Source organism: Pedobacter namyangjuensis (genome assembly GCF_003313325.1).
GTDB classification, from domain to species: domain Bacteria; phylum Bacteroidota; class Bacteroidia; order Sphingobacteriales; family Sphingobacteriaceae; genus Pedobacter; species Pedobacter namyangjuensis.
The window spans coordinates 56,410-114,080 of record NZ_QMHQ01000003.1 but is presented as its reverse complement, the minus strand read 5'-3'; the positions used below and the strand labels follow the sequence as shown (position 1 = coordinate 114,080).

Here is a 57,671-nt window from a genome sequence, read left to right as displayed (position 1 = left end):
CGAAGCACCAACAGGAACTAGTTACGATAAGACGACAGGAATTTGGTCGATAGGAGCAATGACTTCGGGAGAAACTAAAATTTTAAAAATTACTGCAACCGTAAAAAGTAGTGGAAATTATGAAAATACTGCCACGATTGCTGGTCCACAAGTAGATCCAAATCAAGATAATAATACTTCCACAGTTACGGTTACGCCAGTAAACATTAGCCTAACTTCGGCGGTGGGTACAAACGCACAAACTGTTTGCTCTGGTGGGGCTATTGCAACAACAACTTATCAATTCATAGGGTCAGGCTCGGTAACAAACCAATCTGTAGAAAATCTTCCTGCAGGAATAACTCCGGTTTTTACTAGCGGTGATAAAACCTATAAATTAACTGGAACACCTCCAATTAATAATTCTGCAAGTCCGATTGTTTATACCTATAAAGTTAAAGGAACAATTTCTGGTACTGCGTTAGAAGCAATAGGAACAATTACAGTTAATCCTGCGGTTGCTACTCCTGTTTTTGCAAAAGGTGAGAATTCAGCAAGATGCCAAGGTTTTTCTGTAGAAACTTATACCGCATCTACAAGCGGTGTTACCGCTATAACCTATAGTATTAGTCCGGCGAATGCAGGTGTAATTAATGCAAGTACCGGCGAAGTTACTTGGTCGTCTATTTACGAAGGAATTGCAACCATTACTGCTTCTACTACTGGTTGTAACGGAACTAAAAGTGCTACACACACCGTTGCAATTACTACAAGTGGTACTGTTGAAGGAGCTATAACAGTATGTTCTGGTGCTAATGGTTTTGTGGAACTTAAAAATACCACAGCTGCTGTAGTTAGATGGGAATCGTCAACAGATGAAGGTGCAAGTTGGTCTACTATTAACTCAACAAATAAAAAATTAAATTATACCGATCTAAATGTTACTACTATTTACAGAGCGGTAGTAACCGGAAACGGTTGTGTGGAAGCAATTTCTACATCTGCTAAAATTACCTTAATCCCTCGTCCAGTGGTTGCAGACCAAGTTTTTGAAATTTGTAAAGCTGGCAATTTCGTTTTCAAGCCTACCTATGTTCCAAATGGGACAACCTACACTTGGGCTACACCAGTAATTAATGGCTCGGTTAATGGGCAATCTTCAGGTAATAACGCCACAGAAATTAATCAAACATTAACTAACACAAGCTCAACATTAGCAACCGCTACTTATACCGTAACACCACGTTACCAAACATGCGATGGAAAACCATTTAAGATAACCGTTAACATTGCACCAACTTTAACTGCAAGCATACCAAACCCAGTTTCGATTTGTTCTGGTAATGCTTTTACAGTAACTCCTGTTTCGAACTTAACTGGCACAACTTACAGATGGACCACAAGTTTAAGATCTGGTAGCGCAACTGGCTTCGGAGCAGAAACAACACCATCTAATATTATTTCGCAAACAATTACCAATTCTGGAAGTACAGATGCGGTAGTTGAATATAATGTAACTCCGGTTAATGGAGGTTGTACAGGTTCAGATTTTAAATTTACAGTAACCGTTGCTCCGGCAATTGCTAACAATACAATAACAGCATCTCAAACGATTTGTGCAGGTAGAAAACCTAATCAATTACTAGGTTCTTCGCCAACTGGCGGAAATAATAGTTTTACTTACGAGTGGGAGCAAAGTACCGACGGAATAAACTGGACTGTAGCAAATGGTACTAAAGACGGTATTAATTACGCACCTAATACACTCACTCAAACTACTCAATATCGTAGAAATGTTAAGTCGAACAATTGTGCTGTAAGTACAAGCACGCCGGTAATTATTACAGTAAATCAACTTCCTGTAGTATCTCCAATTCTTAATCAAGGAAATTTATGTGTTGGAGAATCGAGACAATTAAACAATGCAACTCCAGATGGTATTTGGAGTTCATCTGCACCAGCTTTTGTAACCGTAAGTACCGAAGGTTTAATTACTGCAGTTGCCATCGGGAATGCCACAATCACTTACACTACCAAAGCAAATTCTAGTGGTTGTACGAATAGCGTAAGCGTCAATATCGCTGTAAGTGCCTTACCTAGTGTATCTCCAATTACAAATACAGGTGATGTTTGCATCGGATCAACCAGACAATTATCAAACGCAACTACTGGCGGAATATGGTCATCTAGCAATCCGGCTATTGCAACAATTTCCAACAATGGATTGGTAACGGCATTAACTACGGGTAGTACGGTAATTTCTTACAAAACTGCTACAAACAACAATGGCTGTGCAAATAGCACAAGCTATACGTTAATAGTTAACGCAACACCACAAGGTTTTAATGATGTTGTAAATACGCTTACCTGTTCAAATTCAACTTTCAATTATAACCTGCAAAACAATGTTAACAACCTAGAGTTAGGTGGTAATGGAGTTGCTGCGGATTTTAGTTGGACAATTTCTAATAATACTAATGTGTTAGGCGCAAGTGCATCTAACGGAAAAAATATAACGCAAACTTTAATTAATACGAGCAACGTTGCTCAACAAGTGGTTTATACCGTAACGCCGAAATCTACGCTTGCAGGAGCATGTGATGGAAAGGTTTTCACAGTAACGGTAAATGTTCCAGTTTGCTCATCGGTTACGGTTGCTAAAAATGCAGATGTAACTAGCGTAAACAAAGCTGGTGATGTGATCAACTATACCATCGTTGTAAAAAATACTGGTAATGCGAAACAAAATGCAGTTTCTGTTACAGATCCGTTTGTAACATTAGGCGCTGCGGTAAAAACTAATGGTAACAACGATGCAATTTTAGATAAAGACGAAATTTGGACTTATAACGGTTCTTACACGGTTAAACAAGCTGATTTAGATAATAATGGTAAGCCAGCATTAAACAGCGCATTTATTCAGAACGTAGCTACTTTTTCTTCAACGGAGATTACGGCTCAAACTGCATCAAATACTATTGCTATAGTAACTGAAGGAAAATTGCAACTGGTTAAAACAGGGGTTCTTTCTGCCAATGGCGATGAAATTACCTATAGTTTCTTAATTCGAAATACTGGAAATGTAACCATCAATAACCTTACACTAAGCGATAATAAAATTACTGGTGCAATCTCATTAGCTAAAATAACTTTAGTTCCGGGCGAATCAACAACTGCAAATGCAACTTATCAGATTACTACAGCAGAAAAATTGATAGGTACGGTTACGAATACTGCAACAGTAAAAGGTAAGAATCCTCAAGGTGCAAATGTTACGGCTATATCAGGTTTTGCGACAACTAATACAGATCCAACGGTTATAAAAACAGGTGTTTATCCGTTAAACGATGAAGGAACTGTTAATGCCGTAACTGGCGGAATTGGGGTTGAAAATGTTTTAATTAATGATAAAATAAATGGAAATCAAGCAACGCTTACAAATGTAAAAATTGTTCAAGTTTCTTCAACACATGCTAACATAAACCTTAGTGCAAATGGTGAAGTTGTAGTATTGCCTAACACACCAGTTGGAGTTTATAGTTTAGTATACGAAATAGAGGATAAAGCAAATAGTAATAATAAAAAGACGGCAGTAGTTACGGTAAATGTTATTAGTGGCGTTATAAAAGCAAATAACGATAACGGTACGGCAAACGCTATCACAGGTGGCATTGCGGTTGCTGATATTTTGGCAAACGATACTTTCAACAACGGAAGCCAGTCAACGTTAGCAACAGTAACAATTACAGAAGTAAGCAATAACAGCAACGGAGCGGTAAAATTAAATGCTGATGGTTCTGTGGCTGTTTTGGCAGGAACGAAAGCTGGTGTTTACACAATCGAATACCAGATTGTGGACAAATTGGATGCTTCGAAAAAATCGACAGCAAAGATTGAGGTAGTGGTAGCATCTGGACATATTTTAGCAAACAACGATAACGGTACGGCAAACGCTATCACAGGTGGCATTGCAGTTGCTGATATTTTGGCAAACGATACTTTCAACAACGGAAGCCAGTCAACGTTAGCAACAGTAACAATTACAGAAGTAAGCAATAACAGCAACGGAGCGGTAAAATTAAATGCTGATGGTTCTGTGGCTGTTTTGGCAGGAACGAAAGCCGGTGTTTACACAATCGAATACCAAATAGCTGATAAACTTGATGCGGGAAAAATATCCACTGCAAAGATTGAGGTAGTGGTAGCATCTGGAAATATTGTAGCAAAAAACGATAACGGTACGGCAAACGGTTTCGCGGGTGGAGTTGCAGTAGAAAATATCCTTACTAACGATACTTATAACAATGGTGCAAAGGCTACATTATCAAACGTAACGATAGTTCAAGTTTCTACAACAAATGGAAATATAAATATTGATCCACTTACTGGAAAAGTAAACGTGTTAGCTGGAACAATCTCTGGAACTTACACTATAGTATATCAAATTACCGACAAACAAGATGCATCAAAAACATCATCGGCAAGCGTTACGGTGGTAATTCCTAATTGGGTTACAGATTTAGCGGTCACAAAAACGGCAAATAAAACTGCTGTAGAGCCGAATGAAGCTATCAGTTATACCATTACCGTAAAAAATAATGGTCCGGCTACTATTTTAGCAAACCAAGTTATCGGTTTAACAGAAAGCTTACCTCAAGGTTTAACTAACGTAACCTACCAAACTAATGGCGGCGTTTACAGCCCGTCAAATAACACGTTCACTCCATCTGCTGCAGTAAACGTTGGCGAAGCGGTAACACTTACTGTTAACGGAAAAGTAGAAGCAAATTTCTCGCAAGCAAACCTAATTAATTCTGTAGTTGCAAATGGTTCAACTGAAAATACTGATCCAAACAACGCTAATAATAGCGCATCTGTTACAACTGCCGTAGTTACTGGAAAAATGACATTGCTTAAAACCGGAGTTTTAAGCACAGATGGAAATAGCATCACTTACACGTTCGCGATTAATAATACTGGTTCGGTAGTGTTAAATAACATCAACCTTGTTGATACAAAAATCAATTTAAACAAAATAATTGCTGGTCCGATAGCTCCAGGTGCAACGCTTACTACAACAGAATTTTATGTACTTACGCAGAGCGATAAAGATGCTGGTACGGTAAGTAATACTGCTACAGCTACTGCAAAAACTCCAGCAGGAAATACAATAACTGCAAACTCGGGCAATGGTGTAAATAATACCGATCCAACCGTTACAGTTCTTCCTGGTAAACCTGGTTTGAGCTTTACTAAAATTGCTTCTGGAACAATTCCATCAATAGTAGGCGCTGTAATAAACTACAATTTGGTAGTAACCAATACCGGCAATGTTACTTTAAATAATATCGTGGTAACAGATAACAACGCAACCATCACTAATGGAACAATAGCAACATTAGCACCAAGTCAATCGGTTACGGTTTTGGCAAGCCATATTTTAACACAGAGTGATGTTAATGCTGGTAAAGTTATCAACCAGGCAAATGTTTCGGCAAAAGATAAAGACGGTAAGGCAATTACGAAAGTGTCTGATGATCCATCTACTACAGTTGCAGATGATGCAACAGTAACTGTGATAGCGCAGGTTGCAACGGTGAAATTTACTAAAACAGTTAATAATACAGGAGCTAAAAGAGGAGATGTATTAAATTATACTTTATTAGCTAAAAACACCGGTACAGTAACTTTGTACGATGTTTATATAGTTGACGAAACTGCAGATGCTGGAAGCGTAATGCCGGTTAAAGTTGATTTTATTTTACCAGGAGCTACAGCAGTTTTCATGGCAAAACGAACCATCACTCAGGCAGATATTAACTTAGGTTTCTTTAGTAATCAAGCTATCTTTTACGGTAAAGATCCGCAAGGCAGAATTGTTAGGCAGGTTTCTGATGACCCTAGAACTCTACTAGCTGATGATCCAACAATAACTTTCTTTACACCAACTGCAGATTTAGTAACCGTTAAGAAATTAAAAAATTCGGCTCAAAAAACTTATACTCCAGGTGATGAGGTATTGTACCTAATTAACATCAAAAACAATGGTCCTAGTACTGCTAGAGATGTAAAAATTATAGATCATGCGCCTGCGGGTACAACAATTACAAGATGGAAAGCTACTGCAAAAGGTCTTGTATTGCCTGCAACTAGCGGAACGGGTGACTTGGAACAACTTATCCCTATGTTCCCGGGAGAAGGCGAAGTTGAGTACGAAGTAACTGTAAAAACAGCCGACGGAAGAACTAACCCAGTTGCAGCGGGTAAGCCTTTATCAAATACGGTTGCGGTAACTTCTACAACTTTAGATTTAACCAATGAAGGAGATATTTTAACAACACCACCAATTAATGCAATAATAGCAAACGATTTAAGTATTGTTAAAACATCAGATCATTTAACACCAACTGGTATTGATATGCCGTTTGATTATACGATTACAGTTAAAAACACTGGCTCTTTCCCTGCAACGGCAGTTGCGGTAAGCGATGTGCTTCCAACAAGCCTAACTTATATATCGCATAATATTGTAAATGGTACTGGCAATTTCGATTTGGGTAAAAACACCTTTACATGGAATGTTGAAAGCATTCCGGCCGGAGGAACAGTTACCTTAAAATTAACTGTTAAAGCAAAAACTGCTGGTGTTGTAACCAATACAGCTACGGTTTCTGCTGCAGAAATAGATGCCGATTTGGCCAATAACTCTTCTACAGATACCAAACAGATTTTTGCACTAAATACCAAACCCAATGTAATTACACCAAATGGTGATGGTAAAAACGACGCTTTTGTAATAGATGGCCTAGAGCTTTATCCAGAAAATACCCTTAACATTTTTAACAGATGGGGTAACGAGGTTTACCGTAGTACAGGTAGTTATAAAAACAATTGGGACGGGCATAATTTGCAAGAAGGCACTTACTATTACATCCTTAAAATAAAAGACTCAAAAGGTGTTTGGTCTGCAACTAAAGGTTTTATCACATTATTAAGAAATAACTAAAATGGTAAAGAAAATACTTTTCGTTTTCGCTATAACATTAAGTTCGCTACTTGCTGTAGCGCAACAAGATGCTCAGTATAGCCAGTATATGTTTAACGGTATTTATATTAATCCGGCTTATGCTGGTTATAAAGAACAGCTAAACGTACACAGTTTTTACCGCAACCAATGGACCGGCATTACCGGAGCACCTAAAAGTATGTCGCTTGCTGTAGATGCAATTGCGAACAGTGGTAATGTAGGCTTAGCATTTCAGGTAGCATCAGATAAACTGGGCGCACAAAACAGCGTGTCCGCTTATGCAAATTATGCATATCGTTTAAGGGTTGGTAAATCAGAGAGCTCAAGATTAGCGTTAGGCGTGGGTGTAGGTGTTTTACAACAAGGTATTGATGGAAATAATCTAAATGCTAGAGATGAAGGAGATAATTTCATCCCAATAGGAAACCAAAACGAAATTGTGCCAGATGCTAGAGCTGGAGTTTTTTACTCAGACGATAGGTTTTACGCAGGCTTTTCGGCCGATAATTTAATAGCGCAGTACATTTTAAACCAACGTAACCTAAGTGTTTACTTTCAAACACCAAAAACACACTTCTATTTCACCGCAGGTATGTTATTGCCCATTAACGAAAGTGTACAAATAAAACCATCGTTTTTGTTAAAAGATGACAGAGGCGGACCTACAAGTTTAGATATAAACGCTTTTGTGTTGCTTGGTAACAAGATTTGGGTTGGTGGTAGCTACAGAACTGCTGTTAAACTTTACAATAAAAGCTATTTGCAAAGCAACTTGCAAAAAACTAACTCGGCAGTTGGTATGGTAGAATTTTTCGCTACAAATTTTTTAAGATTGGGCTACGCTTACGATCAAACTTTAAGCAGTTTAGCTGGCTACAGCGGTGGCTCTCACGAAATTTCTGTGGGTTTTACCATCAAACCTAAAAAAGGAATTAAAATGCTAACGCCTAGATATTTTTAATAATGAGACTACAAAAAACTACAATGCAATTTTTAAAAATATATGGTGCTTATTTTGCTTTTACTTTAACGGTAGTTTTAGCTTCTCAAACAGCAAAGGCTCAGTTTGTATTAGTTGAAGCAGATGAGCAGTTTAATCTGTTGAATTATAACAAAGCCATTACTTTATACACCGAAGCTTACCAAAAAAAACCTACACTTCATGCCATGCAAAGGTTGGCAACGGCCTATCGTTTAAATAATGATTACGTACAGGCAGAAAGTTGGTACGCTATGTTAACCAAAACAAATGGCGCAAAGGCCGAAGATTTTTTGTTTTACGGAAATGCCTTACGCAATAATTCTAAATACAACGAAGCTAAAGTTCAATACCAAAAATACGTTTCGTTAAGCAGAGCTGATGTTGCAACGCAAAACCTGCTTATGCTTTCATGCGACTCGGCAATGAGCTGGATGAAAAAACCTGTAGCGGTTGTAATAAAAAATGAACTAGCACTTAACTCAGCTACTGCCGATTGGGGTGCAACATTGGGGCAAAGCAGTGTAGTTTTTACTTCCGATAGGACAAATGATTTGGTAAAAGACCAGCTTAGAAAAAACAAACCCTTTTTAAAGTTTGATGAGTCTAACCAAGCTCCAGATAAAAATATTTATGGTTGGACAGGCAATGGTTATTTAAGATTATACACCAAGGACGCCAAAGATAATGTTGCGCTTTTTCCGTTCGATGCTGGTTCTGATTACCACGTTGGTGCAGCAACTTTTACTGCAAACGGAAACGAAATGTTTTTTACGCTAACCAAAATTCCTGCTCATGTTGAGCGAGAAAATGGTGTGCCTAAAACCGTAAAAGTTGAACTTTTCTCGGCTAAAAAAGAAGCTGACGGAAATTGGGGAAAACCAGTTTCATTCCGTTACAATAACGTAAACCAATATTCAGTCGGCGATCCGTTTATTACAAAAGACGGTAAAACCTTGTATTTCGTGTCTGATATGCCTGGCGGAAAAGGTAAGACGGATATTTATTATGTAACAAGAAACGATGATGGTAGCTGGAGCAATGCTACTAACATGCTAGAGCTTAACACAGCAGGGGCAGAGCGTACGCCATTTTTAGACAATGAAGGTAATTTATACTTCTCAACCGATGGTAGGATTGGAATGGGAGGTTTAGATATTTTTAAGTTATCAAAAGGAAATTCGGTACCAGTAAATTTGCGTTACCCGATAAACTCTCCGCAAGACGACTTTTCTTTCATTATAAAAGACAGCAACGAAGCGATGCTTGCTTCAGATAGACTTGGTGGAAAGGGGAGCGACGATATTTATTCGCTCGCTTTTGAAGAAAACTTAAGTTTAAAGCTCGAAGGTTTTGCACTAACTGCTAATACCAATAAACCATTAGCTGATGTTTTGGTAAGTATTACAAAAGCTGATGGCACAATTTTAAGTACGCAAACAGACAGTTTGGGAGCTTTCAGTTTTAACTTAAATCCTAATATCGATTATCTCATTAGCGGTAAAAAAACGGGTTTTAGAAATGCAGAAGGAGAAAATATTAATGGCTTAGGGGCCTCGTTGTTAAAGAAAAATATCTATTTAACGCCAATAACGCTTAACCAGGAAATTAGAATAGAAAACATCTATTACGATTTTGATAAAAGCAACATTAGAACAGACGCAGCCCTTGAGTTAGATAAGTTGGTTAAAATAATGAAAGAAAATCCAACTTTATGGATTGACTTAGGCTCGCATACGGATAGTAGGGGCAACGATAAGTACAATCAGAAACTTTCTCAGGCTAGAGCAAACGAGGCGGTTAAATACATCATCGCCCGTGGCATAGAAGCCTATAGGATTAAAGCAAAAGGTTACGGAGAAAGCAGATTGCTTAACGACTGCACAAACGACAAGCCTTGTAGCGAAGAAGCGCACCAGCTTAACAGACGAACAGAGTTTACGATAATCAAACAATAATTCCATCATTACACACGCACACAAATTGGAACATTTACAGGTAACAGAAAATACTCAAACTTTAAAACATAGACTTATGGAAGAGGGTAAAATTATAATGATAGTGGATGATAATCCAATAGATCAGATGATTACTAAACACGTTCTTAAGACAAATTACTTACAAGATAAATTTGTAATAATGGATAGCGCCATAAAGGCGTTAGATTACTTAGAAAAAAATCTTGAAAATGAAGATGCAATGCCGTCGTTAATTTTTTTGGATTTGGATATGCCAGGTGTAAATGGCTTTGGATTTTTAGAAAGATTTAACAATTATAGCCAGCATATAAAAGATGCTTGTAAAATAGTGGTACTAACAGGTACCGAAATTGTTGAAGATATTGCAATGATGCAAGCCGATCCAAATGTGCATCAGCTTGTGTTTAAACCATTGCACAAAGATTCTATATTGCCAGTAAATTAATTTTCTCAACAAATATCCGTATAGTTTTTTTTTAAATTAGAGCCTCATATTTTGAGGCTTTAGTTTTTTAAGGGTTTTTACATCGATAATTGTGGTAACATTTGTTTAATAGTTTTACCTTTAGTTTATTAATAATTTAATCCGATGAAAAAATACTTGCTCCTAATCTTTTTCCTTTCAGCTACAATTATGGTAAATGCACAAACTACCGATGAAACAAAAGTTGTACAAGCTGTAGAAAAATTACGGTTAGCGATGATTAGTGGCGACAGAACAGCCTTACAAAACATAGCTTCTGAAAAACTTGGCTACGGACATTCTAGCGGTAAGTTAGAAGATAGGGCAACCTTTGTAGAAACAATAGCAAGTGGGAGATCAGATTTTGTTACCATTGATCTAAAAAACCAAATTGTAAAAGTAAGTGGCAAAATAGCTATCGTACGCCATGAGTTGCAGGCAAAAACCAATGATAATGGAAAACCCGGAGAAGTACACATTGGCATTGTACAGGTTTGGCAAAAAGAGGGTAAAGATTGGAAACTTTTTGATAGACAAGCGTACAAATTGCCTCAATAGTCAGTCTTTGCCTTAATTTAAATAAATTGATTATAAGGTGTTTTTTTCATGCTGCCTGTCTTTTACAGAGCCGTCTTCGCTAGCACCATGTTTCCAGTAAGAATAGGCATATAACTCTTGTTGCTGCCAGTTTAAATCTTTTCTTAAATACTGGCGGATGTTTTTAACGCTAGAAAATTCTGCAGCTACGTAGGCAAAACGAGCCACGCTTTCATCTGGCAGGTTTATATTTTGTACTGCTTCAAAAAGTAAATTGTTTTCTCCAGGTTTTGGATGATATAACCACTCGACATGTACGGTTGCCTCACTTTGGAAAAATTGGAGATCTGATTTATCTTGTACTTCTATTAAAACCTGTGCTTTAGCAGTTTTAGGCAATTTTTCTAAAATAGAAGCAATTACCGGAATCCCTGTTGCATCTGCAACCAGTAAATACCAATCAACTTTTGGATACAATGCTACTTTTGTGTCCTTCATTGCAACACCTAATTTGTCGCCAGGCTTTGCAGAAATTGCCCAAGCAGAAGCCGGACCTTCATCGCCATGCGCAACAAACTCTATATACATTTCTTTTTTAGCTAAATCTATACCTCTATGGGTGTACGTTCTAACAATTGGTTTTAAGTGATCATCAACTGCCACAATGTTGCCGGCATCATCAACGTTTGGAAAATGAATTTCGTTAATCCCTCTTGGGGCAATAAAAATTTTGTTGTTAATACCAATGGTTGTATTTGCGAATTTTAGTACCTCATCTCCCGTTAACGTAATTTTTATATAACGCGGTGTAAGGTATTCTTTATGTGTTACTGTTAAAACAGATCTTATAATTGCGGGTTGGCCAGTGGTAGTCATATGGGCAAATGTAACGATTGTTCTTATTTAGAATTGATATAGATAATGTAAAATTCCAGTCATAAGATCTTGAATGTAAATATTTTCAGGATCTCAGGATCAAAAAACCGATCTAATGTTAAGTCAATGTTAACAAAAAATAACGTTCTGTTAATATTAACTTAATACAACTGCTCTACATTTAACCTATGAATTATCCGGTTTTTATTTTCCATGAACTAGTACTAAGATTTCAAGATGTTAATCGTGGCATCGGAAGATACATTTCTAGTACTATGGACGGTGGTGAGTGTTTAATTAACACAACTACAGGTCATATTAAAATTGCGTTAACTCTTTTAGAGAAGCAATACAGTAATCCGAAATTAATTTCAAACGAAGAAGTGCAGCACTTAGCTACCAACTTCCAAACAAATTAAAAAGATTGCGTTATACGTTAGTATTGGATGCGAGCTTGTTAGCTACTATCTGCTCATAAGCTCCATCCCAAAGTGCCACTCTTTGCTGTAGTGCCTCTACCGCTGTGTGCTGTGCTTCAAGCAAATATGTTTCTTTATTTTGGCAGAGTGTTGCTGTCATATCTAACGCCAAATGGCTATGATGATCACCGTCGACCTCAATGTGCCTATCTAAATAGTATTTAAATAAAGAAACCTGCGATGGAAATTTCTGGTTAAAATCGTTTACAATAGTGTTAAACATACTTGGTATTAAATCTTCCCTGCCAAAGGTAAAAGCACTTGCTTGTAGATGAGGTTTTTTACTGTTGATAATTTCGAACGAATAATTTACGAAATTAATAGCAGCAGTAGGGGTATTTGCTTTTTGATAAGCCAAGTCGAAATCTCCCGTCTCTTTTAGTGTTGAAACAAATGTATTTATGCCTTTCACATCCGCTCCGCATTGCTCCATTGCATCTAAATACATTTCGAAGTGGCTTTTTTGTAAGCCATTAGCATCAACGTCAGATTCTTCTCCAGCTACAATCTCGTTTATTAGCGCTCTGGTTTTTCCATCACCTACCGGAAACCAAGGTATACTGGTACAAGTTAAATTTATTTGCAAAGCCTTTAAAAGCGACATGAAATCCCATACGGCATAAATATGGTACTCCATAAATACGCGTAAATCGGCAATTTCTGTAATTACGTTATAAACCTTGTGATTAATTATATCTTCTTTTAACGGCAGTATTGCTGCCTGAATTTTATCTAAACTTTGCATAACCTAAAATGTGCCGCAAAGATAAATTTTGGTATTTAACAAAGAATGTTCAAACAACTTTTGAGGATGAAAATGTAATTTTATTACGCTAACGTGATTTAATTTCTAATAAATAAATCAGTTTCTAAAATCTTTTTCTCAAACTCTACTACCGGATACTTTGCTTCTATAAGTTGTAAAAGCATTTGGGTTGCCAATTGCCCAATTTCAAAAGCTGGTTGCCTAATAGATGTTATAGATGGATTAAACAAATCCAGAACATCAGAATTACTGAATCCGGCTATAGCCATATCTTTCGGTACAGCTACGTTTAAATTTTTAAAAACACTCAAACAGCCTGTGCTTAAACGGTCGCCGGCAACAAAGATTGCATCAGGTTTTTCTGGTAAGGCTAAAAGTTCTTTAATTGCAGTCTCTGTTTCCTCATATAACATTCCGCCATGCGGACAAAACTTAACATAAGCAGGGTTTGGCTTAATATTATGGGCTTTTAGCGCTGCCTCGTAACCAGCTAATCGCTCAATACTAATTGATAAATGGCTAGAACTTGTTAAATGTGCAATGCGTTTGAAGCCAGATTTAATGAGGTGTTCGGTTGCATCAAAAGCGCCTTGCTGATTATTTGCAATCACTTTGTGCGTATCAATCTCGTCGGCAACCCTATCAAAAAATACAATTGGTAAACCACGGTCGTGTAAATGCGTTAGATGGGAAATATCTGTGGTTTGCGAAGATAGGGAAACAAGTAAACCATCTACAGAACGCGAGGCCAGATGTTGTACGTTGCTTACTTCACGCTCAAAAGATTCGTGCGTTTGAGAAATAATTACATGGTAGCCTCTATCGTAAGCAATAGATTCTATACCATTAATAGCTTGCGAGAAATAACTATTTGCTACTTCGCTAACTACCACACCTATAGATTTACTTCTGCGTTCTTTTAAGCTTAAAGCTATTGGATTTGGCTGATAACCTATTTCCTTTGCATATTCAAGAACTACTTTTTTTGTAGCAGCGCTAATTTCGTGTGTATCTCTAAGTGCTCTAGAAACGGTAGATGTAGAAAGTCCGAGGGCTTTTGCTATATCTTTAATGGTTACGGGCTCAAACATTATAACGCTTTAATTTAATAGGGTTTACAGCTAAAAAGGTAGGTTTTGCAATAATACTATTTCTTAGCAGACTTAAAGATAATTTTTTAATTGCATTTCGGCAACGTTGTCGGGAACGATTGCACAAATTAAAACCCGTTAAATGCCATATTTTATAAAAAAAACGATGTAGACTTGTTAATGGAAGACCTTAAAAGTTAACCACAACAAACCAAATTATAAGCTTAACGTATGAAAAAAATCTTACTGCTCCTTTGTGTGCTTGCTATGGGTATTACTATGGTATACGCACAACAAACAAAGCAAATCTCAGGAAAGGTAATTGATAAATCTGGCAAACAGCCAATTCCAGGGGTTTCTGTTGCTTTAAAAGGCACATCTACTGTGGCAAGTACAGACGAAAATGGACAATTTAAAATTACTGTGCCAGCTACCGGAACAGTTATTTTACAAGCCAAATATCTAGGATTTAAAACGCAGGAAATTACTGTTGGTGCCGATAATAAAGCTAACTTTTCTTTAGAAGAAGATGTTGCTAACCTGAACGAGGTTGTAATTAATATTGGTTATGGAACTGTTCGTAAAAAGGATTTAACGGGCGCTGTATCGTCTGTTAGTGCAGATGTAATCGCTGCCGCACCTGTATCATCTGCAATGCAGGCCATACAGGGTAGGGTTTCTGGTGTAAACATTTCCTCAACCGAAGGTTCTCCAGATGCAGAAATGACAATTCGAGTAAGGGGCGGTGGTTCGCTTACAGGCGATAACTCTCCATTATATATAGTTGATGGTTTTCCTGTGGCGTCTATTTCTGATATTGCTCCAGCTGATATCGAATCAATAGATATTTTAAAAGATGCTTCTTCTACAGCAATTTATGGTTCTAGAGGTGCTAACGGGGTAATTTTAATTACTACCAAAAACAGTAAAGACGGAAAAACCGCGGTGAGCTTTAGTGCATTTACAGGAATTAGAGAACTTGCCAACACTTTGGATGTATTAACTCCTTTAGATTACGCCACATTTCAGTATGAGAGAGCTTTGCTTGCAAATAAACCTGATGAATACACTAAATACTTTGGTAATTACCAAGATATTGATCTTTATGGAAATGTTGTGCCTAACGATTGGCAAAATATCATCTTTGGCCGTACCGGAACAACATACAACCAAAACTTAAATATTAGCGGTGGTGGCGAAAAAACCAAATTTAGTTTAAGCCATAGTTTTGTTAAAGACAAAGCAATTATGCTAAATTCTGGTTACGAAAGACAAAACATCAACTTCAAGCTAAATCATAAACTATATGATAAATTGACATTGGATTTCGGCATTCGCTATGCGGATACTAAAACAAAAGGAGGGGGCGCTAACGAACAAAATGAGAAATCATCATCAGATTCGAGGCTGAAATATGCAATGATATATCCTACTTTCCCAGTGGGAGATTTAACTGATAATGACTTAACTGATCCGGCATTCAACTTATACAATCCTATTGATGCAATTAATGATAACGATCAATACATCCATAGAAAAACCTACAACTTTAACGGCGCTTTAAATTATGATATTATTAAAGGCTTAAGATTGCGTTCTGAAGTTGGTTACGATGGTTACAAAAATGATCAAGATCGCTTCTACGGTCGCACTACGTATTTCGTTATCAACAACGTTCCAAATTACCCTGGTTTGCCAGCAGTTGTTTATACCAACACTACCAGAAATGCAATTAGAAATACCAATACTTTAAGCTATGATTTTAAATCGCTTTTAAAGAACGATCATAACCTTAACTTATTGGTGGGCCAAGAGTATATTAAAACTGAACAAGAAATATATACCACGCAAATAAACGGTTTTCCGGCGGGCTTTAATTTTGATGATACGAGAAAACTATCTGGACAAGGTAAAGAAAGCAAATCTGCTAAAGTATTTAGTCCAGATGATGTATTGCTATCTGCTTTTACAAGGATAAATTATGATTACAAAGGTAAATATTTACTAAGCGCAACTTTTAGGGCCGATGGTTCATCGAAGTTTTTAGATGGCAATCGTTGGGGTTATTTCCCTTCAGTTTCTGGAGCATGGAGAGTTTCTGCAGAAGACTTTATGAAAACCACCTCAACATGGTTGGATGATTTGAAGTTAAGAGCAAGTTTTGGTACAGCTGGAAATAACAACATTCCTACGGGCCAAACTACACAGTTATTTCAGCCTAACGATCCTACAACACCGGTTTATACCAATGGCTTTCCAAATTTCTTAGCGCCTTCTAAAATTATGGCAAATCCAGATTTGAAATGGGAAACTACAGTTACCAAAAATATAGGCTTAGACTTTTCATTATTTAAATCTAAAGTAACGGGTACCGTAGAGGCGTATTTAAATAAAACCAAAGATTTACTAATTCTATTTCCGGTTGCAGGAACAGGATATGATAATCAGTACCGTAATTTTGGAGAAACTCAAAATAAAGGTTTAGAGTTTTCGGTAAACTACAACGCAATAAGAAAACCCAACTTCGATTTAAGTTTTAATGCAAATATTAGTTTTAACAGAAATCAGGTTAACTCTTTAGGTGGCCTAGCGTACTATGCCGGAACTTCGGGATGGGCCTCTACCGAGATTGGAGAAGATTTTAGGGTATCTGAAGGCGCATCTGTTGGAAGAATATTCGGTTACAAAAGTGATGGTAGATATGAAGTTTCTGACTTTAAACCATATAATGGAGTAGCTTGGCAGTTAAAAGACGGCGTTGCTAATGCAACGGATATCATTGGTACTTTAAGACCAGGATCGATGAAACTTCAAGATATTAATGGCGATGGCGTTGTCAACTTATCTGACAGAACCATTATTGGTAATGCAAACCCGTTAAATACCGGCGGTTTTTCTGTAAATGCTAGATTGTACAGTTTCGATATTGGTGCTTATTTTAACTGGAGTTATGGAAACGATATTTACAACGCTAACAAGATAGAGTACACCTCTACAAGTAAATACAGTTCAAGAAACATGATCTCTACCATGGGAACTGGCAACCGTTGGACAAATCTTCGTCCTAATGGAACAATAAGCAATGATGCAGCGGAGTTAGAGGCGATGAATGCAAATACAACCTTGTGGTCTCCTTACATGGCTAGATATGTTTTAAGCGATTGGGCAGTGGAGGATGGTTCTTTCTTAAGATTAGGAACTTTAACTTTAGGCTACACTTTACCAAAAGTAATTTCTCAAAAACTAAAAATGAAAAGCTTAAGGGTTTATGCATCTGGATATAATTTATGGATGTGGACTAACTACTCTGGATTTGATCCTGAGGTTTCTACCAGAAGAAGAGATCCGTTAACGCCAGGTGTAGATTATTCTGCCTATCCAAAAAGTAAAACTTATGTGTTGGGCTTAAACGTGAATTTTTAATTGCTTGTTAAATAGAAAAGAGATGAAAAAGATTATTTATACCCTATTAATGATTGCAACCATCAGCTTTACGCTGAGTTGTAAAAAGGTTTTTGATACCCCTAACGAGTCTGCATTAGATGCTTCGGTGGTTTTCTCTACACCATCTTTAGCAGAGTCTGCTGTAGTTGGAATTTTACAGTCATTTGGAGAAACCAACTCTTACCGTGGCAGATATTTAGTTAATTACGGGGTAAATACCGATGTTGAGGTTTACAACAGTTTAAAAAGTACAACTTCTGAACAAGCAAGATTAAGTAATTATAATACCAATGCAGACAATGGTCAAATGAACACTGACAATAACGCATGGGCAAAGTTTTACGAATCTATAGAAAGAGCTAATTTGGCAATTGTTGGATTGAGAAGATATGGTGATGTAGCTACAAGGCCAGAAATGGCTCAAATTTTAGGTGAGACATTAACTTTAAGAGCAGTTTTATATAATGATTTAATTAAAGGTTGGGGCAACGTACCTGCTAGATTTGAGCCAGTAAACCTAAATACCAGATATGTAGAGAGAAGTGACAAAGATGTTGTTTATAAGCAGTTGCTGAAAGATTTGGAAGAGGCTGCAACACTGTTGCCATGGCCTAACAAATCTACCGTTACAAGCAAAGTAGAACGTGTTAACAAGGCTTTTGCTAAAGGATTAAGATCTAGGTTGGCATTGGCAGCCGGAGGATATTCGAAACGTTTGGATGGTACAACAAGGTTGAGTAACGATCCAGATTTAGCACGCGATAAAATGTACGCTATCGCAAAAAAAGAATGTTTAGAGATCATAAATAGCAATGAGTTAAGGTTGTTAGGTTTCGAAGAAATCTTCAAAAAATTTCACGAAGAATCTGCTACTGCTGGCTTAGAGTCTATGTGGGAAATTCCATTTAGCGAATCTAGAGGACGTGTTATTTTTGATTTGGGAGTTAATCATGCTAAAACAGATAAGTATACAGGGCAAAACAGAGGTGGTACCGATGGACCAAATCCAATTATGTTATATGAATATGATGTTGATGATGTTAGGAGAGATGTTTCGGTTGTTCCTTACGGTTGGGACAGAGCTTCTACAGATGCTGCTGATAAAGGCGGTTTCCAGGTTCCATCTACATTAAACAAGTTATATTTTGGCAAATACCGTTACGAGTGGCTTAAACGAAGAGTTACAAATGCTAACGACGATGGTTTAAACTGGATGTACATGCGTTACGCAGATGTTGTATTAATGGCTGCCGAAGCTGTTAATGAACTAGACGGACCAGCCGCTGCCGCACCTTATTTAAGAATGATTTTAACCAGAGCGTTTCCAACAAATCCTGCCAAAGTTAATACTTACCTAACGCAAGCTAGCGCAAGTTCAACTACGTTTTTTAACGCAATTGTAGATCAGCGAGCTTTAGAGTTTTGCGGAGAAATGCTACGAAAAGCAGATTTAATCCGTTGGAATTTATTGAGTGTTAAATTAAACGAAGCCAAAATTAAATTGCAACAGTTAGATGCTAGACAAGGAAAATATGCTAATCTTCCGTTAAGAATTTATTACAGAACTGCCGCTGATGGTGAAAAGGTAGAAATTTACGGTTTAAATTTTGGCGACACAGATGCAATTGGAGCAGCAGGAAACTACACTGCAAATAAAGCATGGACATTGTCTGCTACTTCAGATGTGGTTACTTACTGGAATGCACTTTTTTTAAGAGATCCAAATTCGCAACCAGTTTGGCCTATCTGGCAAACTTTCCTAGATTCTTCAAACGGAACTTTGACTAACAACAATTATTAATTCTAAAAAATAAATTATGAAGACTAAAAATATATTTATTGCTTTCGTTTTAATGATTAGCAGTTTAAGCTTTTCTTCTTGCAAAGATGGACTAGACGAAATTACTACGCTAGATGTAGATAGGGCATTTTCTCCAACGGATTTGGCTGTAAGCGTAGTAAATAAAATTGATTTGCGGTTAAACTGGAAAGCAGTTAAAAATGCTAAAACTTACACAATTGAGGTTTATACAACTGCAGATTTTTCTGGTGCTCCTGTAAAGTCAATAAAAGACATTACCTTTTTACAAGTGCCTTACTTGGTTACCGGTTTAAGTGGCGATACCCAGTATTCACTTAGAGTAAAAGCTGTTGGAGAGGGTGTTGAAGATTCTAAATGGATTAGCGCAACTGCTAAAACAGATGCAGAACAAATTTTTCAAACCGTAAATCAAGCAAAGTTAACCGCCACATCTGCTGTATTAAATTGGCCAGCGGGGCAAATGGCAACTGCTATTACCTTAGCACCGGGCAATATCACTCGTCCGGTTACGGCAGCAGAAGTTGCAGCCGGCGAGGCAACCATAACTGGCTTAACTGGCGAAACATTATATACTGCTAAGTTACTAAATGGCACAAGCGTACGTGGCACAACAACATTTACAACTTTGCTAGATTTGGGCGGGGCAATATCTGTAAAACCTACTGATGATTTGGCGGCAATAATAGCAACAGCTAATTCGGGCGATGTTTTTGCGTTGTTGCCGGGAACTTACAATGTAAATGCTGATTTGATTATCGCAAAATCCATTTCTTTAAAAGGCGCAAAACCTACAGATAAGCCAATTGTTAAAGGCGCCGTTTTTAAATTAAGAGCCAATGCAGGTTTATCTTTAAAAGATATAGAACTTGATGGCACAGGAGCAATAAACGGCAATCAAACATTTATTTACGATGAAATTTCCGATAACGCTTACGGAGCCTTATCTGTTGAAGCTTGTGTGATTAAAAACTACGTAAAAGGATTGGTTTATGTAAACTTAAAGGCATTGGTAGAGAACATGACTTTTAAAGGCAATTTAATTAGCAATATAGAATGCAACGGCGGAGATTTTATTGACTTTAGAGCTGGTTTAGCTAAAACCTTAAACTTTTCTAACAATACGGTTTACAACTCTGCAACTGCCAGAGATTTGTTCAGGATGGATCCTACCGGTTCAACTAATTTTCCGGCATTTACATCGGTGATAACAATTGCAAATAACACTTTAAACGGCATTACAAATGGAGCCAGCAACAGAATTTTATACGTTCGTTTAGCTAAGCACGAAATTTATTTTTCAAAAAATATCGTAGCAAATTCTGGTGGCATTTTAACCAATCAGGCCTCTACAAATATCGTGGCTGCTAACTTTACGGCTAACAACTATTTTAATGCGCCAACTTACATGTCTGGTAGTGCAACTGCAAATGCTAAATATGATACAGGAACATTTACCACCTTAAATCCTGGGTTTACAAACCCAGCAACTGGCAATTTTACATTAGGCAACGCAGACTTAAAAACAAATGGCATAGGAGATGCCAGATGGAGATAGTTGTATTTTAGTTAAAATTATATTCAAAGCGATAGAGGGATTTTACATCTCTTTATCGCTTTTATAATAAACAGTAAAATTTAAATTAACGTTATAGAATGATTAAAATTAATAAGTTTAAAATCGTAGTTTTAGTAGGAGTAATGCTGTTTATGTCATTTGTTAATCCTTCAGAAAAAAATATAGACGTTTATCTGATAGGCGATTCTACCATTTCGATAAAAGAGAAAAAAGCTTATCCAGAAACTGGATGGGGAATGCCTTTTGCCAATTTTTTTGATAGTACGGTTGTGGTGCACAATTTGGCTAAAAATGGTCGTAGCACCCGAACTTTTTTAAACGAAAAACTTTGGGAGCCCGCTTTAAAAAATCTAAAAACGGGAGATTTTGTATTTATCCAATTTGGCCATAACGATGAGAGCAAAGAGAAGGTTGATAGATACACTACACCAGCGGAATACGAGGCTAACTTAACAAAGTTTGTTAACGAAACTAAAAGCAAAAACGCTATACCTATTCTAGTTACTCCAGTTTCTAGAAGGAATTTTGACGCAGAAGGAAATATAAAAGAAACACACGCCATTTACGCAGACATAGTAATCGCCTTGGCCAAAAAACTAGATGTTAAACTAATAGACCTTAACAAAACGAGTAAAGCTCTGTACCAACAAATGGGTGCCGAAAATTCAAAGTTATTATTTAACCAGCTTTTGCCAAATGAGCATCCAAATTATCCAGATGGGAAAGTAGACAATACCCATTTTAACGAGCTGGGAGCTAGAAGAATTGCACAGTTGGTATTGGCAGATATCAGAAATTTAAACATCGAGCTTGCCAATAGAGTAGTTAAATCAAACTTGCCTAAGAAATGATAAGAGTATGCGTCTTTTTTCTTGGCATAATGGCTTTGCTAACTTGTTTTAATGCTAACGCGAAAAATAATTTGGCTTATGATTTTGTGGTAGCGCAAGATGGGAGCGGAAATTTTAAAACAGTGCAAGAGGCCATAAATGCCGTTCCAGATTTTAGAAAAGTTGTTACTACAATCTATATCAAAAATGGTATCTACAAAGAAAAATTGAATTTGTCGGCTTCCAAACAAATGGTAAAAATTATTGGCGAAGATAACTTTAAAACCATTTTAACTTTTGATGATTGGGCACAGAAGAAGAATGTTTTTGGCGAAGAAAAAGGAACTTCTGGCTCGGCAAGTTTTTACATTTATGGCCCAAATTTTTCTGCAGAGAATATAACTTTTCAAAATACCGCAGGGCCGATTGGGCAAGCTGTAGCGCTTTTTGTAGCTGGCGATAAAGCTAAATTTACAAACTGCAGGATGCTTGGTTTTCAAGATACCTTATATACTTTCGGATACGGAAGCAGGCAATATTATTATAAATGTTATATAGAAGGTACGGTTGACTTTATTTTCGGTTCTTCGACGGCAGTTTTTGACGACTGTGAAATTTTCTGCAAAAACGCTGGTTACATTGCCGCGTCTTCGTCGCCAGATTCTTCAAAATATGGCTACGTTTTTATTAATAGCCGTATTATTGGAGATGCCCCGGAAAACTCTTTCTTTTTAGGCAGGCCGTGGCGTCCGTATGCCAAAACGGTTTTTATTAATTGCCAAATGGGCAAAATGATTAAGCCTGAGGGATGGAATAACTGGCGCAAAGAAACTAATGAGAAAACTGCATTTTACGCAGAGTACAATAGTACAGGTGCAGGAGCAAACTCGAATTCGAGAGTTAAATGGTCGCACCAGTTAGAGGAGAAAATCGCAAAAACTTATACGCTACAAAATATACTAAACGGATGGAATCCTAAAGAATAAAGCTTATGAAATTAACGAACAACAGCCATCGAATAACGATTTTGTTTACTTTTTCGCTTTTCATAAACTTAATCGCGATAGCTCAATCTCAAACTTTTCCTAGCTCCATTACCGTAGCAAAAGATGGAAGTGGAAATTTTAAAACCATACAGAAAGCTGTAAACGCTGTTAGAGATTTATCAGAAGTTAAGGTAAGCATCTACATCAAAAATGGATTTTATCGGGAGAAATTGGTTATCCCGGCACACAAATCAAATATTAGTTTACTAGGCGAAGATCAATTCAAAACCATTATTTCTTATGATGATTATTCTGGTAAGGGCGCAATAAATACCTATACCTCGCATTCTGTTTTGGTACAGGGAAATGATTTTAGCGCTACTAATTTAACCATCGAAAACACTGCAGGTGCAGTTGGCCAAGCAGTTGCGTTACATATAGAGGCAGATAGGGTAATAATTAAAAATTGCCGAATTTTAGGTAATCAGGACACCCTATTTCCCTCAGCAGCTAATAGCAGGCAATATTACGTTAACTGTTATATAGAAGGTACAACAGATTTTATTTTCGGCGCCGCTACGGTGGTTTTCGAGCATTGCCACATTCATAGTAAAAAGAATTCGTTCATTACAGCTGCATCAACAACAGAAAGTCAACCCTACGGTTTTGTATTTTTAAATTGTAAACTAACAGCAGATGCTGATATACAAAAAGTCTATCTGGGCAGGCCATGGCGTTCTCATGCTAAAACCGTTTTTGTAAATACAGAAATGGGCAGCCATATTTTACCTGCCGGATGGAGCGTTTGGAACAAAAATGATAATCACAAAACTGCATTTTACGCAGAATACGGCTCAACAGGTCTGGGTTTTGTAAAGGATAGCCGTGTAGCCTGGTCTAAACAATTAACAAAAAAGGAAGCAAAAGCCTACACTTTCAAAAATATTTTCGCTGGCACAACATCTTGGCTGCCGAAGTAAATTAAAAAAATATCGCACTCAGGATGACTAAAATTAAGATTTAACATGAAATTATCTATCCTCGCATTTTTAGCGCTAATTACAATATCCGCTTTTTCACAAAGTGAAGTTTCTAGAGTTTGGGTGCCGGATTTAGGTAATGGGAAATACAAGAATCCAGTAATCGATGCAGATTATTCAGATCCAGATGCAATTAGAGTTGGCAACGATTTTTACATGATTTCATCGAGTTTTGATGCAGTGCCCGGTTTACCGATTTTACATTCCAAAGATTTGGTAAATTGGACCATCATCGGCCATGCCTTAAAAAGACAATTACCTTTAGCGCATTTTTCTAAAACCCAACACGGCAATGGTGTTTGGGCGCCGGCAATTCGCTATCATAACAACGAGTTTTACATCTATTACCCAGATCCAGATTTTGGCATTTACTTAACAAAGGCAAAAAATATAAATGGGCCGTGGACTGAACCGATTTTAGTAGAAGCGGGTAAAGGTTTGATAGATCCTTGCCCGCTTTGGGATGAAGACGGAAAGGCATACTTAATACACGCTTACGCAGGTAGTAGAGCCGGAATTAAAAGTATTTTAGTGGTTAAAAAAATGAATGTTCTTGGAACTAAAACCTTAGACGAAGGCAAAATAGTATTCGATGGACATGAAACCGATCCGACGTTAGAAGGCCCTAAGTTTTATAAACGAAACGGATTTTACTACATTTTTGCTCCTGCCGGTGGAGTTTCCACTGGTTGGCAATTGGTCTTAAGATCTAAAAATATCTATGGCCCTTACGAGCGCAAAGTGGTAATGGATCAAGGCAAAACTAAAATTAATGGTCCGCATCAAGGCGCTTGGGTAAATACGCCAACCGGCGAAGATTGGTTCTTGCATTTTCAGGATAAAGATGCCTATGGAAGGGTAGTGCATTTGCAACCAATGAAATGGCTAAACAATTGGCCTATTATTGGAGCAGATGCGGATGGCGACGGGGTTGGAGAACCAGTTTTGACCTATAAAAAACCGCAAATTGCTAAGTTTTCTAAAATTGCTACTCCTGCAGAAAGTGATGAATTTGATGGAAGTAATCTTGGTTTGCAGTGGCAATGGCAAGCCAATCCTTTGGCAACGTGGTCTTTTTTAAATTCGGCTAAAGGTGCATTAAGATTGTACGCAGTTAAAATGCCAGATAGTGCTAAAAACTTGCGGGACGTGCCAAATTTGTTACTTCAAAAATTTCCGACAGAAAAATTTACTGTGGTAACTAAAATGAGTTTAACACCAAACATTAAATTGGAAAATGAAAAAGCAGGTTTAGTTATAGCAGGTTTAAGCTATGCCAACATTGCAGTTAAGCATAAAAAAGACGGAATGTATATTGTTTATACTACTTGCATAGAAGCGGATAAAGGCAAAAGAGAGAAGGAGGAAATACTTTTAAAGCTAGAATCGCAAACGGTTTATTTAAGTGTAACGGTTAGCGATGGTGGCAAATGCCAATTCTATTATAGCTTAGATGGCGACAAGTTTACGAAAGTAAGCGACGTGTTTACTGCCCAACCCGGTAAGTGGATTGGGGCTAAAGTTGGTTTATTTGCCACTGGCGAACAGAAAACTAACGATGCGGGTTATGCAGATTTCGATTGGTTTAGAATTGAGTTGTAAGTTAAGGAAAAGTAAAAAAGCCCAAAACATAGCTTATGCGCATAAATTGGTAACGATTGCATAGTTATTTTCAGCCAATTAGTTTCATTCCTGTTTAAATCTGTGTAGACTTGTTAAAGTTAATATGGCTAATCTAATAAATACGTGTGCCAATTAATTAATAACAACCAAATTTATAAACCGTATCCCTGAACATGAAAAAAGTAGTTTCAACTATCTTTAGCATTGCACTTTCTGCGCTTACGCTTACCACACTTGCACAAAGTGGAATTAAAAAACCTTACTCTTTTAGTAACCTACCCGTTGTAGCGAAAACTTCTTTTAAAGCAGATACCATTAATATTTTAAAATATGGAGCTGTAAGCGATGGTATTACCCTTAATAGTAAAGCGATAAACGATGCAATTGTTGCTTGTAACAAAAAAGGCGGTGGCGTAGTTTTGGTGCCAAAAGGTTTATGGCTAACAGGGCCAATTGAGTTAAAAAGTAATGTAAATCTGCATTTGCAGAAGAATGCGATTTTGCAGTTTACCAAAGATTTTGATCAATACCCATTGGTAGCAAGTAATTGGGAAGGTTTATCGCAAATGCGCAACCAATCTCCCTTATGGGCAGTAAACCAAACTAACATTGCAATTACCGGTTTTGGTATTATTGATGGCGCCGGCGATGCCTGGCGAATGGTTAAAAAAGATAAGTTAACCGAAACACAGTGGAAGCGTTTAGTGGCTTCTGGTGGTATAGTTGGCGAAGATAAAAAAATGTGGTTCCCTACGCAACAATCGGTTACTGCCGCTAAAATGAAAAACCCTGGCGAAATTACAGCAGATAAAACGCCTGAATTTTATCAATCAATTAAAGATTTTTTACGACCTAATTTGTTGGTTTTTACATCTTGCAAACGCATTCTGCTAGAGGGTGTAACCTTTCAAAATTCTCCTGCTTGGAACATCCATCCGTTAATGTGCGAAGATTTGATTGTTAGAAATGTGTATGCTAAAAACCCTTGGTATGCCCAAAATGGAGATGGAATTGATATTGAATCTTGTAAAAATGTATTGATTGAAGGTAGCACATTTGATGTTGGCGACGATGGCATTTGCATTAAATCTGGTAGAGATGCAGCAGGTAGAAAAAGAGGAATGCCTACAGAAAACGTAATTATTCGTAACAGTACCGTTTACCATGCACATGGTGGATTTGTAATCGGTAGTGAAATGTCTGGCGGTGCAAAAAATATTTTCGTTTACGATTGCTCGTTTATAGGAACCGACATTGGGCTGCGTTTTAAAACCACACGTGGCAGAGGCGGTGTGGTAGAAAACATCTTTATAAAAAACATCAATATGAAAGATATTATCGGCGAAGCGATTTTGTTCGATATGTATTATGCAGCAGTAGATCCGGTTCCTCTAACCGGCGAAAAACGTGACGCACCTAAAATTCAATTATTGCCGGTTACAGAAGAAACGCCAATTTTTAGAGATTTTTACATTGACAATGTAGTTTGTGATGGAGCGTCGAAAGCTGTATTTGTTAGAGGTTTGCCAGAGCTCAGTATCAGCAACATTACACTAAATAACCTGCATATTAAGGCAAAAGAGGGAATCGATTTACAAGAGGCTAAAAACGTAAAGTTAAATAACGTAAATTTGACGGTTAATGATGCCAGTCCGCTAATTAATATTCAAAACGGAAAGGACATCAGTTTTACAAATGTAAAGTATAATACTGCAAACGTGTTATTTCGCATAAGTGGCGAAAATAACAGTGCAATCAAATCATCAGGTTTAGATGCCTCAAAGGCCAAGCAAAAAGCTGAGTTTGTTGCTGGTGCTGCAGAAAATTCTTTGCAGATAAACAAATAGTCGATGATCCAAAATCATCGTTAAAAACCAATTTTACGGATGAGAAAAATTTTTAAGTATTTAGCAGTAGCAACTTTTGCAGGCCTTACTTTCCAGTTAAGCGCTCAAGAAAAACCTTTATCGCAACAAATGGCGAATACGGTTATGGAGATTTGGAAAGACTCTTTAAACCTAGATCCGGCGAAGCCGAAAGCCGTAAAATGGGCTTACGATCAAGGCGTGATTTTAGAGGGAATTGAAGGCATTTGGAAACGTACAGCAGATGGCGAGTATTTTAAGTACATGCAAAAAAGCATGGATTTCTTCGTAACTAAAGATGGAGTAATTAATCGCTACAAACAGGCAGATTATAATATAGACAATGTTAAAAATGGTAGAACGTTACTTACTTTATATAACGTTACTGGTCAACAAAAATATTTCAGGGCTGCTACAACACTATGGGATCAGTTAAAAGGCCAGCCTCGTACTAACGAAGGTGGTTTTTGGCACAAGAAAATATATCCAAACCAAATGTGGTTAGACGGTTTATACATGGGGCAGCCATTTTACGCAGAATATGCTGCTTTGGTTAAAGACGATAAAGCTTTTGACGATATTGCCAACCAATTTATTTGGATGGAAAAAAACGCCGTAGATGCCAAAACAGGTTTGATGTACCACGGTTGGGACGAATCGAAAACCGAGAAATGGGCAGATAAAACTACAGGTAAATCGCCTAATTTTTGGGCTAGGGCAATGGGTTGGTACGGAATGGCATTGGTTGATGTATTAGATAATTTTCCCGTTAATCATCCTAAACGAGCAGAACTATTGGCAATTTTAAATCGTTATGCTAAGGCGATACAAAAGGTGCAGGATAGCAAAACGGGCTTATGGTTTGATATTTTAGATAAGCCAAAAGAGAAAGGTAATTATGTAGAGGCATCTGCATCGAGCATGTTTGTTTACACATTTGCAAAAGCAGTTCGCCAAGGTTATTTGCCAAAATCTTTTTTCGCAGTAGCGGATAAAGGTTATAAAGGCATTAAAAAAGAGTTTGTTGAAAGTGCCGGCACTAACAAAGTTAATTTAAAAGGTACAGTGAGTGTTTCTGGATTGGGAGGAAAACCTTACCGCGATGGTAGTTTTGAATATTACATGAGCGAAAAGGTGATCACTAACGATCCGAAGGGAGTTGGAGCATTTTTATTGGCAGCCAACGAAATGGAAATTGCCGCAATGCCAAAACCAGGCATGGGTAAACTGGTAACGTTAGACTCTTACTTTAATCACGAAGTTAAAAAAGACCAAAGTGGAAACGATTTAGTTTGGCATTACAAATGGGACGAAAGAGGTAATAACGGATTTACTTTTTTTGGTGATCTATTTATTAATAACGGTTTTAAAACCAATACTTTATATCAATCACCAACAGCCGAAAATTTAAAAAATACTGCTGTTTATATCATTGTTGATCCTGACAATGAAAAAGAAGCACCTAAGCCTAATTTTATCAAAGAAGAAAATATAACCCAAATTACAGAATGGGTTAACAAAGGTGGTGTTTTGGTACTTTTTGGTAACGATGCTCCAAATGTTGAACTAGAGCATTTTAATAAACTAACGGCAAGGTTCGGTGTACATTTTAACGGCACTACAAAAGGGCGTGTGCCGGTAGCTACAAACTTCGAGACCGCAAAGGTTGAGGTGCCAGCTGGAAATGAAGTTTTAAAAACAGCTAAAAACATCTTTATTAAAGAATACAGCAGTTTGAAGTTGAGTGGCAATGCTAAATCAATTTTAAAAGATAGCGATGGTGAAGATGTAATTTCTATAACAAAATATGGCAAGGGAACGGTTTTCGTAATCGGAGATCCTTGGTTATACAACGAATATGTTGACGGTAGAAAACTGCCAGCAAAATACGAAAACTTTAAAGCCGCATCAGACTTGGTAAACTGGTTAGCTAAAATAGCAAAATAGTTGAGCAAGGCTGATTAATTGATTTGATAATGAATGACTTAAAAATATTATTATTTGCACTAATCAGCCTTGTTTTTACTTCTTGCGCAACTGCACAGAAAGTACCACAAGTAAATGCGAAAATTGATTCCTTAGCAGAAAAAATGCTAGTTTATCAACTATCTAATGGTGCTTGGCCTAAGCAATTGGCAGATAAGAGTGTGGTTAAATACGAAAACAAGCTAACCGAACAATTGTTGGCTAAAATTAAAGCTACGCCAGTTAAACATGCCACTATCGATAACCATGCTACAACTAGGGAGATAAACAGCTTAGTTAAAGCGTACAGCGAAACAGCCAATAAAAAATATCTCGAAGCAGCACAAAAGGGTATCGACTATTTACTTGAGGCGCAGTATGCAAACGGGGGTTGGCCACAATATTATCCTGATAAGAGCATGTACCGGGCCGAAATTACTTATAATGATGATGCGATGATTAACGTATTAGGCATTATGCTTAACGTTACTACTAAAACTGAAGGCTTTGCTGCGATTGATGATAAGTATGTCGCCAAATCAAAAAATGCATTGGAAAAAGGCTTAAGCTGTATCTTAAAAACGCAAGTACTGCAAAATGGTACGCCAACAATTTGGGCAGCGCAGTACGATGAAAATACATTGCAACCAGCCAAAGCTAGAGCTTTTGAACCTGAAGCTTTAAGCGCATCAGAATCGGTAAATATTGTTAGGTTTTTAATGAAAATTCAGCAACCTTCTGCAGAGGTAAAAAATGCAATCGAAAATGCCGTTAAATGGTTTGACGCAAACAAAATTGTAGGTTTTAAATTTGATCAGCTCCCTGATAAAAAGGACAAGGGTTTAGTAGCCGATGCAAATGCTACAATTTGGGCCAGGTTTTACGATCTAAAAACTAATAAGCCGATTTTCGGAGATAGAGACAATGTTATTTACACCGATATTAAGGATATCAGTTATGAGCGTAGAAATGGCTATGCTTGGTATGGTACCTGGGGTAATAACCTAGTTAGAGAGTATCCAAAATGGCTTAAAATGCTTGCTAAAAAATAATTCAAACTAAGTTAAGCGATGAATTGGTTTCGATTTTCTGACTTCAAATTATTCGTTGTTTTCTGCCTTTTTCAATTTTCGTGCTATCTGGCTTTTGCTCAAAAACAGTTTAATGTATTAGATTGGAAAGCAGATGTGAGTGTAAATACTTATCTGTTGCAGCAAATGCAATCGCAGTATAATCAACGGGAAATTAAATTTGTAAGCGCATTAGCTTCAAACTCATCTACAGAAACTTACATCAAAAATATCCGGACAAAGTTTAAGGATTTAGTCGGCAAATTACCACAAAGGGCTGATCTGGCTGCAGAAACAACCGGAACAATCAGAAAAGACAGTTATCGAATAGAAAAAATTGTTTATCAGAGTTTCGAAAATCATCACGTAACGGCAAATCTCTACATCCCGAATGGAAAAGGTAAATTTCCGGCCGTATTACTTTTTTGTGGTCACGAAGATTTAGCGAAAGCGACTGAATCATACCAAAAAACAGCTATTTTATTAGCTAAACATGGTTTTGTAGTGTTTGTAATCGATCCAATTTCTCAAAGCGAAAGAGTACAGCTAACAGATGACAGTGGGAAAGCATTAACGCGTGGCAGTACTACCGAACATACGTTGCTAAATCTTTCTTCAAATCTTTTAGGAACCTCCGCTGCTGCTTACGAATTGTTTGACAATACCCGGGGTTTGGATTATTTGCTTAGCAGACCCGAAGTAGATGCCACAAAAATTGGATGTACGGGAAATAGTGGTGGAGCAATGCAGGCCATCTATTTCGCTGCATTTGATGATAGGGTAAAAGTTGTTGCACCTTGCAGTTATTTAGCAAGTAGGGCATATACATTTGCCACCACTGGTGCAGCCGATGGTTGTGCGCAAATCCCGACAGAAGGTTTAGCGCAACTAGAAATGAGCGATTATCTAATTGCCGCTGCACCAAAACCAATATTAGTTCTTGCAGGGCGATATGATTTTATAGCTTACAATGCCACATTAGATTCATATGCAGATCTTCAGAAAGTTTACAAAAGTCTTGGCGCCGAAGAAAAACTATCCATTTTTACGGTAGACGATGGACACGGAATTTCAAAACCTAAACGCGAAAGGGTTGTACAGTGGTTTAGGAAATGGTTTTATAACGATGAAAAGAAGATTGAAGAGCAAATTGGAGAAGTTGAAACTGATGTGGATTTGTTCGCTACCAAAACCGGAAAAGTTAGCACCAGTTATAAAAATGAGATAAATATCGCCCAGCAAAATATTAAGCTATTCAATGATAAAAAATCAGATCGTTTATCTTTTGCCAAAAAGAGCAAAGCTGAAAAAGTAAAAACGATTAATCGATTGTTAACCTTAAATCCAGATATTAGAGATGTTGATGCAGAAACAGTTGGCGAAGTTATTGCAAAAAATATAAGCTTTAAAAAAATCGTGATCAGGAAAGTTGATGAAGTTCCAATGCCTATTCTAGTTTACTATCCCGCACTAAAACCAACCAAAGTGCTTATTTGGCTAAGTGACAAAGGTAAAAACCATTTAGCCGATAGCGCAAGTTTAGTTAAAGCGCATTTACAACAAGGTTATGCATTAATAATTGCAGATTTGCCGGGAATGGGTGAAACTGCCGATAAGATTTCTGAGAACGACCCAAAATATTTTGACGTTTCCTATCGCAACGCAATTTTAGGTCTACATGTCGGAAAGCCTTTAGTTGGCCTTCAAACCTCAGCAGTGCTTAATCTTATTAAATTTGTAACGCAAGAAAAATCACTTACAAATCTGCCTATCGAAATTAACGCCGAAGGCACCGCCGGAATCTCCGCTCTACATGCTACTTTTTTAAAGGATAACGTAGCTAAACTTAATTTATTTGGCGTATTAAAGTCTTATAAAGAAACGATTGATACGCCTTTAACCAAGAATAGGTATGTAACGGTAATCCCTAATGTACTGTCTTATTATGACTTGCCCGATATCATTAATTGGATAGGAGATAAAAGAGTTTCTGTTCGATAATTTTTGCTTCACAATTTGGTAAATCAACTATCACTTTATCCTGATATTGAATTCTTGTTTTTGGCAACGATTGCACAAATATTTGCACGGTAAAAGGGTTTTTAGTAGCATATATTAGGTATTATTGCTTTAACCAAATGCTAATGTAGTGCTGTTAAGGGCATCGCTTAGCGAATATAATTTTGAAAAGCAGTATACTAAAGCAATGATTTTATCTAAAGAAAATCTAGATTCTATACGTTCAGAAAATCTGATTAAACCATCAGCAGCCATTTTTGAACTTCCGATAAAAGTGCTCCAATTTGGAACGGGAGTTTTACTTAGAGGCTTGCCAGACTATTTTATAGATAAAGCCAATAGAGAAGGTGTTTTTAATGGTCGTATTGCCGTTGTAAAATCTACAGGAAACAACACAGCAGAGTTTGATGAGCAAGATTCTCTATATACGCTTTGTATTCGCGGGTTAGAAAATGGCCAGCCTGTTTCAAAAAATATCATATCATCGGCCATAAGCCAAGTAATTGCAGCAAATAATAACTGGGAAAGTGTTTTAAAATTGGCACAAAGTGAAGATCTTAAAGTTATAGTTTCTAATACAACAGAAGTAGGAATACAGTTGCTGAGCGAAAAAATAGATCAGAATCCACCAAGTTCTTTCCCTGCAAAAGTATTAGCTGTTTTATATCATCGCTACCAAAAGTTAGGCGCAAAAAATACAGGTTTAATAATTATTGCAACAGAGTTGATACCAGATAACGGTAAAAAACTAGCATCAATAGTTTTAGAATTAGCAAACTACAATAAGCTTGATCAGCAATTTATAGCATGGCTAACTAATCAAAACACCTTTTGCAACTCCTTAGTAGATAGGATTGTACCGGGTAAACCGGATGCCGATAATTTGAAAAAATTAGAAGATGAATTGGGCTATAAAGACAATTTGCTTTCTATGGCTGAGCCGTATAGTTTGTGGGCAATTGAAGGAAATGATAAAGTGCGTGATGTATTATCGTTTGCTAAAGTAGATAAAGGTGTAATTATAGCCGACGACATAGAGGTTTATAGGGAACTAAAAGTTCGATTGTTGAATGGCACACATACTTTAAGCTCCGGAATTGCCTTTTTAGCCGGAATTGATACCGTAAAAAATGCAATGACAAATGAAACTATAAAAAGTTACATTGACGATTTGATGGCACAGGAAATTGGTCCGGCTATTCCTTATCAAGTTACCGAACAGCAGACTACTTTGTTTGCGAATACTGTAAAAGACAGATTTGCAAATCCCGCAATAGAGCATTTATGGCTTAACATTACGTTTCAATATAGCATGAAAATGAAGATTCGTATTTTGCCATTATTATTAAACCATTACAAAAAAATTAATTCGGTTCCAGAAAATATTGCCTTCGGCTTTGCTGCTTATTTAAGATTTTTAAAAGTTGATAAGAAGGAGGGAGATAAGTATTTTGGGAAATACAAAGACATTAATTATATAATAACGGATGATGAGGTCGCCTATTTTCAGAAGCAATCGCAAACAGCAGATTATGTAACTAATGTGCTTGAAGATGTAGATTTTTGGAAGGTGGATTTAAACCTGTTACCCGGTTTTATAGACTCAGTTAAACACAATTTCGATGCAATAGAAAGCCAAGGTGTGTTAATCGCTTTAAAGCAAATTGCATCAACTAAAATAAATATAGCCTAATGAAACAGTTAGTTTTAAAAGTTCATCCTAAAGATAATGTGTTGGTTGCATTGAGCGATTTAAAAGCTGGCCAAACGGTGGTTTATCAAGGCATAAATTATACCTTGATAGATGATATTGATGCTAAGCATAAATTTTATATTGCCGATATGAATACCGGCGACGAAGTTTTTATGTACGGCACTTTGGTAGGCAAAATTCAGTTTCCAGTTAGGGCAGGCGTTCGCATGACGACTGATAATTTGAAACATGCTGCTGCTCCTTATGAATTCAGACCTTATCACTATACTTGGCAGGCACCAGATATTTCGAAGTTTGAAGGCAGAACATTTAACGGTTACCACCGTGCCGACGGCAAAGTTGGTACGGCGAATTACTGGCTATTTATTCCAACTGTTTTTTGCGAAAACCGGAACCTAGATGTAATTAGAGAAGCATTACACAATGAATTGGGTTACGCCGTAACCGATAAATACAAAAATTATACGCAAACTTTGGTTGAGGCATTTAAAAACGGTGTTGATATCAGTTCTTTAAATGCGCCTTTATCTTTTGAAGGAATAAAAGCCGATAGACCATTTAAAAACATAGATGGAATTAAATTCTTAAACCATCAAGGTGGATGTGGGGGAATTAGGCAAGATGCTGCGGTTTTGAGTAAGTTATTAGCCGCCTATGCCGATCATCCTAACGTTGCTGGTGTAACTGTTTTAAGTTTGGGTTGCCAAAATTTACAAGTGCAAGACTTTAAAACCGATTTATTAGAGAGAAATCCATCGTTTGATAAGCCACTTTATATTTTCGAACAACAGCAGTCGCAAAGCGAAGAAAACATGATCGCGTTAGCCATAAAAAAGACGTTCGAAGGTTTAGTGGAAGCTAATAAAATAGAACGCCAACTTGCACCGTTAAGTAAAATGAATGTAGGTGTAAAATGCGGTGGTAGCGATGGCTTTAGTGGTATTTCGGCAAATCCGGCAGTAGGGTATTGTTCTGATTTGCTGGTAGGTTTAGGTGCAACGGTTTTACTGGCCGAGTTCCCAGAACTTTGCGGAGCAGAGCAGGATATTATCGACAGGACTATAGAAGAAGCAGACGCAAGAAAATTTATGCAGTTAATGGGTGCATATAGTCAGGCGGCCGAAAATGCAGGTTCTGGTTTTCACATGAATCCTTCCCCGGGCAATATTAAAGATGGATTAATAACTGATGCGATAAAAAGCAACGGCGCAGCAAAAAAAGGAGGGTCTTCGCCAGTTGTTGCCGTTTTGGATTATACCGAACCATCGATAAAAAACGGTTTGAATTTAGTTTGTACACCAGGTAATGATGTAGAAGCTACAACTGGCAAAGCTGCCAGTGGCGCAACGTTAATTTTGTTTACAACGGGCTTGGGCACTCCAACTGGTAATCCGGTTTGCCCTGTAATTAAGGTTGCTACCAATAACGAGCTAGCAAACAGAATGAGCGATATTATAGACATAAATACAGGTGCCGTAATTGAGGGCGAAAAAACCATTGAAGAAATGGGAGAGGATATTTTAGAATATTGTATTAAAGCTGCCAGTGGCGAAGTTATTCCAAAATCAGTTTTGCTAAACCAAGATGATTTTATTCCTTGGAAAAGGGGCGTGTCTTTGTAAAAATATTAATTGTCAAAATGACGACAAAAAATAAATGATTATTATTGTGGTTAAACAATAGTAAAACAAATAAAATAGAATGAAAATTATTCAAGCAGTACATTCAGACGATTTTAAAACCTATCAAACTGATAAAATCAGAGAGCGATTTTTATTAGATGGTTTAAAAGAAGCTAATAAGGCAAATTTTGCTTATGCTCATTACGATAGAATGGTTACCGGTTTAATTACACCTACAACAGATGTGGTTACTTTAGGTACTTACGATATATTACGTGCCGAATTCTTTTTAGAAAGAAGAGAAATGGGTATTATAAACGTTGGTGGCACAGGTACAATTGAAGCAGACGGCACAAGTTACGAACTTGATAAAATGGATTGTTTGTATTTGGGTAAGGGTGTTAAAAACGTAAATTTTAGCAGTGCTGTTGCTAATAATCCTGCAGTTTTTTACGCTTTATCTGCTCCGGCGCACACCACGCATCCTACAACATTTGTAAAACATGCTGATGTATTTTCTGCTCAACTAGGTAGCTTAGAAACTGCAAACGACAGAAAAATTGCTAGATATATACACAAAGATGGTATCCAAAGTTGCCAATTGGTAATGGGTTTAACCATTCTTTCTACTGGCTCTGTATGGAATACTATTCCGCCACATACACACGATCGTAGAATGGAAGTTTATTTTTACTTTGACGTAGATGATGATCAAAGAGTTTTCCATTACATGGGCGAACCACAGGAAACTCGTCACCTTATTGTAGCTAACCACGAAGCGGTTCTATCTCCAACGTGGAGTATACATGCAGGTAGTGGAACTAAAAACTATAGTTTTATTTGGGGCATGGCAGGCGAAAACTTGGATTATGCAGATATGGATACAATAGCAGTAAAAGACATTAAATAAAAAACTTGATTAAGCGACTTGGTCTGTATTCCTCGTTTCTTAATCCTCAATCAAAAAAATGGAACAATCATTTTCTTTAGAAGGTAAAGTAATCGTAGTAACTGGCGGTACCGGAATTTTGGGTAACTCTTTTGTAAATGCTATTGTAGAAGCAGGTGGTGCAGTAGGTATTTTGGGTAGAAATGCCGAAATAGCCAACGAAAGAGCCGATGCTATAAACAAAAATGGAGGCAAAGCTATTGCTTTAATTGCCGATGCAATGGATGAAGCGCAACTTATTGCTGCAAGAGAAAAAATTATCGCCGCGTTCGGCAAAATAGATGGTTTGGTAAACGCAGCTGGCGGTAATATGCCAGATGGTGTTTTGCAACCAGACGAGAGCATTTTCGAAATGAAAATGGACGGAATGAAAAAAGTTTTAGACCTTAATTTGTGGGGTACGTTAATCCCTACGCAAGTATTTGGGCAGGCAATTGCCGAAACAGGGAAGGGTACTATCGTAAACATTTCATCAATGAACTCTAAAAAAGCAGTTACAAAAGTGTTGGGTTACAACATGGGTAAAGCTGCGGTAGATTGTTATACGCAATGGTTCGCTGTTGAGTTGGCAAACAGATACGGAGATAAAATTAGAATGAATGCCTTGGCACCCGGTTTTTTCTTAACAGAACAAAATCGCAACCTTTTAACTACACCAGATGGTGGCTTTACGCCTCGTGGCCAGTCGGTTATAAAACAAACTCCTTTTAAACGTTTCGGCGATCCAGACGAATTGAAAGGCGCTTTAGTTTGGTTGTTAAGCGATGCTTCGCAATTTGTAACAGGTGCTATGATTTGTGTTGATGGTGGCTTTTCTATTTTTAGTGGCGTGTAAAATCGGGCAAGAGCCAAAACATAAGCTAATTTAAGTATATACAAAGTGAAAGATTTTTTAGACGAGAACTTTTTATTGCAAACCAAAACAGCTCAGACGTTGTACCACGAGTTTGCCGAAGAAATGCCCATTATTGATTATCACAATCATTTAATGCCTGATCAAATTGCCGAAGACAAAAATTTCGAAAATATTACTCAGGTTTGGCTTTATGGCGATCACTACAAGTGGAGAGCAATGCGTGCCAATGGTATCGACGAACATTACATTACCGGCAAAGCTTCAGATTGGGAAAAGTTCGAAAAGTGGGCAGAAACTGTTCCTTACACCCTAAGAAATCCTCTATATCACTGGACACATCTAGAACTACAACGTTATTTCGACATTCACGAGGTATTATCTCCGGCAAATGCCAGAAAAATATATGATGAGTGTAATGCAAAACTGCAAACCAAAGAATATAGTGTGCAAGGTTTGCTACGCAAGATGAACGTTAAAACCTTGTGTACTACCGATGATCCATTGGACAGTTTAGAATACCATCAACAAATTAAAAACAACCACGTTGATATAAATGTGTTGCCAGCATTCAGACCCGATAAGGCGATGAATGCAGATGATGTTATGGGTTTAAACGCTTACATTGATAAATTAGCGGCTCTAACAAATCACACTATAGATACGTACAACGAGTATTTGGCAGCACTTAAAACCCGTCATGATTTTTTTGCGGAAAATGGTGCATCGGTTTCTGACCATGGATTAGAGCATATCTATGCAGAAGATTATACAGAAGAGGAAGTTAAAGCCATTTTCTTGAAAATTAGAGGAAAGGGAAAGCTTACGCTTCAAGAGAATTTAAAATTCAAATCGGCTATGCTTTTTACCTTTGCACTTTGGGATCATGAAAAAGGCTGGGTACAACAGTACCATCTAGGTGCTTTGCGTAATAACAACGATCGTTTATTAGCTTCGCTAGGCCCAGATACTGGTTTCGATTCGATTGGCGATTTCCCGCAAGGTAAAGCCTTAGCTAAATTCTTAAACAGATTGGATGCTGCCAATACGCTCGCCAAAACAATTATTTATAACCTAAATCCTGCAGATAACGAATTAATGGCCACGATGATTGGCAATTACCAAGATGGAACGGTTGCGGGAAAAGTGCAGTGGGGTTCCGGATGGTGGTTTTTAGATCAGAAACAAGGTATGATTAATCAGATTAATGCATTGTCTAACCTTGGTTTGTTAAGTCAGTTTGTGGGCATGTTAACTGATTCTAGAAGTTTTCTATCGTTTCCTCGCCACGAATATTTTAGAAGAATTTTGTGCGATTTGTTTGGTACAGACGTAGAAAATGGAGAATTGCCTAACGATAAAGCCTTGCTTGGAAGAGTAATCCAGAATATTTGTTACAACAATGCTAAAACCTATTTCAATTTTTAACTATGGCGAAGGTTTTAAGCTTCGGCGAATTATTGTTACGCATTTGTCCAGACATGGATGGAGAATGGTTAGCGGAAAATAAATTGCCCTTTTATGTTGGCGGTGCAGAATTAAATGTTGCTACCGCTTTAGCGCTATGGCAGGTTCCATCGGCATATTTTACGGCTTTGCCAGAAAATTTTATGGCCGAGCAGTTGGTTGGTTACATGAACAATTGCCAAATTGATACCAGTAAAATTTATCACGGAGGAGATAGGGTAGGTTTATATTATCTGCCCAAAGGGAAAGATTTGAAAAATGCCGGCGTAATATACGATAGGGCAAATTCGGCCTTCGCGATGTTAAAAACGGGTCAGGTTAATTGGGAACAGGTTTTTGAAGGTGTTTCCTGGTTTCACTTTAGCGCTATTTGTCCAGCTTTAAATCAGGCAGCTGCCGATGTATGCTTAGAAGCGGTTAAGTTTGCATCATCAAAAAATATTACCATTTCCATCGATCTGAATTATCGTGCTAAGCTTTGGCAGTATGGTAAACAACCTGTAGAAGTTATTCCTATGCTTGCAAAATATTGCGATTTAATAATGGGTAACATTTGGGCAGCAGAAAAAATGCTAGGTATAAGTGTAGCAGAAGTTATACAAACAACCGACGATAAAAATATTTATCTTGAACAAGCTAAAAACACATCACTAGCTATCGTAGAAAGTTTTCCAAAATGTAAGTCGGTAGCAAATACATTTCGTTTCGATTACCAAAAAGGGGTGAGGTATTACACAACCTTATTTACAGAAAACGATTTTTTTGTATCTAAAGAGTTTTTAGCAGAACAGATTTTAGATAAAGTTGGCAGTGGAGACTGCTTCATGGCGGGACTTATTTATGGTTTCGTCAATCAAAACAATCCACAACAAATAGTAAACTTCGCGGCAGCAGCAGCATTTAATAAGTTATTTATACCAAGCGATTGTACAACATCAACAGTTGCAGAAATAGAACAAACTCTAGCAGAAAATGATTAAAAACAAGCAAGCAACTATAAAAGCAATTCAAAATCAAGGGCTCTTGCCACTTTTTTATTATGAAGATGCGCAAGTTAGCCTGGAGATCTTAAGAACGCTTTACAATGCTGGCGTTCGTGTTTTCGAATACACCAATCGTGGTGATGCAGCTCTAGAGAATTTTAAGTTTTTGAAATCCGCTCTGCAAAACGAAATGCAGGATTTGTTTCTGGGCATCGGCACCATTAAAAACGTACAGGAATGTGAAGCCTTTTTGGCCGCTGGCGCTGATTTTATTGTTTGCCCTGTTGTTGACTTAGAAGTAGGAAAACTAACTCATGATAAAGATTTACTCTGGATTCCGGGTTGTATGACGCCGACAGAAATTAACTTGGCGCATCAAAATAAAGCTGGCATTATAAAATTGTTCCCAGCAAATATTTTGGGTCCGAGTTATTTATCAGCCATTAAAGAATTATTTAAAGGTCAATTATTTGTGCCAACTGGTGGCGTAGAAATAGAAGAGCAAAACATTGACAGCTGGTTTAAAGCTGGCGTTTGTGCCGTTGGTATGGGGAGTAAATTAGTTAGCAATAAAATTTTAGCAGAAAAAGATTACCAAACTTTAGCAACTTTAACTGCTAAAACAATGGAAATAATAGGCAAGGTAAAGCCATAAATAACCAACACAATAACCAAATATTAACTAGCAATAAATCCTAAACTTATTGCGGTAAACCTAAAATTATGAACCAAACTAAAATTGGCAACTACAGATGGACTATTTGTGCCTTACTGTTTTTTGCTACTACCGTAAATTACCTAGATAGGCAGGTACTCAGTTTGCTAAAACCAACACTCGAAGAACAGTTTGGCTGGTCTAATAGCGACTACGCAGACATTGCTGCGGTTTTTCAATTTACTTACGCTATAGCAATGTTGTTTGCCGGCAGGTTTGTAGATAAATTGGGTACTAAATGGGGTTACGGAATTGCTATTATTGTATGGTCCATTGGTGCCATTATACATGCATATTCTATTACCATTGGTACGGGTATTGCATCTGTATTAACTGGCTTAGGTATTGCGGTTATTCCAGTTTCTATTTTGGGTTTCATGTTTTCGAGGGCGGTTTTAGCTATAGGCGAAGCAGGAAATTTTCCGGCTGCTATTAAAGCTACGGCCGAATACCATCCTAAAAAGGAGCGTTCTTTCGCAACAGGTATTTTTAATTCTGGTGCCAATGTTGGTGCAATTTTAGCACCGATAACCGTACCTTGGATTGCTGCTAACTGGGGCTGGGAAACTGCTTTTGAACTTGTAGGGGCAGTGGGTTTTCTTTGGTTAATATTTTGGTTGATATTTTATGAATCACCTGAAAAGCAAAAAAGACTTTCGGCCACAGAACTAGCCTATATTAATAGCGATGAAGATGAAGTTGCCGACAAAGCAAATATATCTAAAGTGTCGTGGTTTAAATTACTTGGTTACAAGCAAACTTGGGCATTCACCTTTGGTAAATTTATGACGGATGGCGTTTGGTGGTTCTTTTTATTCTGGTTGCCAGGATATTTAAAAGATCAGTACGCAATGACCGGTTCTGACATTATGTTGCCATTAGCAGTGCTTTATAGCATGACAATGATTGGAAGTATTGGTGGCGGTTGGTTTCCTAAGTATTTTATTGATAAAGGTTATGCAGTTTACGATGGACGTATGAAAGCCATGTTTGCCATTGCATTATTTCCATTGGTCGTGCTGTTGGCGCAACCGTTAGGGCATTATTCTTACTGGATTCCGGTGGTATTAATCGGTATAGGTGCTTCTGCTCACCAAGCTTGGTCTGCAAATATTTTTACAACAGTGTCAGATATGTTTCCTAAAAGAGCAATTGGTTCTGTAGTTGGTATTGGTGGCATGGCAGGTGGCATGGGCGGTGTTTTAGTAACAAAAATTGGAGGTTGGATTTTTGATAGTTATGCACACAAAGGTATTTCAGAATCGTTCTCGAAATTTAACGAGCTCGGTAACCAAAACTTTATTAATCAAATTACTACTATGGATTTGGCTAGTAAGTACGGCGATAAAATAAATCTGAACGTAATGGCATTAAGTAAAGTTCCGGTAGAAGTTGCAGATAAACTTAAAGCTTTGGATGCGAATCTTTTTAATCAGTTATTAGAAATTCAAAAACCATTGGTGCAGTCTAACATGACGGTTGCTTACACCATCATGTTCGCGTTTTGCGCTGTAGCTTATTTAATTGCTTGGCTAATTATGAAATCTTTAGTGCCTAAGTATAAAAAAATAGACGATTTGTAACGAACGCGATAAATGAAACTGTCTGTGGGTTTGTTAGAACATTAATTGTGTAATAAATACACAAATAGAGAAAAAAAAGAGTGTTTAAACTTTTGTTTTTTTATAAAATTGGTTACATTTGGGCTTACCCTTTCGGGGGTATGTTTTTCATAGGTAGATGTAGGGTCAGAAACATTGTTTCTGGCCCTTTTTTATTCCGCCTGTTTTGGGTTCACAATTGTATATTTGCGTTACATGATGGAGAAGAAAAAAATTATAGTTGCAATTACTGGCGCAAGCGGATCTGTGTACGCTAAATTGTTATTAGATAACTTGCTTAAGTTGCAAGATCAAATTGCTAAAGTTGGTGTGGTAATGTCTGATAATGCAAAAGAGGTTTGGCGTTTCGAGTTGGGTAATGAAGATTATGATAACTACAACTTCGATTTCTATCATAAAATGGATTTTAATGCACCTTTTGCTTCCGGCTCTGCCAAATTTGATACGATGATTATTGTACCTTGTTCTATGGGCACTTTAGGCAGAATTGCGCATGGTATTTCTAACGATTTGATTTCTAGAGCTGCAGACGTTGTTTTAAAAGAACGAAGAAAACTAATTGCGGTGGTTAGAGATACGCCATTTAGTTTAATCCACATAAATAACATGAAAACCGTTACCGAAGCGGGAGGAATTATTTGCCCAGCAAGTCCGTCATTTTATAGTTTGCCGAAAAGCATAGAAGATGTAGCCCAAACCGTGGTAAGCAGAGTTATAGATTTAGCTGGATTAAAGCAAGATAGTTACCGGTGGAATGAGGAATAGATTTAGGTTTTTATTTTGTATGTTGAAATCTTACTTCAATCTTTCATTTGTCATTTAATTAATGTGCCTAAGGGGTAAACTTTAACTGATAACTTATTTTCCTATCTTTGCAAGCTCCATGAAAAAAGTTGCATTTTATACACTTGGTTGTAAGCTTAATTTCTCAGAAACATCAAGCATTGGTAGGTTGTTTACTGATGCTGGTTATGCGGTAGTAGAATTTACCGATGCTGCAGACGTATATGTAATTAATACTTGTTCTGTTACAGACCACGCTGATAAAAAGTGCAGAAAGGTTGTTAAGGAGGCGCTAAAATATTCTCCTAACGCGTACATCACCATTGTTGGCTGTTATGCGCAACTAAAACCTACAGAAATTGCAGAGATAGAAGGCGTAGATATGGTTTTAGGCGCTGCCGAAAAATTCCGTATCGTAGAGTTTATCTCTGATTTAACTAAAAATCCTAAAGCTGTTGTACATCAACAGAATATAGAAAAGGTAAACCATAATTTTATAGCGGCCTATTCTATTGGCGATAGAACAAGAACTTTTTTAAAGGTACAAGATGGTTGCGATTACCCATGTACTTATTGTACCATTCCCTTAGCTCGTGGGGGTAGTAGAAGCGATACCATTGAAAATGTGGTAAATCGTGCTACGCAAATTGCCGCAAGTGGTGTTAAGGAGATTGTTTTAACTGGGGTAAACCTTGGAGATTTCGGTATTGTAAACGGTAAAAGAGAGACTAAATTTTTTGATTTGGTTAAAGCGCTCGATGAAGTGGAAGGTATAGAACGCATCCGTATTTCTTCTATCGAGCCTAATTTATTAAGCAACGAAATTATTGAGTTTGTTGCTCAGTCTAAGCGTTTTGTTCCCCACTTTCATATTCCTCTGCAATCGGGTTCTAATAAAATTTTAGGCTTGATGAAAAGACGTTACCAAAGGGAATTATATACCGAGCGTGTTGCAAAAATAAAAGCCGTAATGCCAAACTGTTGCATTGGGGTTGATGTTATTGTAGGTTTTCCTGGAGAAACTCACGACGATTTCTTAGACACTTACCAGTTTTTGAACGAGTTGGATATCTCGTATTTGCACGTATTTACTTATTCTGAGCGTGAGCAAACCGAAGCTGCAGAAATGAAAGGTAAAGTTGCTGGTAGCACTCGTTTTGATAGAAATAAAATGTTGCACATTCTTTCAGACAAGAAAAGGAGAGCATTTTATCAATCTCAAATAGGAACTTCAGCGCAAGTGCTTTTCGAAGACGATCAGAAAAACGGTTTTATGCATGGTTTTACTAAAAACTACGTTAAGGTGAAAGCTAAATACGATCCGGTTATGGTTAACGAGCTGAAAAATGTGAAGCTGATTGAGCTTTTAGCAGATGGAGAGGTTGAAGTTGCTGAAATTCAAGAGGTTTTAGTACACTAATTTACCCCCTAGAGTTTTCCTTTTAAGTTAGTAGTTGCGAATAACCCACAACTGAAAACTGTTTATTATCTTCGCCTAAACTTTTTACTATGTTTCCAACCGTTTCGCACTTTTTAAACTATCTTTTCGGTATCAATTTGCCACTTCCTTTTAACACCTTTGGTGTATTTGTTGCCTTAGCTTTTATAGCGGGTTATTGGGCATTTAGCAAAGAATTGCAACGTAAGGAAGCTTTGGGTTTGTTACACCCAATTAAAAGAAAAATTACTTTAGGCGAGCCGGCAACCTTTTTAGAAATAGCATCTAATGCTTTTTTTGGTTTTATTATTGGCTACAAATTATTTTACGCATTATTAAACTATCGCTTGTTTGTAGATGATGCGCAAACCGTATTGTTGTCTACCAAGGGGAATTTACTAGGCGGTATAGCACTAGCCGTATTTTTCGCCTATTGGGATTATAAAGAGAAAGAAAAAAACAAATTACCTAAGCCAAAAACTGTAGAAGTAACTGTCCGCCCGCACGAAATAATGGGACAGCTAATCGTATGGGCTGCTATTTGGGGTTTCTTAGGCGCTAAAATTTTCGATAACCTAGAAAACTGGGATAGTTTTGTAAAAGATCCAATTGGTGGGCTATTATCTTTTAGTGGTCTTACTTTTTTTGGAGGTTTAATTTGCGGTGGCGCTGCTGTATTAATTATTGCTAAAAAGAACGGTATTAAACCGTTACACATGTTAGATGTCGGCGGGCCCGGCATGATGCTGGCTTATGCTGTCGGTCGTATTGGTTGTCATTTATCTGGCGATGGAGATTGGGGTATTCCGAATTTAAATCCTAAACCCTTTACTTGGTTGCCAGACTGGTTGTGGGCATATACTTATCCAAATAATGTAGCGCAAGTTGGTAATCCTATCGAAGGTTGCGTAGGTAAGTTTTGTAACGAGTTAGCACAGCCGGTTTATCCAACTCCTATCTACGAGGTTATTTTAGCTTTTATCATTTTCTTCATTTTATGGAGCATCAGAACCAAAATCAAATCTCCGGGCACAATGTTTGGCATTTATATGATGTTTGCTGGGGTAGAAAGGTTTTTCATCGAATTAATTCGTGTTAACTCTAAATATCACGTTGCTGGTATTCCATTTACCCAAGCAGAACTTATATCTGCATTGCTGTTTATTGGTGGTATAGTTTTGGTAGGCTACTCACAAAAAAATAAAGAAAAATTAGCTTCCTACTAATATGGATTACGAATTACTCTGTACAAAGATTATTGCCATAACACGTTTAACCGGAAATTTTATTCGCAAGGAAGCAATGGCTTTTGATGCAAATAAAATTGAATACAAAGGATTAAACGATATGGTTTCTTATGTAGATAAAAATGCAGAGAAACAGTTGGTAAGGAACCTAAGTAAACTTTTACCGGAAGCCGGATTTATTACTGAGGAAGAAACAGTAAATACCTATGGCAAAGATTTTACTTGGATCATAGATCCACTAGATGGAACAACAAATTTTATTCACGGAATCCCGACCTATTCTGTAAGTATTGCACTTTACGAAGGTAATTTGCCAGTTATTGGTGTAGTTTATGAAATAAATAGGGGCGAGATGTTTTATACCTACAAAGGTGGCCCCGCTTTTCTAAATAATAAAGAAATTCGCGTTTCAAACAATTCAAATCTTTCTCAAAGTTTATTAGCTACTGGTTTTCCTTATTATCAGTTTGATAAACAACCACAATACATGCAATTGTTTACAGAAATGATGCAGAAATGCCACGGATTAAGACGCATAGGTTCTGCTGCAGTAGACTTGGCTTATGTTGCTTGTGGCAGATTTGATGCTTATTTCGAATATAACCTAAATAGTTACGATGTGGCAGCTGGAGCATACCTGGTTCAACAGGCTGGCGGTATTATTTCAAACTTTGCAGGTGGCGACGAATTTATAGAAACCAGAGAGCTTTTAGCCTCAAATGGAAAAGTAACCGACGAAATTTTACAAACCATTAAGAAGTATTTCTAAAATAACTATCTTACGCTAAATTCCTTTTGGTTTTACCTATTCCAAAGTTTATAAATAATGCGTACGTTAATAATTGAAGACGAGCCGGCTGTTCGTAAGGAGATAGAATGGCTTGTATCACAAGAGAAGGAGTTTAATTTACTAGGAACCGCAAGCAGCGTTCAAGATGCGCTGGTTTTAATTAAAGCCACAAATCCAGAGTTGGTTTTAATGGATATACAACTAACCGATGGCACTGCTTTTGACATCCTAAATAGTCTTCCAGAAATAAATTTTAATATCATTTTTATAACTGCCTATAACCATTTCGCAATAAAGGCGATAAAATATGGAGCTTTAGATTATCTGCTTAAGCCCCTTGATGAGAATGAGTTGAGAGATGCGCTGCATAGGATTTTTAAAGAGCAAAAGTCTTCAACTCTACTAAACCAACAATTAGAAATTGTTAAAAGCGTTAACGAGAAAGATAGCGGTTTAGAAAGCCGCCTAATACTGCATACGCAAGAATTTTTGCAGGTTTTGCAGTTAAAAGATATCATGTATTGCCAAAGCGATGGTGGTTATACCAATTTTTTCCTATCGGAAGGGCGTAAACTTATTATCTCGAAACCATTAAAATATTACGATGAACTCTTGCCAGAAAAATGGTTTTTAAGACCCCATCAATCTTATCTGGTAAATGTACTTTACGTAGATAAGTTTTTAAAAATTGGCACTATCGTGATGAAAGATAAAACTGAGATTCCGGTAGCAAGCAGACGAAAAGATTACATCGTACAACAAATAAACGAAATTGGCTAATGAGGAATTTTGTTTCGATTTTAATCCTTCTTGTAGTCTTTTGCCTTTATGCCTGTAAAGAAAATTCAAAAACATTAACAGAAGATGCTCGCAAAACCAATCTTAAAATATTAAAAAAAATATCAGAAGAGCAACGTAAAAATGATGATCTGCAAGGGAAATTGAAATTCTGGTACAAGCAGTTAAAAGATCCTCGCTTTGCGAAAGATTCAGTATTGGAATCTAAAATCCACTATAATATTGCAGGCGTTTTTTACAATTTAAACGAGATAGATTCTATCAAAAGCCACATGCATATCGCTTGGGAATTGATGGAAAAGCAACCTGCCTTTGATGAAGAAAAAATCTTGCTGTATTCTGGTTTAGGAAACATTGCAAGCTTAGAGCAAAAAATACATCAAGAGAATTATTATTTTAATAGAGCAGCACAAATGCTCTTGGCAGATAGTTCTTTAGATATTCTTCCAAAATCTAAAACAACAATCTTTTTTGCTGCAGCACAATCTAGTGCAAAATTAAAGCAGTTTCAAGCGGCGTTTAAATACAATCGTAGCGCCATGGCGTTGTTTCCTCAATTAAAAGACGATATTGACGTAAAGTTTAGAGGCTACAGCCAAATGGCTGTTTGCTTTTTTAGCTCTAACGGAAATTTAGACTCATTGAATAGTTACATCCAAAAGATGGAATCGATGAATAAACTTAGCCCTAGCCCATATAAAACTCGCTTTATAGCCGATAGAAAAGCGGTTTATTTTGATAGGAGAGAGCAGTTAGATTCTACCCTGCACTACAATAAAATTAGGGTTGCAATGGATTTGGCAGATATTAAAGAAAATGGAGATTTTGCCAATAGCATTCATACCGGCAACATGTTTTTAAGTTTTAGCGACATAGCGGCATTTTATATCAATACAAAAAAACTAGATAGCGGTTTGTATTATTTAAGTCAATGTGAAGAATTTGCAAAAAAATATCCTAATAAAATTGATGATGAAGCAGTGATGTTATACCGCCAGAACACGATAAATTATCTTTTTGCAACTAAACAATACCAAAGAGCAGAAAAACAACAAGAAATTTTGCTATCGGATTTTAGAAGATTTTATGAAACAGAAAACGCTCGTTCCATTGCCGAAATGAGCACGCTTATTAATCTCCAAGCCAAAGATAAATCCATAAATAATTTAAATGCAACGGTGGCTTTATCGCAAGAAATTTTGCAAAGTAACCGTTTGTGGTTATTGGTTTCAGTATTGGGTACAATTTTGGCAATTGTATTAGCAATTCTGATTTATTACATTCAGAAACAGCGCAGGATACAGAATGAAAATGAAAAGAGCCAATTAGCCCAACGTCTGCTTAGAACGCAGATGGAGCCTCACTTTATCTTCAACACTTTATCTGCATTGCAAAGTTTTGTAAGATTTGATGAGAAGGAAAAAACGTTAAAATACCTTAATCAGTTTGGCCGATTATTACGTAGCAGTTTGGTTTTGTCTAGAGAGAGTTTAGTGCCATTAAATGAAGAAGTAGAAGCTTTAGAGAATTATTTAAGTTTACAGCAAATGCGTTTTGACAATGCTTTCGATTATGAAATTAACTTACACGATGAGCAAGACCTCGAAACGATTTATATTCCGCCAATGTTAATACAACCTTTTGTAGAAAACGCTTTATTGCACGGAATAAACCCAAATGGTAAAAATGGTCACATCTATATAGATTTTAACTTTAACGATAAATTTCTTGTAGTTTCAGTTAATGATAACGGTAAAGGCATTAGTGTTCATCAAGATACAGCTAAGCATAAATCGCTTTCTACCACCATTAGTAAAGAGCGTTTAGCTATTATGGCAAAGGAAACTGGTCTTCCGGCAGGTATAAATATAAAAAGCCAACCTAACAAGGGTACGGAAGTTTTATTAACTATACCGATACAATATTGTGTAAACGTAGGTAAAAAGGCAAATGCTTAATTGCGAATAATAAATGTTTTAGGGCAAATATTTACTAAAGTACGGCGAATACAAAATGCTCAAATCTATTTTAATATAAGGTTGTAGTTTTAAACTGAGAATTAAAACTAAATCGCCTTAAATGAATTTTGTAAAAACTACTTCTTGTGTTTTAGCTTTAGCATTAGCTGGTTTGTTTGGCTGTAAAAATGCCAACAAAGTTGATAACGATAAAAATATTAAAACCGTAGCAGGGTTAATTTCTGCGAAGGAAAAAATAGTAGCGGCTTTTGGCGCTGATAAAATGGTTTACAGTGCAACCATTATGGCTAAAGATCATATCAATGACGAATTTATGTATGCCGATATCTCTTTCATTGAAAAAGGTGTGGATATGAGTCAGGATTTGATCATCTTGCCAGAAGAAAAAATAAATCCTGCCAAGTCTAAAACAATACAAAACCCCCTAGTTTTAAAAAACAAACAGGGAGCAGTAGCGTTAAAGGATTTAAAATTTGAAGAAATAGAAGCTAAAGTTAAAGACGCAGAGGCGCTTATTCCGTCAGATTACGAAAATTTTCATTTGTACCGTTGGGTTTATAACGTAGATAACGAAAGAAATGTAACGGCAAATTTTACTGTTGAAGCTGCCAAAAAGGGTGAGACGGTTGAAACGAAAGGGAAAATGGAATTGGCTAACTACTATGAAATGAACTTTACAATGGATGAAAACGGGATTGTCCGCATAGCGGATTAAGAAACCACCTACCTATGAAATCGGTTTTAACTGCCTTTGCCAAGGCAACGTTTTTAGAACTACTAGTAGGATCAGATCCTCTAGTAGTTTTTTTACAACAATAACATTAAAAGATTTAAGCACTTATAAATTAATAATGAAAAGAATATTTTTAATTATGGGCAGTTTGTTGGTACTCACAATGTCAGCTTGTAGCCAAGCAAATAAAGAAGATAAAAAAGAGGCTGAAATGATTAAACCTAAAATTACGTTGGATTTGCTTAACGGTGAAACACCTAAACATTTTACTGCAAAGACCACTGATGGGAGCACGTTTAATTCTGCAGAAAACAAAGGCAAATACTGGGCTGTTTTTGTTTACGATAAATCTTACTTGGTTAAAAGCGATAGTTATGATATGGTTGCGGAATTAAAAGAAACCATAAAGAATTTTGGCGATAAAATACCGATGCTGGTTATTGTAAATGGATTTTCTGATGATGAACCAGCATTGAAAAAGATGATTGCTGATGCCAAGATTAGCATTAAACAAATTGATAATACTGAAGGCCCGGCTAAAGAAAAGCCATTAGATGATAATGTTTTTTGCACGCCTGCTAAGATATTAATTGACCCGAGCGGAAAAGTAATTTACAACGGTTGTGGTGGCAAAACAAACACGTTTGATGTTAAATTAGATAGTTTGGTTAAGGCCAATAAACTTTAATTTCATCATTTTATGGAACCCAGCGAACTAGAAGCGCAAAAAGAGAAAAATAGTAATCTTAGTATAGCGCTAATTTTCGTGAATTTGATACTATTAGTAATATTTGCTTTTAGTGGTGGAGAAGATGAAAATGGAGTAGGCTTATGTGTTTTGGGTATCGGACTGATTTTTTTGCTAGGATGTTACGCTTTTAGCTATCACGGAAAAGGCTACCGGCTGGGTAAATGGCTATTTGGTATTGCGCTAGTTATCGGTATTATATCTTTTGGTTTTCTGTGGTATGTTTGGCAGTTAGGCAAAGGTTTTAATCATTAAAATCATGAAAATAAATAGCGTAAATAAACTATTAATTGGCTTTGGTATCCTAATAATCGCCGTTATAATTTATCGTGTGTTAACTTTTAAAGGTTGGGAAAGATATAATTATTCGGCCACTGTTACAGCTCCGGCTTCATTTCCAATTTCTATCTCTACATTGTATTTTACGCTAGAAAACGATGATTTTGAAAGTATAAATTCTGAAGATGTAAGTGGATTTTCGGCCAAGTGGCAAAGCTATTATACGTCTGTTGATCATGCAGAATCCCAAAAACTACCATCTGCCATTAAACTAAGCTATTTTTCGTATCGAGACCAGAAATTTTATAACGACAGCTTGCAGTTACCACGCGGCAAGATTAAACAAGTATTTGCTACAGCTAGTAAAAACAACCAGTTTTTGGTTTTGTCTCAATATGCAGGTATAAAGAAAGGACTGGCTTTTATGGTCGGTATAGCAAATGATGGCAATGTTGTAATTTGGCTTAGGGGCGTTAATTTAGAGCAAGAAGTTTTTAGAGCAAAACTGAAACCTAAAAATCCAACACCTAATGATTATTTCATACATGGTAGATTAACTAAGGACGAATACTTTAAAGAAGCATTTAAAGATCTTTCAGATAGTGTAAAAACGCTTTTCAAAAATGGTTATGATGAAAAAGCAAACTATATCGATTCGCCTTCTCGCTACATAGAAAACAACAAAGAGCTTTGGGAGTACCAGAAGAAAAATGGTTTTATAGAGTAATATTAAATGAATAAAAAACTGTTCTTTTTACTTTCAACGTTGGTAATTATTGGTTTGGTTTACAATAACTATCCAGAAAAAGAACTTTCTACTGGTTCTAAAATAGACTCATTGGTAGTTTTAAAATCGAAAAAACGAATGCTCGTATATCAAGAAGGCAGGTTATTAAAAACATATAAAATTTCTTTGGGAGATAATCCGGTAGGACATAAAGAATTTGAAGGAGATGAAAAAACACCAGAAGGTATTTACGCCATAAATGATAAAAACCCAAATAGTGAATATTACAAGAATTTAGGTGTTTCTTATCCTAATAAACTAGATTTACAGCACGCAAAAACAATTGGTAAACCCGCCGGAGGCGATATTAAAATACATGGATTAAAAAATGGAATTGGATTTATCGGCAAATTTCAACGATGGGTTAATTGGACAAATGGTTGCATAGCTTTAACAAATAAAGAGGTTGAAGAACTTTATACTGCCGTTAAAATCGGCGCAAAAATCAATATCAAACCTTAAAATATGAAGACAAAAATTATTACACTACTGGCATTTGCCGTATTACTTGTTAGTTGCGGACCAACAATTTCTGGTAAAGACGAAAATTCTTTCAAAACATCTAAAGCTAAGATGGAAGAGAAACTGGATGACGCTGACAAAAAGAAATTAGAAATAGCACTTCGCGTTATTTTAGTAAAAGCGATGAAAGAAAAGTTTAATCTGCCAGACGATCCGAAATACAAAGGAAAATCATTTGATGAAATCTCTTTAGCAATGATTGATGGAAAAACTTTTAACGGCATTGTGAGTTATGCAGAAGATTTTCTTCAGAAAGATAGGGATGATAATATTAAAAAGAACCAATTGGAAATTGATAGTTTGATAGCAAAAAAGGCAGAGATAGAAGTACAAAACAAAGAAATAGACAATTTTAAGCTCACTAAAATTAGCATAAGCGAAGATTCTTTCTTTGATGAAAAACAACCTTATTTAGATTTAGAGTTCGTTAACAAACTAAATGCTGAAGTTTTTAAATACATGATACAAATTGATATTCACTCTAAAAAAACAGGCGAACTTGTTGCCTCACAGCAACAAGGGAATGGATTTTCAGAGGATGATAGTTTTAAGGATGGTGAAGGAATTGCAGCTAATGAAACCTATAACTATCATCAGCCATTACTTAGCGAAGCCGTTAGCCACAGCAACTTATGGAAAACTGCAAAATATCCTATAACAGATTTTAGCGCACACGACTTGGTTATTACAGCTTTTCCGGTGTCTATTACTACAAAAACGAAGAAAATGGTAAGAGCCAAAAATTTGAAATCGATGGATAAGGAAATAGAAATGCTCAAAAAAGAGATAATCGGCTTAAAGGAAACTAGAGGCACCTTAGACGAACTTGAGCTAACCAAGTAATACACTAAATCAAAATTATGTTCAAATCGGCATTAATAATATCGATATGTTTTTTGTTTTTGCAAAGCGTAGCGCAAACGGCTCCTAATGCTTACAAAGGTAATGTAGCGAACAAAAGCAAACCTACTACGAGCGGAAAGATTTTTAATCAACCCAAGGCCGTTGGAGATTGGCAATATATCTATCCATTTGCAGACAAAAGCTATGTTTTAGCTTTGCAATACAATATTAATACACCAGATAGTTCGCCAATTGCAAATAATACTTACATCTATTTTGGCAAAATAGACACAAAGAGCGACCAGGTTTTTTGGAAGGAACATGTTTATATGCATGTGGTAAAAGAAAATGTTAAGTACGAAGATTATAGTAACGATGGGCTAAAAGACTTAATGCTTTTTCAGACAACTGGAAGTAGGGGCAGTAACGAATTATATAGCCTGTATTTACTAAATTCGAAGAACAAAACGCTTACTAAGGTTCAAGGCTTTGATGAAATCACCAATCCAAGTTATAATAAAAAACATAAAGTGATTGTTGGTTATGGGTATTCCGGTAGCAACAATTATTCTATTTATCGCATAAAAAACAATAAGGTTTATCAAATAGGCGAATCTTTTGAAGACGATGAAAACCTAGACTTAGATTTGAAAATTTCTAAAATTTTACAAGCCAATCGAAAATAGCGTAATTCCGTTTTTCCTGCCTATCCTTATCAGCTTCGCTTATTAATCTACACTTTGATGCTTTTAATTCCTCAATTTTATTAAGGTAAAGACGAATAATAGTTTAAAATAGGCAGAATACTTGGTTTTTCGGACGAATAATAAGCTAGCCAAATTGGTATTGGTTTATTTTTTAGTTTAGATATATAAATCCAATCCTATGAAAACGAAAATTAAAAATGTTGGCTTGTTTTTGCTATTTGCAACATTTGCCACAAACTCATTTGCGCAGGACCAAGGCCAGCACAACCCAAGAGATGGTTTTAATTTAGGCGTTAGTGCCGGAACTTGGTTTCCAACGGGCAATAATAAAGTATTAGGTAATCCAATAATTGGCGGTTTAATATTAGATTTAAAAAGTAATAAAACCTCCGTTAGTTTGGTTTTTGATATGATTTTTAATGTTGCTAAAACAGATACTTTATTTATTAAACATAATGATGAAATCGTAAAACGCACTAATTATTTTGCCGGTCAGCTAGGTTTTGATGTAGATTATGAGCTTTACGAAAAAAACAATTTTGTATTACAAGCTGGTTCTGGTATTGGTTATGGAAATATTTCTTATTACAACCCGAATAAAGATGTTAACGTAGACAAAGGCTCACTTTTTGTTAGTCCGGGCGTAAGCATGAAATACTACGTAGGGCAACGCTCTCATTTCAAATTTCGCTTGCAATACTATGTTGCCAACTATAAACTAAAAGACAATGTTAGCACAAACTTTAAAGGCAATTACATTACAACCAAACTGATATATGCTTGGTAAAAAGATTTTAAATTTAGCCTTGTTGGCTTATATTTTGGTTTTTGTTGCTTGTAACAATGAACCTAAAAAAGAACAGCCTGTATTGGCCGATACAATTGCCCCGGCAGTAGCGGTAAAAGTACCGCAGGTTGTAACTAAAGATTCTATTACTAATGCAATAACAGTTGAAGAAGAAGAGGAAGAAGAATTGGTGTTGACAGATAGTATAAATTTCGCGAAATACGCAGTAGAAGAAGTTTCTAAAGTAAAAAAAGCACCTATAGATTTTTCGAGCTATCCAGAAGCCAGGAGTTTTAGAACAAGAATAACGGAAGGCTACAACGAGATGGAGGTCAACTTCGCCGGTCATTATGTGGCAACTTATTTTGGTTGCGGGGCTAGTTGTATTATGGGTTTTATGGTTGATGTAAACGACGGAAAAATTTATGATTTGCCATTAGGTGAAGGTAAAATGTGTTTTTGGGCGTTAGACAGAGCGGTGCATTTAGCATCAAGTAATTTGTTTATTTCTTCCGTTTGTAAAGAGAACGAGAATGATAAGGAGGTGTTCTACATAGCTTCCTTATGGGACGATGAAGCAAAGGAGTTTAAGGATATTGATAAAAAAGAATTTCTAGTGAGCAAAAATTAAAATAGATGACACCAATACTGATCCTCATAATTCTAATTCCGATTTTAGGTTTTTTTGTGTTTAAAAATATGCGAGCTAAGGTTAGCACCGAAACCAAAATTGCCGAGTACATGGTGTTGGTACTGTTTTTCTTTGCTATTAGTGCATTTTGTGTAGGCTGGACGTTTAGCAGTGCAGATTACTATACGGCAATTGATATTGTGGATGGTGGTTATACACCATTCGCATCTAAGCATTTGCTTACGTTAATTATGTTCTTTGCTTTTTCAATAACTTCAATATTACTGCTTTGGTTAAAAGGCAATCTGCTACCTCCGATAATTTTGGTGTTGGCAATGGTTTTCGCAATAATCGGCATTTTTATCAGCGTTGCTGTAATAGTTCAACTGGGGTCAAGTAAAGAATATGGCAATGTTAGCGGTTTTATGTTTCCGTTACCAGTAGTTTATATCTTTTTGGCTTTCTGTTTACTTTTTAAAGTGTTACGCAACGAGAGTAAATTATCATCAACCAAAACCTATAAAAATAAAACGCTAAATAAACTGAATACGTTAATGGCAAATACTAACAAGCAACCTTTGTTTGTGTTGTTATTGCTCATTCCGGTTTTTGTTTGCATAATGGCAATTTTGGTTTTATTAGGGCAAGACTATAATTCGATTACGAAAGTTTTTACCGAAACTACAACCTGGCGTTTTTCGCAAAAAACACACCCCCCAATTTTAGATCATCGAGGACATTACTTGTGCACTGTAGCCGTTTGTGGCGACCCAGAAATTGTTAAACCTTTGCGACTAGGAATTAGACACGGAAACGAAATAGTGGTAAACAGACAGTTGTTAATCGCCAATGCGTTCGAAGAATTAGTGCAGGATATTTCTCCGCGTTTACACAAAATAATAAGGAACATTTACGATAAATACGGTTATCCACTTTCGCGAAAAATTACCACCACGCAAAACTCAAATCTTGTTTATCGACTGATGAAACCTTTGGAGTATTTGTTTTTAGCTGTTTTGTATTTGTGTTGTAGCAAGCCCGAAGAAAAAATTAACAAACAATATGCAATTTAGAATAACTGCATTTTTCTTGCTATTTACTTTTAACTGTTTTGGGCAAGATGTGAAACCTGGAAAAATGGAGATAAAAACATCTAACATAATTGCAGAACCTTTCGGTTTGATAAAACAACGTAAGCCGATTGGCGCTTTTATGCCAGAGTTTAACGTAGAATCAGATTTATTAATTGCCAAGATAGGCAATGAGCAATACACCATTAAACCCGCTGATTTAGCATTATTAATTATCGATGTAAGTTGGATGAGCAGTATTCCACGTTGGAATGCCTATATCAGTTATTACAGAAATGGGAGAGCAGTGTATACCAACGCTCAATATGTATTGGATATAGATATTAAAAACCTCGACCAGAAAATTTTTAGAAAGATTAAATATAATAAAGAAGTAATTGATGATGAAGCAAAATATTTAGCGAAACAAAAAGAACTCGAAAAATTTAGCGAAAAGCGATGGTCTGACCGGAGAGTTTATTTTATTGAACACAATACAAATAACTATTTCCTGTATTTTATAGCACATATACCTTTAAACCTCGCAGAGCTAACTGCCTTTCAATCGAAATTAAAAGGTTACAAGCCTGCTGATTATTACGGCGCTAACGGAAAAGAGAAATTCGAAAATGACACCAAAAGCAGAACCATAGAATATAATAGATGCGAATATTATTTTGCAAGTGCTGACGAAAATGAGCGGGTTTTTGGAGGTTACAATGCTAATAATGAGCGCCAGTTTTTGGCTCCGGTAAAAGTTTATTGTCGGTTAACCATAGATGATTGTCGAGCGAAATTTGATGCTAAGGCCATGCAGTTATTTTACGGCAAACCCATTGATGTTTACAAAGGAGCAGAGCAAAAAAATGAAGCCTATATTTTAGAATGGTTCGATTATTAAAAAAGCAAATAGAAGATTTACCTCGATATGAAAAATTTAAATAAACTACCCTTTACCGTGTTATTTATGTTGTGCTCATTATCAATCTACGCCCAATTACCTGAAGAAATTCAGTGGAAGCACTTAGCTAAAACCTATAATGCCGACAGTAGCGAACTTGTGCTGAGTTTAAACGGAAAAAACCTGCAGGGAAAATATAAAATCCCCTTGGATGAAAAGAGCTTTGCCCTTTACAACATAAAAAATGGTGTAATAACTGGCGAAGCTTTTTGGTACAGTAACGGCGG

45 protein-coding genes (2 of these 45 only partly in view) are annotated in these 57,671 nt (G+C 36.7%); 42 read left to right on the top strand and 3 right to left on the bottom strand.

Features of this window, described 5'->3' with window-relative positions; genetic code table 11:
• The 5 genes from DUT69_RS12410 to DUT69_RS12390 form a co-directional block, all read left to right on the top strand.
• Positions 1 to 6,985, top strand: partial view of a DUF7507 domain-containing protein gene (locus DUT69_RS12410; protein ID WP_113653577.1) — the 3' portion only. Its footprint begins 1,841 nt before the window's first position; the window shows 6,985 of its 8,826 coding nt (coding positions 1,842–8,826); its start codon lies off the left edge, out of view; it ends in the stop codon at positions 6,983 to 6,985.
• Position 6,986: 1 nt separating this feature from the next.
• Positions 6,987 to 7,967 (top strand): PorP/SprF family type IX secretion system membrane protein, encoded by a 981-nt coding sequence (locus tag DUT69_RS12405; RefSeq protein ID WP_113653576.1) that lies wholly within the window; start codon positions 6,987 to 6,989, stop codon positions 7,965 to 7,967.
• Between the two features lie 2 nt (positions 7,968 to 7,969).
• A complete protein-coding gene (locus DUT69_RS12400; RefSeq protein WP_240186719.1) occupies positions 7,970 to 9,943 on the top strand; it encodes an OmpA family protein in 1,974 nt (657 codons plus the stop codon).
• 76 nt (positions 9,944 to 10,019) lie between these two features.
• Positions 10,020 to 10,409, top strand: a complete 390-nt coding sequence (locus DUT69_RS12395; protein ID WP_113653575.1) for a response regulator — start codon at positions 10,020 to 10,022, stop codon at positions 10,407 to 10,409.
• Positions 10,410 to 10,553: 144 nt separating this feature from the next.
• Entirely contained in the window at positions 10,554 to 10,985 is a 432-nt protein-coding gene (locus DUT69_RS12390; protein WP_113653574.1) for a nuclear transport factor 2 family protein, read from the top strand.
• Positions 10,986 to 11,015: 30 nt separating this feature from the next.
• On the opposite strand, the gene DUT69_RS12385 is transcribed toward DUT69_RS12390, so the two are convergent.
• From DUT69_RS12385 to DUT69_RS12370, 3 genes are all read right to left on the bottom strand, one after another.
• Positions 11,016 to 11,840, bottom strand: coding sequence for a siderophore-interacting protein (locus DUT69_RS12385; RefSeq protein WP_113653573.1), 825 nt, complete (start codon positions 11,838 to 11,840; stop codon positions 11,016 to 11,018).
• Positions 11,841 to 12,269: 429 nt separating this feature from the next.
• Positions 12,270 to 13,064: a DUF3050 domain-containing protein gene (locus DUT69_RS12375; RefSeq protein ID WP_113653571.1), complete on the bottom strand. Its 795-nt coding sequence runs from the start codon at positions 13,062 to 13,064 to the stop codon at positions 12,270 to 12,272.
• Positions 13,065 to 13,162: 98 nt separating this feature from the next.
• The gene (locus DUT69_RS12370; protein WP_113653570.1) at positions 13,163 to 14,176 is read right to left on the bottom strand and encodes a LacI family DNA-binding transcriptional regulator; all 1,014 of its coding nucleotides are present in this window, start codon (positions 14,174 to 14,176) and stop codon (positions 13,163 to 13,165) included.
• A 231-nt stretch (positions 14,177 to 14,407) separates the two neighbouring features.
• Between DUT69_RS12370 and DUT69_RS12365 the strand changes: the two genes are divergently transcribed.
• The 37 genes from DUT69_RS12365 to DUT69_RS12185 form a co-directional block, all read left to right on the top strand.
• Positions 14,408 to 17,599, top strand: coding sequence for a SusC/RagA family TonB-linked outer membrane protein (locus tag DUT69_RS12365; RefSeq protein ID WP_113653569.1), 3,192 nt, complete (start codon positions 14,408 to 14,410; stop codon positions 17,597 to 17,599).
• Between the two features lie 22 nt (positions 17,600 to 17,621).
• Positions 17,622 to 19,421: a RagB/SusD family nutrient uptake outer membrane protein gene (locus tag DUT69_RS12360; protein ID WP_113653568.1), complete on the top strand. Its 1,800-nt coding sequence runs from the start codon at positions 17,622 to 17,624 to the stop codon at positions 19,419 to 19,421.
• Between the two features lie 16 nt (positions 19,422 to 19,437).
• The gene (locus DUT69_RS12355) at positions 19,438 to 20,997 is read left to right on the top strand and encodes a DUF4957 domain-containing protein (protein WP_113653567.1); all 1,560 of its coding nucleotides are present in this window, start codon (positions 19,438 to 19,440) and stop codon (positions 20,995 to 20,997) included.
• A 98-nt stretch (positions 20,998 to 21,095) separates the two neighbouring features.
• Complete coding sequence (locus DUT69_RS12350; protein WP_113653566.1) at positions 21,096 to 21,869, top strand: rhamnogalacturonan acetylesterase; 774 nt, start codon at positions 21,096 to 21,098, stop codon at positions 21,867 to 21,869.
• Positions 21,866 to 22,834, top strand: coding sequence for a pectinesterase family protein (locus tag DUT69_RS12345; protein ID WP_113653565.1), 969 nt, complete (start codon positions 21,866 to 21,868; stop codon positions 22,832 to 22,834). The genes DUT69_RS12350 and DUT69_RS12345 overlap by 4 nt, the downstream gene beginning before the upstream one ends.
• Positions 22,835 to 22,839: 5 nt before the next feature.
• A complete protein-coding gene (locus tag DUT69_RS12340; RefSeq protein ID WP_113653564.1) occupies positions 22,840 to 23,814 on the top strand; it encodes a pectinesterase family protein in 975 nt (324 codons plus the stop codon).
• 45 nt (positions 23,815 to 23,859) lie between these two features.
• The gene (locus DUT69_RS12335) at positions 23,860 to 25,476 is read left to right on the top strand and encodes a glycoside hydrolase family 43 protein (RefSeq protein WP_113653563.1); all 1,617 of its coding nucleotides are present in this window, start codon (positions 23,860 to 23,862) and stop codon (positions 25,474 to 25,476) included.
• A gap of 194 nt (positions 25,477 to 25,670) precedes the next feature.
• Positions 25,671 to 27,344, top strand: coding sequence for a glycoside hydrolase family 28 protein (locus DUT69_RS12330; protein ID WP_113653562.1), 1,674 nt, complete (start codon positions 25,671 to 25,673; stop codon positions 27,342 to 27,344).
• A 39-nt stretch (positions 27,345 to 27,383) separates the two neighbouring features.
• The gene (locus DUT69_RS12325; protein WP_113653561.1) at positions 27,384 to 29,309 is read left to right on the top strand and encodes a glycoside hydrolase family 88/105 protein; all 1,926 of its coding nucleotides are present in this window, start codon (positions 27,384 to 27,386) and stop codon (positions 29,307 to 29,309) included.
• 29 nt (positions 29,310 to 29,338) lie between these two features.
• On the top strand, positions 29,339 to 30,379 hold the full coding sequence (pelA, locus tag DUT69_RS12320) for a pectate lyase (RefSeq protein ID WP_113653560.1): 1,041 nt from the start codon (positions 29,339 to 29,341) through the stop codon (positions 30,377 to 30,379).
• A gap of 18 nt (positions 30,380 to 30,397) precedes the next feature.
• Positions 30,398 to 32,398 (top strand): alpha/beta hydrolase family protein, encoded by a 2,001-nt coding sequence (locus tag DUT69_RS12315; protein WP_113653559.1) that lies wholly within the window; start codon positions 30,398 to 30,400, stop codon positions 32,396 to 32,398.
• A 205-nt stretch (positions 32,399 to 32,603) separates the two neighbouring features.
• Positions 32,604 to 34,109, top strand: a complete 1,506-nt coding sequence (locus tag DUT69_RS12310) for a tagaturonate reductase (protein WP_113654175.1) — start codon at positions 32,604 to 32,606, stop codon at positions 34,107 to 34,109.
• Positions 34,109 to 35,752, top strand: a complete 1,644-nt coding sequence (locus tag DUT69_RS12305; protein WP_113653558.1) for a UxaA family hydrolase — start codon at positions 34,109 to 34,111, stop codon at positions 35,750 to 35,752. The genes DUT69_RS12310 and DUT69_RS12305 overlap by 1 nt, the downstream gene beginning before the upstream one ends.
• 79 nt (positions 35,753 to 35,831) lie before the next feature.
• On the top strand, positions 35,832 to 36,662 hold the full coding sequence (gene kduI, locus DUT69_RS12300) for a 5-dehydro-4-deoxy-D-glucuronate isomerase (RefSeq protein WP_113653557.1): 831 nt from the start codon (positions 35,832 to 35,834) through the stop codon (positions 36,660 to 36,662).
• Between the two features lie 58 nt (positions 36,663 to 36,720).
• Positions 36,721 to 37,536, top strand: coding sequence for an SDR family oxidoreductase (locus DUT69_RS12295; RefSeq protein WP_113653556.1), 816 nt, complete (start codon positions 36,721 to 36,723; stop codon positions 37,534 to 37,536).
• Positions 37,537 to 37,581: 45 nt separating this feature from the next.
• On the top strand, positions 37,582 to 38,982 hold the full coding sequence (gene uxaC, locus DUT69_RS12290) for a glucuronate isomerase (protein ID WP_113653555.1): 1,401 nt from the start codon (positions 37,582 to 37,584) through the stop codon (positions 38,980 to 38,982).
• Between the two features lie 2 nt (positions 38,983 to 38,984).
• Positions 38,985 to 40,001, top strand: a complete 1,017-nt coding sequence (locus DUT69_RS12285) for a sugar kinase (protein ID WP_113653554.1) — start codon at positions 38,985 to 38,987, stop codon at positions 39,999 to 40,001.
• A complete protein-coding gene (locus DUT69_RS12280) occupies positions 39,994 to 40,659 on the top strand; it encodes a bifunctional 4-hydroxy-2-oxoglutarate aldolase/2-dehydro-3-deoxy-phosphogluconate aldolase (protein WP_113653553.1) in 666 nt (221 codons plus the stop codon). Before DUT69_RS12285 ends, DUT69_RS12280 begins: the two co-directional genes overlap by 8 nt.
• Before the next feature lie 68 nt (positions 40,660 to 40,727).
• A complete protein-coding gene (locus DUT69_RS12275) occupies positions 40,728 to 42,302 on the top strand; it encodes an MFS transporter (protein WP_113653552.1) in 1,575 nt (524 codons plus the stop codon).
• A 237-nt stretch (positions 42,303 to 42,539) separates the two neighbouring features.
• Positions 42,540 to 43,106: a UbiX family flavin prenyltransferase gene (locus DUT69_RS12270; protein WP_113654174.1), complete on the top strand. Its 567-nt coding sequence runs from the start codon at positions 42,540 to 42,542 to the stop codon at positions 43,104 to 43,106.
• 118 nt (positions 43,107 to 43,224) lie between these two features.
• A complete protein-coding gene (mtaB, locus tag DUT69_RS12265) occupies positions 43,225 to 44,544 on the top strand; it encodes a tRNA (N(6)-L-threonylcarbamoyladenosine(37)-C(2))-methylthiotransferase MtaB (protein WP_113653551.1) in 1,320 nt (439 codons plus the stop codon).
• 89 nt (positions 44,545 to 44,633) lie between these two features.
• Positions 44,634 to 45,788, top strand: coding sequence for a prolipoprotein diacylglyceryl transferase (locus DUT69_RS12260; RefSeq protein ID WP_113653550.1), 1,155 nt, complete (start codon positions 44,634 to 44,636; stop codon positions 45,786 to 45,788).
• A gap of 1 nt (position 45,789) precedes the next feature.
• A complete protein-coding gene (locus DUT69_RS12255; protein ID WP_113653549.1) occupies positions 45,790 to 46,578 on the top strand; it encodes an inositol monophosphatase family protein in 789 nt (262 codons plus the stop codon).
• Between the two features lie 57 nt (positions 46,579 to 46,635).
• Positions 46,636 to 47,379: a LytR/AlgR family response regulator transcription factor gene (locus DUT69_RS12250; RefSeq protein WP_240186718.1), complete on the top strand. Its 744-nt coding sequence runs from the start codon at positions 46,636 to 46,638 to the stop codon at positions 47,377 to 47,379.
• Positions 47,379 to 49,355: a sensor histidine kinase gene (locus DUT69_RS12245; RefSeq protein ID WP_113653547.1), complete on the top strand. Its 1,977-nt coding sequence runs from the start codon at positions 47,379 to 47,381 to the stop codon at positions 49,353 to 49,355. The genes DUT69_RS12250 and DUT69_RS12245 overlap by 1 nt, the downstream gene beginning before the upstream one ends.
• A 121-nt stretch (positions 49,356 to 49,476) precedes the next feature.
• Positions 49,477 to 50,091: a hypothetical protein gene (locus DUT69_RS12240; protein WP_113653546.1), complete on the top strand. Its 615-nt coding sequence runs from the start codon at positions 49,477 to 49,479 to the stop codon at positions 50,089 to 50,091.
• Between the two features lie 136 nt (positions 50,092 to 50,227).
• Positions 50,228 to 50,797, top strand: coding sequence for a peroxiredoxin family protein (locus tag DUT69_RS12235; RefSeq protein ID WP_162796305.1), 570 nt, complete (start codon positions 50,228 to 50,230; stop codon positions 50,795 to 50,797).
• 12 nt (positions 50,798 to 50,809) lie between these two features.
• Entirely contained in the window at positions 50,810 to 51,112 is a 303-nt protein-coding gene (locus DUT69_RS12230; RefSeq protein ID WP_113653544.1) for a hypothetical protein, read from the top strand.
• A gap of 4 nt (positions 51,113 to 51,116) precedes the next feature.
• Complete coding sequence (locus DUT69_RS12225; protein ID WP_113653543.1) at positions 51,117 to 51,863, top strand: DUF2931 family protein; 747 nt, start codon at positions 51,117 to 51,119, stop codon at positions 51,861 to 51,863.
• Positions 51,864 to 51,869: 6 nt separating this feature from the next.
• Positions 51,870 to 52,385: a L,D-transpeptidase family protein gene (locus DUT69_RS12220; RefSeq protein WP_113653542.1), complete on the top strand. Its 516-nt coding sequence runs from the start codon at positions 51,870 to 51,872 to the stop codon at positions 52,383 to 52,385.
• Between the two features lie 3 nt (positions 52,386 to 52,388).
• Complete coding sequence (locus DUT69_RS12215) at positions 52,389 to 53,288, top strand: hypothetical protein (RefSeq protein WP_113653541.1); 900 nt, start codon at positions 52,389 to 52,391, stop codon at positions 53,286 to 53,288.
• Positions 53,289 to 53,305: 17 nt separating this feature from the next.
• Positions 53,306 to 53,974, top strand: a complete 669-nt coding sequence (locus DUT69_RS12210; protein WP_162796304.1) for an XAC2610-related protein — start codon at positions 53,306 to 53,308, stop codon at positions 53,972 to 53,974.
• A gap of 199 nt (positions 53,975 to 54,173) precedes the next feature.
• Entirely contained in the window at positions 54,174 to 54,782 is a 609-nt protein-coding gene (locus tag DUT69_RS12205; protein ID WP_113653539.1) for a hypothetical protein, read from the top strand.
• Entirely contained in the window at positions 54,772 to 55,413 is a 642-nt protein-coding gene (locus DUT69_RS12200; RefSeq protein ID WP_113653538.1) for a hypothetical protein, read from the top strand. Before DUT69_RS12205 ends, DUT69_RS12200 begins: the two co-directional genes overlap by 11 nt.
• Before the next feature lie 5 nt (positions 55,414 to 55,418).
• Positions 55,419 to 56,486 carry a DUF6688 domain-containing protein gene (locus tag DUT69_RS12195; protein WP_113653537.1) on the top strand — a complete coding sequence of 356 codons (1,068 nt, stop codon included), beginning with the start codon at positions 55,419 to 55,421 and terminating at the stop codon, positions 56,484 to 56,486.
• Positions 56,476 to 57,384, top strand: coding sequence for a hypothetical protein (locus DUT69_RS12190; RefSeq protein ID WP_113653536.1), 909 nt, complete (start codon positions 56,476 to 56,478; stop codon positions 57,382 to 57,384). The genes DUT69_RS12195 and DUT69_RS12190 overlap by 11 nt, the downstream gene beginning before the upstream one ends.
• A 27-nt stretch (positions 57,385 to 57,411) precedes the next feature.
• Positions 57,412 to 57,671 carry the 5' end (the start) of a toxin-antitoxin system YwqK family antitoxin gene (locus DUT69_RS12185; protein ID WP_240186717.1) on the top strand. The gene runs 589 nt beyond the window's last position, so only the first 260 of its 849 coding nucleotides appear in the window; the start codon lies at positions 57,412 to 57,414; its stop codon lies off the right edge, out of view.

Excerpts from the sequence above, each read along its gene's own strand:
- DUT69_RS12365 (WP_113653569.1), top strand. The coding sequence starts at position 14,408 with ATGAAAAAAATCTTACTGCTCCTTTGTGTGCTTGCTATGGGTATTACT.
- DUT69_RS12335 (WP_113653563.1), top strand. The coding sequence starts at position 23,860 with ATGAAATTATCTATCCTCGCATTTTTAGCGCTAATTACAATATCCGCT.
- DUT69_RS12375 (WP_113653571.1), bottom strand. The coding sequence starts at position 13,064 with ATGCAAAGTTTAGATAAAATTCAGGCAGCAATACTGCCGTTAAAAGAA.
- DUT69_RS12275 (WP_113653552.1), top strand. The coding sequence starts at position 40,728 with ATGAACCAAACTAAAATTGGCAACTACAGATGGACTATTTGTGCCTTA.
- DUT69_RS12295 (WP_113653556.1), top strand. The coding sequence starts at position 36,721 with ATGGAACAATCATTTTCTTTAGAAGGTAAAGTAATCGTAGTAACTGGC.
- DUT69_RS12260 (WP_113653550.1), top strand. The coding sequence starts at position 44,634 with ATGTTTCCAACCGTTTCGCACTTTTTAAACTATCTTTTCGGTATCAAT.
- DUT69_RS12240 (WP_113653546.1), top strand. The coding sequence starts at position 49,477 with ATGAATTTTGTAAAAACTACTTCTTGTGTTTTAGCTTTAGCATTAGCT.
- DUT69_RS12220 (WP_113653542.1), top strand. The coding sequence starts at position 51,870 with ATGAATAAAAAACTGTTCTTTTTACTTTCAACGTTGGTAATTATTGGT.
- DUT69_RS12190 (WP_113653536.1), top strand. The coding sequence starts at position 56,476 with ATGCAATTTAGAATAACTGCATTTTTCTTGCTATTTACTTTTAACTGT.
- DUT69_RS12350 (WP_113653566.1), top strand. The coding sequence starts at position 21,096 with ATGATTAAAATTAATAAGTTTAAAATCGTAGTTTTAGTAGGAGTAATG.
- DUT69_RS12195 (WP_113653537.1), top strand. The coding sequence starts at position 55,419 with ATGACACCAATACTGATCCTCATAATTCTAATTCCGATTTTAGGTTTT.
- DUT69_RS12405 (WP_113653576.1), top strand. The coding sequence starts at position 6,987 with ATGGTAAAGAAAATACTTTTCGTTTTCGCTATAACATTAAGTTCGCTA.
- DUT69_RS12395 (WP_113653575.1), top strand. The coding sequence starts at position 10,020 with ATGGAAGAGGGTAAAATTATAATGATAGTGGATGATAATCCAATAGAT.
- DUT69_RS12285 (WP_113653554.1), top strand. The coding sequence starts at position 38,985 with ATGGCGAAGGTTTTAAGCTTCGGCGAATTATTGTTACGCATTTGTCCA.
- DUT69_RS12235 (WP_162796305.1), top strand. The coding sequence starts at position 50,228 with ATGAAAAGAATATTTTTAATTATGGGCAGTTTGTTGGTACTCACAATG.
- DUT69_RS12230 (WP_113653544.1), top strand. The coding sequence starts at position 50,810 with ATGGAACCCAGCGAACTAGAAGCGCAAAAAGAGAAAAATAGTAATCTT.
- DUT69_RS12345 (WP_113653565.1), top strand. The coding sequence starts at position 21,866 with ATGATAAGAGTATGCGTCTTTTTTCTTGGCATAATGGCTTTGCTAACT.
- DUT69_RS12215 (WP_113653541.1), top strand. The coding sequence starts at position 52,389 with ATGAAGACAAAAATTATTACACTACTGGCATTTGCCGTATTACTTGTT.
- DUT69_RS12205 (WP_113653539.1), top strand. The coding sequence starts at position 54,174 with ATGAAAACGAAAATTAAAAATGTTGGCTTGTTTTTGCTATTTGCAACA.
- DUT69_RS12370 (WP_113653570.1), bottom strand. The coding sequence starts at position 14,176 with ATGTTTGAGCCCGTAACCATTAAAGATATAGCAAAAGCCCTCGGACTT.
- DUT69_RS12315 (WP_113653559.1), top strand. The coding sequence starts at position 30,398 with ATGAATTGGTTTCGATTTTCTGACTTCAAATTATTCGTTGTTTTCTGC.
- DUT69_RS12330 (WP_113653562.1), top strand. The coding sequence starts at position 25,671 with ATGAAAAAAGTAGTTTCAACTATCTTTAGCATTGCACTTTCTGCGCTT.
- mtaB (WP_113653551.1), top strand. The coding sequence starts at position 43,225 with ATGAAAAAAGTTGCATTTTATACACTTGGTTGTAAGCTTAATTTCTCA.
- DUT69_RS12280 (WP_113653553.1), top strand. The coding sequence starts at position 39,994 with ATGATTAAAAACAAGCAAGCAACTATAAAAGCAATTCAAAATCAAGGG.
- DUT69_RS12360 (WP_113653568.1), top strand. The coding sequence starts at position 17,622 with ATGAAAAAGATTATTTATACCCTATTAATGATTGCAACCATCAGCTTT.
- DUT69_RS12305 (WP_113653558.1), top strand. The coding sequence starts at position 34,109 with ATGAAACAGTTAGTTTTAAAAGTTCATCCTAAAGATAATGTGTTGGTT.
- DUT69_RS12255 (WP_113653549.1), top strand. The coding sequence starts at position 45,790 with ATGGATTACGAATTACTCTGTACAAAGATTATTGCCATAACACGTTTA.
- DUT69_RS12385 (WP_113653573.1), bottom strand. The coding sequence starts at position 11,840 with ATGACTACCACTGGCCAACCCGCAATTATAAGATCTGTTTTAACAGTA.
- DUT69_RS12210 (WP_162796304.1), top strand. The coding sequence starts at position 53,306 with ATGTTCAAATCGGCATTAATAATATCGATATGTTTTTTGTTTTTGCAA.
- DUT69_RS12245 (WP_113653547.1), top strand. The coding sequence starts at position 47,379 with ATGAGGAATTTTGTTTCGATTTTAATCCTTCTTGTAGTCTTTTGCCTT.
- DUT69_RS12270 (WP_113654174.1), top strand. The coding sequence starts at position 42,540 with ATGGAGAAGAAAAAAATTATAGTTGCAATTACTGGCGCAAGCGGATCT.
- DUT69_RS12310 (WP_113654175.1), top strand. The coding sequence starts at position 32,604 with ATGATTTTATCTAAAGAAAATCTAGATTCTATACGTTCAGAAAATCTG.
- DUT69_RS12400 (WP_240186719.1), top strand. The coding sequence starts at position 7,970 with ATGAGACTACAAAAAACTACAATGCAATTTTTAAAAATATATGGTGCT.
- DUT69_RS12355 (WP_113653567.1), top strand. The coding sequence starts at position 19,438 with ATGAAGACTAAAAATATATTTATTGCTTTCGTTTTAATGATTAGCAGT.
- DUT69_RS12250 (WP_240186718.1), top strand. The coding sequence starts at position 46,636 with ATGCGTACGTTAATAATTGAAGACGAGCCGGCTGTTCGTAAGGAGATA.
- DUT69_RS12390 (WP_113653574.1), top strand. The coding sequence starts at position 10,554 with ATGAAAAAATACTTGCTCCTAATCTTTTTCCTTTCAGCTACAATTATG.
- DUT69_RS12200 (WP_113653538.1), top strand. The coding sequence starts at position 54,772 with ATGCTTGGTAAAAAGATTTTAAATTTAGCCTTGTTGGCTTATATTTTG.
- DUT69_RS12340 (WP_113653564.1), top strand. The coding sequence starts at position 22,840 with ATGAAATTAACGAACAACAGCCATCGAATAACGATTTTGTTTACTTTT.
- DUT69_RS12225 (WP_113653543.1), top strand. The coding sequence starts at position 51,117 with ATGAAAATAAATAGCGTAAATAAACTATTAATTGGCTTTGGTATCCTA.
- pelA (WP_113653560.1), top strand. The coding sequence starts at position 29,339 with ATGAATGACTTAAAAATATTATTATTTGCACTAATCAGCCTTGTTTTT.
- DUT69_RS12325 (WP_113653561.1), top strand. The coding sequence starts at position 27,384 with ATGAGAAAAATTTTTAAGTATTTAGCAGTAGCAACTTTTGCAGGCCTT.
- kduI (WP_113653557.1), top strand. The coding sequence starts at position 35,832 with ATGAAAATTATTCAAGCAGTACATTCAGACGATTTTAAAACCTATCAA.